The 56,068-nt window shown below is 65.5% G+C and carries 53 protein-coding genes, 1 pseudogene and 3 riboswitches (2 of these 57 only partly in view); of the genes and pseudogenes, 37 read left to right on the plus strand and 17 right to left on the minus strand.

Going from position 1 to position 56,068, the window contains the following annotated elements; all coding sequences use genetic code 11:
* Both Q2941_RS00790 and Q2941_RS00795 read right to left on the minus strand, forming a co-directional pair.
* Window positions 1-1,203: the 5' portion of a glycoside hydrolase family 3 protein gene (locus Q2941_RS00790; protein ID WP_458191268.1), read on the minus strand. 456 nt of this gene lie to the left of the window's left edge; the window shows 1,203 of its 1,659 coding nt (coding positions 1-1,203); it begins with the start codon at window positions 1,201-1,203; the stop codon falls past the left edge of the window.
* A 40-nt stretch (window positions 1,204-1,243) separates the two neighbouring features.
* Entirely contained in the window at window positions 1,244-2,002 is a 759-nt protein-coding gene (locus tag Q2941_RS00795; RefSeq protein WP_458191269.1) for an SDR family NAD(P)-dependent oxidoreductase, read from the minus strand.
* Between the two features lie 180 nt (window positions 2,003-2,182).
* Between Q2941_RS00795 and Q2941_RS00800 the strand changes: the two are divergent.
* The 6 genes and pseudogenes from Q2941_RS00800 (at window position 2,183) to Q2941_RS00825 (ending at window position 8,049) form a co-directional block, all read left to right on the plus strand.
* Window positions 2,183-3,442, plus strand: a pseudogene (locus Q2941_RS00800) (extracellular solute-binding protein).
* Between the two features lie 2 nt (window positions 3,443-3,444).
* A complete protein-coding gene (locus Q2941_RS00805; protein ID WP_458191270.1) occupies window positions 3,445-4,386 on the plus strand; it encodes a carbohydrate ABC transporter permease in 942 nt (313 codons plus the stop codon).
* Window positions 4,379-5,227: a carbohydrate ABC transporter permease gene (locus tag Q2941_RS00810; RefSeq protein ID WP_458191271.1), complete on the plus strand. Its 849-nt coding sequence runs from the start codon at window positions 4,379-4,381 to the stop codon at window positions 5,225-5,227. Before Q2941_RS00805 ends, Q2941_RS00810 begins: the two co-directional genes overlap by 8 nt.
* A gap of 22 nt (window positions 5,228-5,249) precedes the next feature.
* Window positions 5,250-6,347, plus strand: coding sequence for a Gfo/Idh/MocA family protein (locus Q2941_RS00815; protein ID WP_458191272.1), 1,098 nt, complete (start codon window positions 5,250-5,252; stop codon window positions 6,345-6,347).
* 11 nt (window positions 6,348-6,358) lie between these two features.
* Complete coding sequence (locus Q2941_RS00820) at window positions 6,359-7,003, plus strand: ThuA domain-containing protein (RefSeq protein WP_027521114.1); 645 nt, start codon at window positions 6,359-6,361, stop codon at window positions 7,001-7,003.
* A gap of 23 nt (window positions 7,004-7,026) precedes the next feature.
* Window positions 7,027-8,049, plus strand: a complete 1,023-nt coding sequence (locus tag Q2941_RS00825; protein ID WP_458191273.1) for a LacI family DNA-binding transcriptional regulator — start codon at window positions 7,027-7,029, stop codon at window positions 8,047-8,049.
* 9 nt (window positions 8,050-8,058) lie between these two features.
* On the opposite strand, the gene bluB is transcribed toward Q2941_RS00825, so the two are convergent.
* The 3 genes from bluB to cobU are packed head-to-tail and all read right to left on the minus strand — an operon-like array spanning window position 8,059 to window position 9,978.
* On the minus strand, window positions 8,059-8,691 hold the full coding sequence (gene bluB, locus Q2941_RS00830) for a 5,6-dimethylbenzimidazole synthase (protein ID WP_458191274.1): 633 nt from the start codon (window positions 8,689-8,691) through the stop codon (window positions 8,059-8,061).
* A complete protein-coding gene (cobS, locus tag Q2941_RS00835; protein WP_458191275.1) occupies window positions 8,691-9,470 on the minus strand; it encodes an adenosylcobinamide-GDP ribazoletransferase in 780 nt (259 codons plus the stop codon). Before cobS ends, bluB begins: the two co-directional genes overlap by 1 nt.
* 4 nt (window positions 9,471-9,474) lie before the next feature.
* A complete protein-coding gene (gene cobU / locus Q2941_RS00840; protein ID WP_458191276.1) occupies window positions 9,475-9,978 on the minus strand; it encodes a bifunctional adenosylcobinamide kinase/adenosylcobinamide-phosphate guanylyltransferase in 504 nt (167 codons plus the stop codon).
* 124 nt (window positions 9,979-10,102) lie between these two features.
* Here cobU and cbiB point away from each other — a divergent pair, with 124 nt between their 5' ends.
* Window positions 10,103-11,044, plus strand: coding sequence for an adenosylcobinamide-phosphate synthase CbiB (gene cbiB / locus Q2941_RS00845; protein ID WP_458191277.1), 942 nt, complete (start codon window positions 10,103-10,105; stop codon window positions 11,042-11,044).
* 10 nt (window positions 11,045-11,054) lie between these two features.
* Entirely contained in the window at window positions 11,055-12,020 is a 966-nt protein-coding gene (cobD, locus tag Q2941_RS00850; protein WP_458191278.1) for a threonine-phosphate decarboxylase CobD, read from the plus strand.
* 3 nt (window positions 12,021-12,023) lie between these two features.
* Here the strand turns inward: cobD and Q2941_RS00855 are convergent, their stop codons facing one another.
* Entirely contained in the window at window positions 12,024-13,472 is a 1,449-nt protein-coding gene (locus Q2941_RS00855; protein ID WP_458191279.1) for a cobyric acid synthase, read from the minus strand.
* A gap of 7 nt (window positions 13,473-13,479) precedes the next feature.
* On the minus strand, window positions 13,480-14,115 hold the full coding sequence (gene cobO / locus Q2941_RS00860; RefSeq protein ID WP_458191280.1) for a cob(I)yrinic acid a,c-diamide adenosyltransferase: 636 nt from the start codon (window positions 14,113-14,115) through the stop codon (window positions 13,480-13,482).
* Window positions 14,116-14,155: 40 nt separating this feature from the next.
* A riboswitch (cobalamin riboswitch) is annotated at window positions 14,156-14,374 on the plus strand.
* A 94-nt stretch (window positions 14,375-14,468) separates the two neighbouring features.
* On the opposite strand from cobO, the gene Q2941_RS00865 reads away from it, so the two are divergent.
* From Q2941_RS00865 to cobJ, 7 genes are read left to right on the plus strand one after another with little or no spacing between them, the layout of a single operon-like run.
* Window positions 14,469-14,843: a DUF1636 family protein gene (locus Q2941_RS00865; protein ID WP_027521105.1), complete on the plus strand. Its 375-nt coding sequence runs from the start codon at window positions 14,469-14,471 to the stop codon at window positions 14,841-14,843.
* Complete coding sequence (gene cobW, locus Q2941_RS00870; RefSeq protein ID WP_458191281.1) at window positions 14,840-15,904, plus strand: cobalamin biosynthesis protein CobW; 1,065 nt, start codon at window positions 14,840-14,842, stop codon at window positions 15,902-15,904. The genes Q2941_RS00865 and cobW overlap by 4 nt, the downstream gene beginning before the upstream one ends.
* Complete coding sequence (gene cobN, locus Q2941_RS00875) at window positions 15,904-19,152, plus strand: cobaltochelatase subunit CobN (protein WP_458191282.1); 3,249 nt, start codon at window positions 15,904-15,906, stop codon at window positions 19,150-19,152. The genes cobW and cobN overlap by 1 nt, the downstream gene beginning before the upstream one ends.
* On the plus strand, window positions 19,149-20,312 hold the full coding sequence (gene cobG, locus Q2941_RS00880; RefSeq protein ID WP_027521102.1) for a precorrin-3B synthase: 1,164 nt from the start codon (window positions 19,149-19,151) through the stop codon (window positions 20,310-20,312). Before cobN ends, cobG begins: the two co-directional genes overlap by 4 nt.
* A complete protein-coding gene (locus Q2941_RS00885) occupies window positions 20,312-20,941 on the plus strand; it encodes a precorrin-8X methylmutase (RefSeq protein ID WP_458191283.1) in 630 nt (209 codons plus the stop codon). Before cobG ends, Q2941_RS00885 begins: the two co-directional genes overlap by 1 nt.
* A gap of 2 nt (window positions 20,942-20,943) precedes the next feature.
* A complete protein-coding gene (locus Q2941_RS00890; RefSeq protein ID WP_458191284.1) occupies window positions 20,944-21,675 on the plus strand; it encodes a precorrin-2 C(20)-methyltransferase in 732 nt (243 codons plus the stop codon).
* Window positions 21,672-22,406 (plus strand): precorrin-3B C(17)-methyltransferase, encoded by a 735-nt coding sequence (gene cobJ / locus Q2941_RS00895; protein WP_254113183.1) that lies wholly within the window; start codon window positions 21,672-21,674, stop codon window positions 22,404-22,406. The genes Q2941_RS00890 and cobJ overlap by 4 nt, the downstream gene beginning before the upstream one ends.
* Here cobJ and Q2941_RS00900 read toward each other — a convergent pair.
* Complete coding sequence (locus Q2941_RS00900) at window positions 22,382-23,128, minus strand: cobalt-precorrin-6A reductase (protein WP_458191285.1); 747 nt, start codon at window positions 23,126-23,128, stop codon at window positions 22,382-22,384. The genes cobJ and Q2941_RS00900 overlap by 25 nt on opposite strands.
* Here Q2941_RS00900 and cbiE point away from each other — a divergent pair.
* The 8 genes from cbiE (at window position 23,127) to cobT (ending at window position 30,356) form a co-directional block, all read left to right on the plus strand.
* Window positions 23,127-24,305 carry a precorrin-6y C5,15-methyltransferase (decarboxylating) subunit CbiE gene (gene cbiE / locus Q2941_RS00905; RefSeq protein WP_458191286.1) on the plus strand — a complete coding sequence of 393 codons (1,179 nt, stop codon included), beginning with the start codon at window positions 23,127-23,129 and terminating at the stop codon, window positions 24,303-24,305. The two genes, Q2941_RS00900 and cbiE, sit on opposite strands and share 2 nt — an antisense overlap.
* The gene (locus Q2941_RS00910; RefSeq protein ID WP_254113180.1) at window positions 24,302-24,670 is read left to right on the plus strand and encodes a cobalamin biosynthesis protein; all 369 of its coding nucleotides are present in this window, start codon (window positions 24,302-24,304) and stop codon (window positions 24,668-24,670) included. Before cbiE ends, Q2941_RS00910 begins: the two co-directional genes overlap by 4 nt.
* Window positions 24,667-25,449, plus strand: coding sequence for a precorrin-4 C(11)-methyltransferase (gene cobM / locus Q2941_RS00915; RefSeq protein WP_027521095.1), 783 nt, complete (start codon window positions 24,667-24,669; stop codon window positions 25,447-25,449). Before Q2941_RS00910 ends, cobM begins: the two co-directional genes overlap by 4 nt.
* Window positions 25,449-26,759 carry a cobyrinic acid a,c-diamide synthase CobB gene (locus Q2941_RS00920; RefSeq protein WP_458191287.1) on the plus strand — a complete coding sequence of 437 codons (1,311 nt, stop codon included), beginning with the start codon at window positions 25,449-25,451 and terminating at the stop codon, window positions 26,757-26,759. Before cobM ends, Q2941_RS00920 begins: the two co-directional genes overlap by 1 nt.
* Complete coding sequence (cobA, locus tag Q2941_RS00925) at window positions 26,756-27,484, plus strand: uroporphyrinogen-III C-methyltransferase (RefSeq protein ID WP_254113178.1); 729 nt, start codon at window positions 26,756-26,758, stop codon at window positions 27,482-27,484. Before Q2941_RS00920 ends, cobA begins: the two co-directional genes overlap by 4 nt.
* Before the next feature lie 48 nt (window positions 27,485-27,532).
* Window positions 27,533-27,752, plus strand: a riboswitch (cobalamin riboswitch).
* Between the two features lie 37 nt (window positions 27,753-27,789).
* Window positions 27,790-28,467: an energy-coupling factor ABC transporter permease gene (locus Q2941_RS00930; protein WP_458191288.1), complete on the plus strand. Its 678-nt coding sequence runs from the start codon at window positions 27,790-27,792 to the stop codon at window positions 28,465-28,467.
* A gap of 45 nt (window positions 28,468-28,512) precedes the next feature.
* A complete protein-coding gene (gene cobF / locus Q2941_RS00935; protein ID WP_027521091.1) occupies window positions 28,513-29,262 on the plus strand; it encodes a precorrin-6A synthase (deacetylating) in 750 nt (249 codons plus the stop codon).
* A 35-nt stretch (window positions 29,263-29,297) separates the two neighbouring features.
* The gene (gene cobT / locus Q2941_RS00940; RefSeq protein WP_458191289.1) at window positions 29,298-30,356 is read left to right on the plus strand and encodes a nicotinate-nucleotide--dimethylbenzimidazole phosphoribosyltransferase; all 1,059 of its coding nucleotides are present in this window, start codon (window positions 29,298-29,300) and stop codon (window positions 30,354-30,356) included.
* Window positions 30,357-30,362: 6 nt separating this feature from the next.
* On the opposite strand, the gene Q2941_RS00945 is transcribed toward cobT, so the two are convergent.
* Entirely contained in the window at window positions 30,363-30,935 is a 573-nt protein-coding gene (locus Q2941_RS00945; RefSeq protein ID WP_254113175.1) for a histidine phosphatase family protein, read from the minus strand.
* Window positions 30,936-31,010: 75 nt separating this feature from the next.
* A riboswitch (cobalamin riboswitch) is annotated at window positions 31,011-31,210 on the plus strand.
* 117 nt (window positions 31,211-31,327) lie between these two features.
* On the opposite strand from Q2941_RS00945, the gene Q2941_RS00950 reads away from it, so the two are divergent.
* Complete coding sequence (locus Q2941_RS00950; protein WP_458191290.1) at window positions 31,328-33,676, plus strand: TonB-dependent receptor; 2,349 nt, start codon at window positions 31,328-31,330, stop codon at window positions 33,674-33,676.
* A 12-nt stretch (window positions 33,677-33,688) separates the two neighbouring features.
* Window positions 33,689-35,137 carry a PepSY domain-containing protein gene (locus tag Q2941_RS00955; protein WP_458191291.1) on the plus strand — a complete coding sequence of 483 codons (1,449 nt, stop codon included), beginning with the start codon at window positions 33,689-33,691 and terminating at the stop codon, window positions 35,135-35,137.
* A 6-nt stretch (window positions 35,138-35,143) separates the two neighbouring features.
* On the opposite strand, the gene Q2941_RS00960 is transcribed toward Q2941_RS00955, so the two are convergent.
* Both Q2941_RS00960 and Q2941_RS00965 read right to left on the minus strand, forming a co-directional pair.
* Window positions 35,144-35,797: an alpha/beta hydrolase gene (locus Q2941_RS00960; protein WP_458191292.1), complete on the minus strand. Its 654-nt coding sequence runs from the start codon at window positions 35,795-35,797 to the stop codon at window positions 35,144-35,146.
* Window positions 35,797-36,735, minus strand: coding sequence for a ring-cleaving dioxygenase (locus Q2941_RS00965; RefSeq protein ID WP_254113172.1), 939 nt, complete (start codon window positions 36,733-36,735; stop codon window positions 35,797-35,799). Before Q2941_RS00965 ends, Q2941_RS00960 begins: the two co-directional genes overlap by 1 nt.
* A gap of 132 nt (window positions 36,736-36,867) precedes the next feature.
* Here Q2941_RS00965 and Q2941_RS00970 point away from each other — a divergent pair, with 132 nt between their 5' ends.
* On the plus strand, window positions 36,868-37,752 hold the full coding sequence (locus Q2941_RS00970) for a LysR family transcriptional regulator (RefSeq protein ID WP_254113171.1): 885 nt from the start codon (window positions 36,868-36,870) through the stop codon (window positions 37,750-37,752).
* A 409-nt stretch (window positions 37,753-38,161) separates the two neighbouring features.
* Window positions 38,162-38,824: a response regulator transcription factor gene (locus tag Q2941_RS00975; protein WP_035661099.1), complete on the plus strand. Its 663-nt coding sequence runs from the start codon at window positions 38,162-38,164 to the stop codon at window positions 38,822-38,824.
* Window positions 38,825-38,827: 3 nt separating this feature from the next.
* Here the strand turns inward: Q2941_RS00975 and Q2941_RS00980 are convergent, their stop codons facing one another.
* The 6 genes from Q2941_RS00980 to Q2941_RS01005 all read right to left on the minus strand — a co-directional run bounded on the left by Q2941_RS00980 (window position 38,828) and on the right by Q2941_RS01005 (window position 45,873).
* Window positions 38,828-39,214 (minus strand): response regulator transcription factor, encoded by a 387-nt coding sequence (locus tag Q2941_RS00980; RefSeq protein ID WP_035661096.1) that lies wholly within the window; start codon window positions 39,212-39,214, stop codon window positions 38,828-38,830.
* Between the two features lie 296 nt (window positions 39,215-39,510).
* Window positions 39,511-41,463 carry an alpha/beta hydrolase domain-containing protein gene (locus tag Q2941_RS00985; protein WP_458191293.1) on the minus strand — a complete coding sequence of 651 codons (1,953 nt, stop codon included), beginning with the start codon at window positions 41,461-41,463 and terminating at the stop codon, window positions 39,511-39,513.
* An 81-nt stretch (window positions 41,464-41,544) separates the two neighbouring features.
* Window positions 41,545-42,228 (minus strand): SDR family NAD(P)-dependent oxidoreductase, encoded by a 684-nt coding sequence (locus Q2941_RS00990; RefSeq protein WP_458191294.1) that lies wholly within the window; start codon window positions 42,226-42,228, stop codon window positions 41,545-41,547.
* A gap of 1 nt (window position 42,229) precedes the next feature.
* Window positions 42,230-43,420, minus strand: a complete 1,191-nt coding sequence (locus Q2941_RS00995) for a sialidase family protein (RefSeq protein ID WP_027521080.1) — start codon at window positions 43,418-43,420, stop codon at window positions 42,230-42,232.
* Window positions 43,417-44,853, minus strand: coding sequence for a sodium:solute symporter family protein (locus Q2941_RS01000; RefSeq protein WP_458191295.1), 1,437 nt, complete (start codon window positions 44,851-44,853; stop codon window positions 43,417-43,419). The genes Q2941_RS00995 and Q2941_RS01000 overlap by 4 nt, the downstream gene beginning before the upstream one ends.
* Before the next feature lie 222 nt (window positions 44,854-45,075).
* Complete coding sequence (locus tag Q2941_RS01005) at window positions 45,076-45,873, minus strand: IclR family transcriptional regulator (protein ID WP_035661089.1); 798 nt, start codon at window positions 45,871-45,873, stop codon at window positions 45,076-45,078.
* A gap of 228 nt (window positions 45,874-46,101) precedes the next feature.
* On the opposite strand from Q2941_RS01005, the gene Q2941_RS01010 reads away from it, so the two are divergent.
* The 10 genes from Q2941_RS01010 to Q2941_RS01055 all read left to right on the plus strand — a co-directional run.
* Window positions 46,102-47,004, plus strand: a complete 903-nt coding sequence (locus Q2941_RS01010) for a dihydrodipicolinate synthase family protein (RefSeq protein ID WP_458191296.1) — start codon at window positions 46,102-46,104, stop codon at window positions 47,002-47,004.
* Window positions 47,001-48,131 carry a four-carbon acid sugar kinase family protein gene (locus Q2941_RS01015; RefSeq protein WP_458191297.1) on the plus strand — a complete coding sequence of 377 codons (1,131 nt, stop codon included), beginning with the start codon at window positions 47,001-47,003 and terminating at the stop codon, window positions 48,129-48,131. The genes Q2941_RS01010 and Q2941_RS01015 overlap by 4 nt, the downstream gene beginning before the upstream one ends.
* A complete protein-coding gene (gene pdxA, locus Q2941_RS01020) occupies window positions 48,128-49,159 on the plus strand; it encodes a 4-hydroxythreonine-4-phosphate dehydrogenase PdxA (protein ID WP_458191298.1) in 1,032 nt (343 codons plus the stop codon). The genes Q2941_RS01015 and pdxA overlap by 4 nt, the downstream gene beginning before the upstream one ends.
* 16 nt (window positions 49,160-49,175) lie before the next feature.
* On the plus strand, window positions 49,176-50,306 hold the full coding sequence (locus tag Q2941_RS01025) for an iron-containing alcohol dehydrogenase (RefSeq protein WP_458191299.1): 1,131 nt from the start codon (window positions 49,176-49,178) through the stop codon (window positions 50,304-50,306).
* Between the two features lie 147 nt (window positions 50,307-50,453).
* On the plus strand, window positions 50,454-51,626 hold the full coding sequence (locus Q2941_RS01030) for an ROK family transcriptional regulator (RefSeq protein ID WP_458191324.1): 1,173 nt from the start codon (window positions 50,454-50,456) through the stop codon (window positions 51,624-51,626).
* Between the two features lie 59 nt (window positions 51,627-51,685).
* Window positions 51,686-52,975 (plus strand): ABC transporter substrate-binding protein, encoded by a 1,290-nt coding sequence (locus tag Q2941_RS01035; protein WP_458191300.1) that lies wholly within the window; start codon window positions 51,686-51,688, stop codon window positions 52,973-52,975.
* A 77-nt stretch (window positions 52,976-53,052) separates the two neighbouring features.
* Window positions 53,053-53,901 carry a carbohydrate ABC transporter permease gene (locus Q2941_RS01040; protein WP_458191325.1) on the plus strand — a complete coding sequence of 283 codons (849 nt, stop codon included), beginning with the start codon at window positions 53,053-53,055 and terminating at the stop codon, window positions 53,899-53,901.
* Window positions 53,894-54,751 carry a carbohydrate ABC transporter permease gene (locus tag Q2941_RS01045; RefSeq protein ID WP_027521071.1) on the plus strand — a complete coding sequence of 286 codons (858 nt, stop codon included), beginning with the start codon at window positions 53,894-53,896 and terminating at the stop codon, window positions 54,749-54,751. Before Q2941_RS01040 ends, Q2941_RS01045 begins: the two co-directional genes overlap by 8 nt.
* Before the next feature lie 10 nt (window positions 54,752-54,761).
* Window positions 54,762-55,877, plus strand: coding sequence for an ABC transporter ATP-binding protein (locus Q2941_RS01050; protein WP_027521070.1), 1,116 nt, complete (start codon window positions 54,762-54,764; stop codon window positions 55,875-55,877).
* A protein-coding gene (locus Q2941_RS01055) for an SDR family NAD(P)-dependent oxidoreductase (RefSeq protein ID WP_458191301.1) crosses the window boundary here: on the plus strand, window positions 55,874-56,068 show its beginning. Its footprint extends 573 nt past the window's final position; the window shows 195 of its 768 coding nt (coding positions 1-195); its start codon is at window positions 55,874-55,876; its stop codon lies off the right edge, out of view. Before Q2941_RS01050 ends, Q2941_RS01055 begins: the two co-directional genes overlap by 4 nt.

Below are 56,068 nucleotides of genomic sequence, written 5' to 3' on the forward strand. Positions count from 1 at the left end.
ATGCCGCCGCGGACTGATGGGCAGGAGGCCCAGAGTGTCCTTGACCAGGGTCGGCGCCCGCCGCAAGGCCGCGTCGGCGATGACCTTGTCGGAAGCCCGCGCAATCGCTCCGGTCGGCCCAACGGTTGCCATCTCGTGGAGACCGAGCGCCGCCTTCAGAGCGAGGACACGCAGCACCGCGTCCTCGAACCGTTCGGCCGGCAGGCGGCCATCCTCGACAGCCGCGCGCACCTCCGCCATGTCTTCCTCCGGCGCGCGCGAGAACAGGATCATGTCGCACCCACCGGCGATGATCTGCGACTTGGCCGCGCGGATGCGGCACCAGGAGGTGAGGCCGGCCATCTCGCTGGCATCCGAGACGATCAGGCCGTTGAAGCCGAGCTTGTGACGAAGCAGCTCGATATTGAGAAGCCTGCTGACGGAGGCCGGCCTGAAAGCCTCGACGCCCGGATCGGACAGCTGGCTCCTGACGTACGCAGGCAGCGCAATATGCGCGGACATGATGGAGAGCACGCCGGCGTCGATCGCCGCGCGAAAGAGCCTGCCGAACGTCGCCTCCCACTGCTCCATGGAGAGCGGATTGATCGTGGTGAGCAGATGCTGGTCGCGGTCGTCGTAGCCTTCGCCGGGCCAATGCTTGGCGGTCGCGGCGATGCCATGCCTTTGCAGGACCTCGATGTGGGGCAGCGCATGACGGCGGATCGTTTCGAGATCGGAGCCAAAGCTTCGCGTGCCGACGATCGAACTGCGAAACGCGTGATTTATGTCGATCACCGGAGCGAACGACCAGTTCACGCCGAGGGAGACGGCCTCCTCGGCAATGATACGCGAGATATCCGCGGTCACCGCGGGGTCATCGATCGCCGCGAGTGCGAGCGGGTTCGGCAGCTGTGTGCCAAAGGGAAGGCTCATGCGCGAGCCCTCGAGATCGGCGCTGACCAGGAGCGGGATCGGTGCGGCCTTCTGAGCGGCCACTAGTCGCGCGCGCTCGGCCCCGCCATCGCGACCGAAGTACCGCGTGATTCCGCCCGGTCGCAATCGCGCGAGCCTGCCGAGCTCACCGGGATCGGTGCCGCGCGACAGAAGGTTGAAGAGCTGAGCCACTTTGTCTTGCAGGCTCAGCGCGCGATAGGTGGTCTCGACCCACGCGACGGCGCGCGCATCGAGACCAAAGGGCGCACGAGAGAGAAAGGACGTATCCATGTGCGGGCTCATCCCATCCTCGGCAAGGTGGATCGCTCGATCAGACCCAGCCGCCATCCACGACGTAATGCTGCGAGGTGCAGGCCGAGGCTTCGTCGGAGGCCAAAAACACCGTCACCTTCGCGATCTCGTCCGGCATCAGCTTGCGCTTCAGGCACTGGCGCTGCATCAGCTCTTCCACGCCTTCCGGCGTCAGCCATTTCGTGACCTGGCGCTCGGTCATGATCCAGCCGGGCGCGATTGCATTGACGCGGATGTTGTAGGGGCCGTAGTCGCGCGCGAGCGAGCGGGTGAGGCCGATCACGCCGGACTTGCTGGCGGTGTAGGCGGCCATGCCGCCTTGTCCTGCCATCCAGGAGACCGAGCCGAAATTGATGATGGCGCCGGCATTAGCCGCCTTCATGTCCGGCAGGACCGCCTGCGCCGCGAAGAACTGATGCTTCAGGTTCACGGCGATGCGGTCGTCCCAATATTCCGGCGTCACCTCCTCGGTCGGATGTCGCTCGTCATGCGCGGCATTGTTGACGAGGATGTTGATCGGGCCGTGCGCCTTGCGGGCTTCCGTGACGCCGGCGCGCAAGGCCGCGATATCGGTGAGGTCGACATGCCAAAAATGTGCCGCGAGGTCCTGGTCAGCAAGCTCGCGCGCCAGCCGCGTGCCGTCATCGGCCTTGATATCGAAGAACACGACGACGGTTTTTTGCTGCGCAAAGCGCCGCACGATCGCTTCGCCGATGCCAGACGCGCCGCCCGTGACGAGAACGACCTTGCCTGCAAGGTCCGGATAAATGGCGGCCATGATTGTCCTCCCGGCACTGTTATCCGGGCAGCGCTCGCCCGGCAAAAACGACTCGCCGGGAACCTTAGCCACACCGTCGGTGAGGTGCATAGATCAGAATTTTAGTTGCGTACCTCAAAAAATGAGGGCAGCATTGCCGCAACGACATAAGCAAGACCAAAACAGTCGGGAGGAATGCTGATGAGGCTGCTCAGGAAGCTGGGACTCGCTGCTACCGCATGGCTGCTCGCGCAAGGCGCGGCGATGGCCGACACCACGGTGAAATGGCTCCACATCGAGGTCAATCCCGCGCAGGTCAAGATCTGGGAAGAGGTGGCGCGGGCCTAGGAGGCCTCTCATCCCGGCGTCAAGATCGAGATGCAGTTCCTCGAGAACGAGGCGTACAAGGCGAAGCTTCCGACCATTCTCCAGTCCAAGGACCGGCCCAACATCATCTACAGCTGGTCGGGCGGCGTGTTGAAGGCACAGATCGAAGCTGATGTCCTCGACGACATCACCGACCAGGTGAAGGGTTATTCCGACACGCTGACGCCGGCGGCGCTTGCCGCCTTCAGCAGGGATGGCCGCGTCTACGGCTTGCCGACGGCGCTGTCGCAGGTCGGCTTCCTCTACAACAAGGAACTGATGGCGAAGGCTAATGTCGATCCGGCCTCCATCAAGACCTGGGACGATCTGCTCGCGGCGGTGAAGACGCTGAAAGCCGCGGGCGTGACGCCGATCGTCGTCGGCGGCGCCGACAAATGGCCGCTACATTTCTACTGGACGCACCTTGCGGTGCGGATCGGCGGCAAGCCGGCCTTCGATGCCGCGCTGCGCGGCGAAAACGGCGGCTTTGCCGGCGAGACGTTCCAAAAATCCGGTGAGCTGTTCAAGCAGCTCGTGGACCTCCAGCCGTTCCAGAACGGCTTCCTCGGCTTCAAGAATCCGCAAGCCGTGGGCTATTTTGGCGACGGCAAGGCGGCGATGACGCTTGCCATCAGCTCCGTCTATCATCTCCAGCGCGCACTTGCCGCCGACAAGGTGGGCCTCGGCGAGGACAAGATCGGCTGGTTCGATTTCCCGGTGGTGCCCGGCGGCAAGGGCGCGCCATCAGATACGCTCGGCGGCATCACCGGCTGGCTCGTCACCAAGGGCTCGCCGAAGGAGGCGGTCGACTTCCTCAAATACTTCGTCTCAAAAGACGTGCAGACGCGCCTTGCCGCAGGCAACTATATCGTTCCCGTGGTGAAGGGCGCCGAGGTCGGGCTCAACAACGCGTTCATGAAGCGCATCGCGGACAATCTCGCGAAATCGAACTACCACCAGAACTTCTATGACCAGAGCCTCGGTCCCTCCGTCGGTCGCGTCGTCAACGACGTCACGGCGGAGATTGCCGGCGGCAGCATGAGCCCGCAGGACGCGGCCAAGGCGATCGAGGCAGCCTGGAAGCAGGGCAACTGACCGTGGCGCGGCGGATGGCGACATCGCCCGCCATGGACGCGGTCGAGCCCGCGATTGCGCCAATCGCGGCGCGCGGACCGAGCTGGGACGGCCGGCTCACCGTGCTCGTGCTGTTCCTTCCGCCGGCGCTGCTGCTGTTCACCCTGTTCGTCGTGGTGCCGATCGGGGAGGCGGCTTGGTATTCCGGCTTCAACTGGAACGGTTTTGGCCGGCCGACCAACTGGATCGGGCTCGACAACTACCGTTTCGTGTTTCAGACGCGCGCCTTCTGGCTCGCGCTGCGCAATAACGGCCTGATCATCGCGGTCTCGCTGCTCGTCCAGTTGCCGCTGGCGCTGACGCTCGCGCTCATGCTCGCCGAGCGCTTCCGCGGCGCGGTCGCGCTGCGCATGCTGTTTTTCATGCCTTACATCCTCGCCGAGATCGCGACCGGGCTGATCTTCTCGTTCGTTTATGACGGCGATTACGGCCTCGTCGCCTCGGTCTGGCGCGCCTTCGGCAGCGAAGCCCCGCATCTGCTCGCCTCGACCGATACCGCGATGTTGGCGGTGCTGATCGTCATCGTCTGGAAGTACTTTGGCTTCCACATGATGCTATTCATCGCCGCGCTTCAGAGCCTCGACAAGAGCCTGATCGAGGCGGCGCGCATCGACGGCGCAACGCGCTCGCAGACGCTGCGCCACGTCGTGATTCCCTTGCTCTATCCGACCATCCGCCTCTCGGTGTTCTTCGCCATCATCGGTTCCCTGCAACTGTTCGACCTGGTGATGCCATTGACGCGCGGGGGACCTGCGGATTCCTCGAATACGATGGTGAGCTTCCTCTACAACAACGGCATCTCGCGCATGCGGGTCGGCTTTGGCAGCGCCATCGGCGTCATCCTGTTCATGACCTGTGTCACCTTCGCCTTCACCTACAAGCGATGGTTCATGCGCGATGAGTAATGTCGAGATCACCCGCGCGCCGTTCGATCCCGCCGTGCTGTACAAGGCGCTGTTCCTCGGCCTTGTCGCGATCTTCGTCGCGGTGCCGCTGCTTGCGACCGTGCTCGGCGGCTTCAAGACGCTCGGCGAGTTGCGCGTCAATCCGTTCGGTCTGCCGCGGCACTGGGAATGGCAGAACTACGCCGACATCCTGTTCTCGCAGCGCTACTGGCAGCTCCTGCGTAACTCTCTCATCATATCGACGCTGACGGTGACCCTGACCCTGATCGTCGCGTCGATGGCGGCATTCACCTTCGCCCATGTCCGGTTCTACGGCAGCTCGATGCTGCTGAGCTATTTGACGCTGGGACTGTTGTTTCCGGCCGCAACCGCCGTGCTGCCGCTGTTCATCAAGGTACGCGATCTCGGGCTGCTCGATACCTATCTCGGCGTCGTGCTGCCGCAGGTCGCCTTCAGCCTCGCCATGAGCATCCTGCTGCTCAGACGCTTCTTCAAGGATATCCCCTACGAGCTGCTCGAGGCGGCGCTGGTCGATGGTTGCAGCTACATCAAATTCTTCCGCTACGTGACGCTGCCGCTGTCGCGGCCGATCCTGGCCACCGTCGGCACCATCACCTTCGTCAATAGCTGGAACGCCTATCTGTTGCCGCTGGTGATGCTCAACACCGATGCGCTGTATCCATGGCCGCTCGGCATCATGGTCTACCAGGGCGAATACTCGTCGGAGTGGCACCTGATCCTCGCCTTCATCACCCTGACCATCCTGCCGACGATCATCCTCTTCCTCTTGGCGCAGAAGCACATCGTCGCCGGTCTCACCGCAGGCGCAGTCAAGGGATGAACGACACCTCACGGAGACAAGAATGAGAAAAGTCGGCATCGGCATCATCGGTTGCGGCAATATCAGCACCGCGTACCTCAAGGCTTCGCAGCGCTTCCCGGTCCTCGATGTCAAGGCGCTCGCAGACATGCGCAGCGAAGTGGCGGAAAAGCGCGGCGCCGAGTTCGGGCTGCCGGGGATGCGCGTCGACCAGCTGCTCAAGCGCGACGATATCGAGATCGTGATCAATCTCACGGTTCCGCTCGCGCACACCGACGTCAGCCTCGCGGTGCTGAACGCAGGAAAGCACGTTCATTCCGAGAAGCCGCTGGGCGTCAACGTGGCCGAGGCGCGGAAGGTGATGGATCTCGCCGCGCAAAAGAACCTGCGCGTCGGCTGCGCGCCCGACACCTTCCTCGGCGGCGGCCATCAGACCGCGCGCAAGCTGATCGACGACGGCGCCATCGGCACGCCCGTCGCGGGCAGCGCGTTCTTCATGTGCCCCGGCCACGAACGCTGGCATCCGGCCCCGGGCTTCTATTACTTGCGCGGCGGCGGGCCGATGCTGGACATGGGGCCATACTATATCACCGACCTCGTGCAGTTGCTCGGCCCCGTCGCGAGCGTGATGGGCTCGACCGCGCGGCCGAAATCCGAGCGTCTCGTGACCAGCCAGCCGATGAACGGCCAGATGATCCCGGTCGAGGTCGCAACCCACGTGGCCGGCACGCTGGAATTCGAAAGCGGCGCCGTGGTCTCGGTCGCCATGAGCTTCGACGTGCCGAAGCACCGGCATACGCCGATCGAGATCTATGGCGACAAGGGCAGCATGCTGGTCCCCGATCCCAACCGCTTCGGCGGCGAGGTGCAGGTGGCGAAGACCGGCGGCGAGTGGGAGACAGTGCCGCTGACCCACGGTCATGTCGAAGGTGAATTCCGCTCGATCGGCGTCGCCGATATGGCGAGCGCCATCGTCACCAACCGGCCGCACCGCGCCAGCGGCGCGCTCGCCTTCCACGTCCTGGAGGTGATGGAAGCGTTCCAGACTTCCGCCGATGAGGGGCGCCCCGTCAAAATCGAGAGCCGCGCCGAGCGGCCGGCGATGTTGCCGGCCGGACGTGAGACCGGACAGATCGACTGAGGATGATGACAATGCGCAAGGCAATGATCGTTTGGGGTGGCTGGCCGGGACACGATCCTGATCTCTGCGCCTCGATGATACGAGGTTGGTTGAAGCAGGAAGGCTTCGAGGTCCGCATCGAGACCACGACGGCGGCGTTCGCCGATCCCGCGATCCACGATCTCTCGCTGATCATTCCGATCTACACCATGTCAAAGATCGAGAAGCCGGAGGCGCTCAACCTCTGCGCGGCCGTGCGCGGCGGCGTCGGGCTCGCGGGCCATCATGGCGGCATGTGCGACGCCTTCCGGGAATCGGTCGACTATCAATTCCTCTGCGGCGGCCAGTGGGTTGCCCATCCCGGCAACATCATCGACTACAGGGTCGACTTGACGAAGCCGGACGACCCCATCATGAAGGGCCTGAAGAGCTTCGAGCATCGATCCGAGCAGTATTACATGCATGTCGACCCTGCGAACGAGGTGCTGGCCACGACGACGTTTTCCGGCGAGCACGCGCCCTGGATCGAGGGCGTGGTGATGCCGGTGGTCTGGAAGAAGCGCTACGGCGAGGGCAGGGTGTTCTATTCCTCGCTCGGCCACCGTGCCTATGAACTCGACGTGCCCGAGATCAGGACCATGATGATCCGCGGCATGTTGTGGGCGGCGCGCGGATGACGGGCGGCGAGATACATCCGGCCATGCGCGCGACGCTGGAAGACGTCGCGCGCATGGCCGGAGTGTCGCTCGCAACGGTCGATCGCGTCGTCAACCGTCGCGAAGGCGTGCGGGCCAAAACGGTGGCGCGCGTGGAGGCGGCGGTCGCAAAGCTCGGCTACCGCGCCGATATCGCCGCCGCACGGCTCGCCCGTGGCCAGACATTTCGCTTCGCCTTCGTGCTCCCGACCGGCAGCAACAGCTTCATGACCAACTTGACCGAGCAGGTGCAGCGCACCGCGGAGTGGCTCGCCAGCCAGCGCGGATTCATCGATATCCTGCACGTCGACGTGCTCGATCCGGAGGTGCTGGCCCACACGCTGGAGGAGCTGTCGCCGGCCTATCACGGCGTCGCCGTCATCGCGCTCGATCATCCTCGGGTGCGCGCGGCGATCGATGATCTCGCGGCCCGCGGCGTTGCCGTGGTGACACTGGTCTCGGACGCGCCGAGCGCGCGGCGCCTGCACTATGTCGGCATCGACAATCCGGCCGCCGGTCGCACGGCCGCAACCCTGATGGGACGTTTCCTGTCGGGACGCAAAGGCAGCGTCGCCGTCATTGCCGGCTCGCTGTCGCTACGCGATCACACCGAGAGACAGTTTGGCTTTCACCAGATTCTGACGAGCGAATATCCGGATCTGGTTGTGCTGCCGGTGCTGGAGGGGCGCGACGACAGCGAGCGCACGCGCGTCCTCACAGCAGAGCTCTTGTCGCGACGGTCTGATCTGCTTGGCATCTACTCCTGCGGAGCCGGTAATCGCGGCATCGCGGAGGCGCTGGAAGCCTCGGGTCGTGCCCGCGATGTGGTCTGGATCGCCCACGAACTCACCCAGTTCACGGGGCGCTTTCTGGTGCGCGGCACCATCGATGCGATCATCAACCAGGATCCCGGCCACGAAGCGCGCTCCGCTGCGCGCGTCTTGCTCGCGCATTGCTCGGGCGAGCCGATCAGTGCCGACCAGGAGCGTATCCGCATCGACATCTTCTTGCGGGACAATCTGCCGTAACCGGGCACCTCAGCGCCGGATCGTGACGTCCGTCGAAGGCCGCCGGCGTTCCCAGTCCGCGCGTTCGAGCTCCGGACGATCGAGCTCAGCCTCGGGATAGCCGACGCAGAGATAACCGATCAATTTCCAGCTGGCGGGCACCTCGAGAATCTCACGGACGTGGAACGGGTTGAGGATCGACACCCAGCCGATACCGATGCCGTCGGCGCGCGCGGCGAGCCAGGCCGAGACGATGGCCGCGACGACCGAATAGTCGAGCGTCTCCGGCATCGTCGCGCGGCCAAGGCCATGTCCGGTCTCGCAGGCGTTTTCTGAAAACACCGCCAGATGCCCGGGCGCCTCTTCGAGGCCGGCGAGCTTGAGCGCGGCATAGCGCGCGGCGCGCTCGCCGGAATAGGCTTTGAGCGCATCGGCATTGCAGAGCTTGAAGTCGTCGACAATAGCGCGGCGCCGCGCCTCATCCTCGACGATCACGAAGCGCCAGGGCTGGCTGAGCCCGACCGATGGCGACAGGCAGGCGATGTCGATCAGCCGTTCCAGCGTGCCCTCGGGCAGCGGATCTCTGCGGAAGCGCCGCACGTCGCGCCGCCAGACGAAGAGCTCGCGCAATTGCCGGCGGAAATCGTCGTCGAAGGAGACCATCAGGAGGCCGCGTGAAACAGCGAGGCGGCCATCAGCAGGATGGCGGTCTCGGCGACTTGCTCGTAAGCACCGAGTATATCACCGGTCTGCCCGCCGACCTGCCTGATCGCGAGCCAGGCGATCAGCAGTCCGAGAAAGGCGAGAAGGATCACGGCAAGGATCGCCTTGCCCGGGCCAAAGCCGATCGCGAGAACGATGGCACCAAGGCCGAGCGCAATGGCGGCGTTCGGCCCTGCCGGCCGGCCGGCGCCGGCGGACAATCCATCCGTCCGCGCCGGTGGCACCAGCGCCATGAACAGCGGCAGGCCCGCGCGCGCGGCCACATGCGCAAGCAGAAGCGCGATCAGGACCGCGCGCGGCGCGGCAATGGCCGCGAGCGCGCTCCAGCGCAGGCCCAGCGACACGATGAGTGCGCAGACGCCAAAACTACCGATCCGGCTGTCGCGCATGATCTCGAGTCTTCGCGCGCGCGTACCGCCGCCGAGGCCGTCGGCGGTATCGGCAAGGCCATCCTCGTGCAGCGCGCCGGTGATGATGATCGTGCTCGCAAGCGCCAGCATCGCGGCCGGCGCCGGTGTTACGCCGACTGCAGAAGCGATCGCATAGACGGCGGCACTGAGGAGACCGACCAACAGTCCCGCGACCGGCAGTGTCCTGCCCGCCCGTGCGATGTCGCCGTCGCCGACCGGCGTCGACGGGCCGAGCGGCAGGATCGTGGCGAGTGACAGGCCGATGCGCAAATCCTTGACGATGGTGGCGAGTTGCTTGCGGTCGGTCATGGCTTCACTTGACCTTCATCGGTAGCCCCGAGACCACGAACTCGACCTCATCGGCGACTTCGGCGATGGCCTGGTTGAGCAGGCCGGCCGCATCGCGAAAACTGCGCGCCAGCGCATTGTCCGGCACAATACCGAGGCCGACCTCGTTGGTCACGAGGATCACCGGGCTCTGTTGCCTGCGAAGTGCCGCAGCGAGCAGCGCCGCTTCGTTCGACCACTCGCGTCCGGCATGAAGAAGGTTCGAGAGCCATAGCGTCAGGCAGTCGACCAGCCGCGCGCCGCCGCCATCGGTCGCATCGAGCACCGCCACGAGATCGAGCGGGGTCTCGCGCTCGATCCAGTCACCGCCGCGGCGGGCGCGGTGGTGCGCGATCCGCTCCGCCATCTCCGCATCGAGCGCCTCCGCGGTCGCGATGTAGACGGGCCGGCCGGGAAAGCCGCGGACGCGCGCCTCGGCGCGCCGGCTTTTCCCGGACCTCGCCCCTCCCGTGATCAGGACAACCGCCATGAAACCTCCATTCTGACCGCACTAACCACCAATCGGGCGCAAAGACAAAGCCGAAATCGGCGGGCAGGGGCTTGCGCTGCGACGCAATTCTTGCGCATCAGGGCAGGCGAGAAGGAGATGTGACGTGGGCTTTGCCGGCGCGATGGCGGTAGCGATGACGGTGGACGCCATCTGGGGATGGCCCGCCGCATTGTTCGCGGGCATCGGCCATCCCGTGACCTGGATCGGCAGGCTGATCGCTCTGCTCGATCGCAATTGGAACAGACCGGCGGATGCACCCGAAACGCGGCGCATGGCCGGCATTGCCGCCGCGCTGCTGGTGATTGCGCTGTGCGCTGCCATCGGCTGGTTGGTGCAAAGCTGGCTCATTCCCGGATGGAGCCGCGCCGTCCTGCTCGGCATTCTGGCCTGGCCGCTGGTCGCGCTGCGCTCGCTCCATGATCACGTCGCTGCCGTCGCGCAGCCGTTGCAGTCGGGCGACTTAGAGGCGGCGCGGCTTGCGGTCGCGCAGATCGTCGGCCGCGATCCCGCGTCCCTCGATGAGGCCGGGATTTCGCGCGCGGCGCTCGAGAGCCTCGCGGAGAACGCGTCCGACGGCATCGTGGCGCCGGTATTTTGGGGCGCGCTGCTGGGCCTGCCCGGCATCTTTGGCTACAAGGCAATCAACACACTGGATTCCATGATCGGTCATCGCTCCGAGCGTTATCGCTGGTTCGGCTGGGCGGCCGCGCGCATCGACGACGTCGCCAATTTCATCCCGGCGCGGCTGACGGGCCTGTTGTTCGCGTTGGTGACAGCGCACCCCACAGTGGTCTTGTCCTGCATGTCGCGCGATGCAAATCGCCATCGCTCGCCCAATGCCGGCTGGCCGGAGGCGGCAATGGCCGGCGCGCTCGGCGTGCGCCTGAGCGGGCCGCGCAGCTATCATGGCGCCGTGACCGACGAACCCTGGCTGAACGAAGGCGCGCGCGATCCGCTCGGCGCCGATATCGGCCGGGGATTGCGGCTCTATGTTCGCGCGATGCTGCTGCTCGGCGGCTTGCTCGCGGCACTGGCTTTGATCTAGCGAGACGGCGATGCGCGAACATGGTGGCAATCTCGATGCAGCGGTGCAGCGGTTCGGCGGGCGCATTGAGGGCTGGATCGATCTGTCGACCGGCATCAACCGGCAGCCTTATCCGGTGGGTGGGATCGAACCGCATGCCTGGCGCGCGCTGCCGTCGCGGTGCGAGATTGAAGCGCTGCACGATGCTGCGCGGCAGGCCTATGCAACAGAGGCGCCGCTGCTCGCCATGGCCGGCGCGCAGGCGACGATCCAGTGTCTGCCGAATCTTTCGCGCAAGGGCCGCGCGCGCATTCTCGCGCCGACCTACAACGAATACGGCGGGGTGTTGTCCGCCGCGGGCTGGGACGTTGCCGAGGTCTCAGGTCTCGACGCGCTCGCGGGCGCCGATCTTGCCGTCGTCGTCAATCCCAACAATCCCGACGGCCGGCGTCACGGCAAGGCCGATCTGCTTGCCCTCTTGCCGCGCGTCGGCCGCCTTGTAATCGATGAGAGTTTTGCCGATGCGCTGCCTGAGCTGTCGCTCGCGCGAGAGGCGGGGCAGGGCGGTCTTCTGATCCTGCGCTCATTCGGCAAGTTCTACGGGCTGGCCGGCTTGCGCCTTGGCTTTGTGCTCGGCGCGGACGCGGACATTGCAGCGCTCTCGGCGATAGCAGGGCCGTGGCCGGTTTCAGGCGCTGCGATCGCCGTCGGTCGGCGCGCACTGCGCGATCGCGAATGGGCCAGCGCAACGACGGCGCGGCTCGGCCGCGACTGCGCGCGGCTCGACGTCGAGGCTACGGCGCAAGGATGGCGGCTGGTCGGCGGCACGCCGCTGTTCCGGCTCTACGATGTCGGTGATGCGCTTGCTGCCCAGGACAAGCTCGCGCGCGGCCGGATCTGGTCGCGCGTCTTCAGCCAGCAGCCGGGATGGTTGCGTCTGGGGCTGCCGGGTGATGAGGCGGAATGGTCGCGCCTCGTCGCCGCGCTCGCGGGCTGACGCTCAGCGCGCCAGCGCGAGCAGGCCTTCGATATCAAGATGCGTCTCGATGTGATCGGCGAGCGCGTCGAGCGCGCTCTCGACCCGTGCCTGATAGGGTTGATCGGCTGAGGGAATGTCGAGCTGCGCAAGGAACGCTTTGCGAAAATGATCCGACGTGAACAGGCCATGCAGATAGCTGCCGTGCACACGCCCATCGCCGGAAATCGCTCCTTCCGGTGCGCCATCAAGCATGGCGAAGGGGCGCGCGCGATCCGGCCCATCGGTGCGGCCGATGTGGATTTCATACGCGTCGATCGGCGCGCTCGTCGCCGCATGTCGTGCAACGACGCGGGTGAGCGTCTTCTGCGGCGACATCACGGTGGTCACATCCAGAAGGCCGAGGCCGGCCGTCTCTCCGGCCGCGCCCTCGATGCCATCAGGATCATCCACGCTGCGCCCGAGCATCTGGTAGCCGCCGCACACACCGAGCACGTGACCGCCGCGGCGGTGATGTGCGAGGAGATCGATGTCCCAGCCTTGCGCACGCAAGAACGCGAGGTCGCCCCGCGTCGATTTCGAGCCGGGCACGATGACGAGCTGTGCGTCGCCGGGGATCGCTTCGCCCGGGCGGACCATCACGAGGTCGACATTGGGCTCGAGCTTGAGCGGGTCGAGATCGTCGAAATTGGCGATCCGCGACAGCGCCAGGAACGCGATCTTGCACTGACCGGGCTTTCGCGCGTCGCCCAATCCCAGTGCATCCTCGGCCGGCAATTCGCCGGCGCGCGCGAACCAGGGCAGCACACCAAAACCGCGCCAGGATGTCTTGGTTTCGATCAGCCGATAGCCATCGTCGAACAGCGTGGGATCGCCGCGGAACTTGTTGATGACAAACCCGCAGATCATCGCGGCATCGTGAGGATCGATCACGGTCTTGATGCCGACGAGCTGCGCGATGACGCCGCCGCGATCGATGTCGCCAATCAGCACGACCGGGACATCGGCCTTGCGGGCGAAGCCCATATTGGCGATGTCGGCCTTGCGCAAATTGACCTCGGCCGGGCTGCCGGCGCCTTCGACCAGAACGAGATCGGCCCGCGCCTTCAGCCGTTCGAAACTCTCGAGCACGGCACCCATCAGCGAAGGTTTCATCGCCGCGTAGTCGCGGGCGCGTGCCGTCGCGATGCGCTTGCCCTGCACGATGATTTGCGCGCCGACATCGGTCTCGGGCTTGAGCAGCACGGGATTCATGTCGGTGTGCGGCTCGACGCCGGCGGCGAGTGCCTGGAACGCCTGCGCGCGGCCGATTTCGCCGCCGTCGACGGTGACGGCCGCATTGTTCGACATGTTCTGCGGCTTGAAGGGGAGCACGCGCAGGCCCCGGCGCTTTGCGGCACGCGCAAGGCCCGCAACGACGAGCGACTTGCCGACGTCCGAGCCCGCTCCCTGGATCATCAATGCGCGCGCCATCGACGTCTCAGAACTCGACGCCGGCTTGCGCCTTGATGCCGGAGCGGAACGGATGTTTCACCAGCGTCATCTCGGTGACGAGGTCGGCGATCTCGATCAGCTCGTCCTTGGCGTTGCGCCCGGTGAGGACGACATGCGTCAGCGGCGGCTTCTGCGTTTTCAGGAAGTCGACGACCTCGCCGATGTCGAGATAGTCGTAGCGCAGCGCGATGTTGATCTCGTCGAGCACCACCATGCGCAGGCGTTCATCGGAGATCAGCTCCTTGGCCTTCTCCCAGCCGGCGCGCGCGGCTGCGATGTCGCGGGCGCGATCCTGCGTCTCCCAGGTAAAGCCTTCGCCCATCGCATGGAACTGGCAGAGATCGCCGAAATGCCCGGTGAGCAGGCGCCGCTCGCCGGTATCCCAGGCGCCCTTGATGAACTGGACCACCGCGCAAGGCATGCCGTGCGCGACACAGCGAACGATCATGCCGAAGGCGGAGGACGATTTGCCCTTGCCCGCGCCGGTATGGACGATGATCAGCCCCTTTTCGCCGCTCTTGGTCGCCATGATCTTGTCGCGGGCGACCTTCTTCTTCGCCATTTTCGCGGCGTGCCGGGCATCGGTTTGCTCCACCGCTGGGGTATCCGGTTCAGGCGTCATCTGAAATGGTCCTTCGGCTTGACAAGTGGCGGCCATGGGCAAATGGTGGGCCGGCGTTGGTTCCTGTCCTACGACAGGCGAAGAGGGAATGCGATAGGGCTCGAATCGGCAAGATTCGTGTTCGAAAAGCAGCCGCCCCCGCGACCGTGACCGGAGAGATGCCCGAAGCCACTGATCCCATGGGATCGGGAAGGCGGGGATCGAAGGGATAAAACCCTGCTCCGCAAGCCGGGAGACCTGCCAGCGCGAATGTTTTGGACCGGCGGACGGGGTGTTCCGCGACGGGGAAGCGGACCCTCTCATCGAGCGGTTCGTGCGCCTCATCGCCTCCCGCAGATATCCTGGAAGGGGCGATGGCCGTCACACTTCACGTTTGCATCACCTGCCGCGCCGGCCAGACGCTGGGCGAAGGCGAAACCACGCCCGGCGCGCGGCTTCATGCCGCGATCCTGGACGCCGGCGTACCCGCGGGCGTCAACCTGGTTCCCGTCGAATGCCTGTCGGCCTGTAGCCAGGGCTGTTCGGTGGCGCTCAGCGCGCCCGGTCGATGGTCCTATGTCTATGGCCGCCTGTCGGATGCCAATGCGAGCGACGTGATCGCAGGCGCTTCGGCTTACGCCGCTGCGCCCGACGGCATCGTGCCATGGCGCAGCCGTCCCGAAATCTTTCGCAAGCAATCGCTTGCCCGCATTCCCCCCATCGCCGTCGTGCCGGAGGCCGCCGAATGAACACGCTCGCAAAAGTTCCGGTCACGGTCGTCACGGGCTTTCTGGGATCAGGCAAGACGACGCTGATCCAGCATCTGATCACCAATGCCAACGGCAAAAAGCTCGCGGTGCTCGTCAACGAGTTCGGCAGTGAAGGCGTCGACGGCGAGATCCTGAAATCCTGCGCGGATGCCAATTGTCCGGAGGAGAACATCGTCGAGCTCGCCAATGGCTGCATCTGCTGCACCGTGGCCGACGATTTCATTCCGGCGATGGAGCAACTGCTCGCGCGCCGGGTGAGGCCGGACCACATCCTGATCGAAACGTCGGGGCTGGCCCTGCCGAAGCCGCTGCTGAAAGCGTTCGACTGGCCGGAGATCCGCTCGCGGATCACGGTCGATGGCGTGATCGCGCTGGCGGATGCCGAGGCGGTCGCGGCCGGCCGCTTCGCGCCGGACCCGGATGCTGTTGAGGCACAGCGTGCGGCCGACGCGAATCTCGATCACGAGACGCCGCTGTCGGAGGTGTTCGAGGACCAGATCGCCTGCGCCGACATCGTGCTGCTCACCAAGGCTGACCTTGCGGGCGCGGAAGGGCTCGAAGCGGCGAAGGCGGTGATATCCGCCGAGATGCCGCGTCCGGTGCCGATGCTCCCCGTGGTCGACGGCGCGGTCGATCTGCGCGTGATCCTCGGCCTGGAAGCCGCGGCCGAAGATGACCTCGCCGCGCGCCCATCCCATCACGATGGCGAGGACGAGCACGAACACAACGATTTCAACTCCGTCGTGATCGATCTGCCTGAGGTCGTCGACGTCGAGGCGCTGATCGCCTCGGTGCAGCGGCTGGCGCGTGAGCAGAACGTGCTGCGCGCAAAAGGCTATATCGCGGTCAAGGGCAAGCCGATGCGGCTGTTGCTGCAATCGGTCGGCGAGCGGGTGCGGCACCAGTTCGATCAGCCCTGGGGCGTGCGTCCCCGGCAATCCAAGCTGGTCGTGATCGGCGAGCATGGCGATATCGACGAGGCCGCGATCAAGGCAGGACTTGGCATTTCAGGGCTTGGCATTTCAGGGCTTGGCATCTGATGCACGTCGTCTTCCGCGAGAGCCACGGTCTCGAGGAGACCGCGACGCCAAGGGACATCGGCCAGGATCCGGCCGATCTCGTGGTGCTCTCGTTCTCGGACTCGGATCTCGCCGCGTTCGCGGCTGGCTGGCGGCGTGGCCGCGAAAACCTGCCGTCGCTGCGGCTCGCCAATCTGGCCGAGCTGCGTCATCCGCTGTCGGTCGACACCTATATCGAGCGGACCCTGTCGCAAGCGCGCGGCATTCTGGTGCGCCTGATCGGCGGCGAGTCCTATTGGGCCTACGGGCTCGCGGCGCTCCAGCAACTGGCGAAGGAGCGCGGCATCGCGCTTGCCGTGTTGCCGGCGGATGGCCGCGATGATGAACGGCTGGATGCGTTCTCGACCTTGCCGGTCTCGACGCTCAGGCGGCTGAAAGTGCTCTGCGACAAGGGCGGACCGGTCGCTGCACAAGCCGCGATCGCCCAGCTTGCGCTGGCCTCGGGTCTCTATGCCGGGCCAGTGGTTGGAGAGATCGAGGTTCCCGAGATTGGTTTCTACGAGCCGAGGCGTGGTGTTGTCGCGTCGCTGCCTGATCCCGATGAAGAACCTCGTGCGCTCGTTACCTTTTACCGCTCTTATCTCACGGCCGCCGATACTGCCCCGGTCGATGCGCTAATCGCGACGCTCCGCGAGAGGGGCTTTGATGCCTGGGGGTTGTTCGTGACCTCACTAAAGGCACCGGGCGTGGCCGATTGGCTGCGCGCGCACTTTGCGCAGCATCCGCCCGCCGCTATCGTCAATGCGACCGCGTTCTCCGCCGTTGGCGACGACGGCACGACGCCGTTCGATGCCGCATCGTGTCCTGTGTTCCAGGTCGCGCTCTCCACGGCAAGGCGCGAGGACTGGGCTGACTCTCTGCGCGGGCTCTCGCCGGGCGATCTGGCGATGCATGTCGTGCTCCCGGAGGTCGACGGCCGCGTGTTCGCGGGCGTGGTGAGCTTCAAGTCGGCTGGCGAGCGCGATCCTGACTTGCAGTTTGCGCACCTGGCGCATCGGCCGGATGACGAGCGTGTCGCCGCCGTCGTTGCGCGCGTGGTGGCCTGGCAGAAGCTCGCGCAGGAGCCGGCGGGCGAGAAGCGGCTGGCGATCGTGCTTTCCAACTATCCCGGTCGACCGCACCAGATTGCCCACGCGGTCGGGCTCGATGCGCTCGCCTCCGTTGAAGTGCTGCTCGCCGATCTCGGCAAGGCCGGCTTTGACGTCGAACCGCTGAGTGCGCTCGGCGATGTCTTGCTGAAGCAAGACTTGACGTGGAGTGTCGCCGACTATCGAGCCACGCTCTCCCGCCTTCCGGGGGCATTGCAGGATGACCTCGAGCGCGCCTGGGGAGCGCCAGAGGACGATCCGAACTGTCGTGGCGGCAAATTTCATTTCGCGGCGATCAAAAGCGGCAAGACGATCATCGCGGTGCAGCCGGAGCGCGGTGAGGTCAGTCACCGTGATGCCGACTATCACGATCTTTCGCGCACGCCGCGCCATGCCTATGTCGCATTTTATCTCTGGCTGCGGCAGCAGGGCTTCGCCGCCGTCGTGCACATGGGCGCGCATGGCACGCTGGAATGGCTGCCGGGGAAATCCGTGGCGCTGTCGTCATCCTGCTGGCCCCAGGCGCTGATCGGCGATCTGCCTGTCATCTATCCCTTCATCGTCAACGATCCCGGCGAGGCGGCGCAGGCCAAGCGGCGCACCGGCGCGGTCACGATCGGCCATCTGCCGCCGCCACTGGCGAAGTCCGCGGTGCCGGAGGCCTTGCGCCGGCTCGAGCAACTGCTGGACGAATATTCGACCGCTGACGGTCTTGATCCCGCCCGCCGGCAACGCCTGATCGCCGAGATCCGCGACGAGGCACGCGCCGCCGGCCTCGACGCCGATCTCGGTCTTGCCGCGTCGGCTGCGCCGGCCGAAGCAATTCCGCGCATCGATCGCTTCGTCTGCGATCTCAAGGAAAGCCAGTTCGGCGACGGCCTGCATGTGTTCGGTCGTGGAACTTGTGGCGAAGCAGAGAGGGACGCGCTCATCGCGGCCTTGTCCGGCCGGCGCGTCGCGCCGGGGCCTGCGGGCTCGCCCTATCGCGGGCGCCACGACGTGCTGCCGACCGGGCGCAATCTGTTCGCCGTCGATCCCCGCGCCGTGCCGACCCCGTCGGCTCATGCGCAAGGCATCAAGCTCGCGGAAGAACTGTTGCGCCGTCACTTGCAGGATCATGGCGACTGGCCGAAGGGACTCGTGGTCGACCTGTGGGGCTCCGCGACCATGCGCACCGCCGGTGAGGAGTTCGCGATGGCGCTGCATCTCGCCGGCCTCGCGCCGCGCTGGGATCACGCATCAGGGCGCGTGACAGGCTACGACATCATCGCGCCGGCGGAACTCGGCCGTCCCCGCATCGACGTCACGCTGCGCGTGTCCGGCCTGTTCCGCGACGTCTTCGCGGGCCTCGCGCAATTGTTCGAGGCGGCCAGCGAGGCGCTCTCGACGCGCGACGACGAGGGTGACGAAAATCCCTATCGCACACGCGCCGCACGCGTGTTCGGACCGCGTCCCGGACAGTATGGCGTCGGCCTGTCCTCGATACCGGATGTCTTCACCGAGGACTCACGTGCGGCGGCTGGCGAGGCCTGGCTATCGGCGTCATCCTGGTCGTTGTCATCAGAGGGCGAGATGCGGCAGAATCGCGCCGGCATCGAGACGAGGCTCGCCGCTGCCGACGCCTTCGTCCATGTGCAGGATCTGCCCGAGACAGACCTGCTGCTCGCCGCCGACTATGCCGCGCATGAGGCAGGCGTTGCGGCTGCGGCGGCCAAGTTAGGTGCTGCCGCGCCATCGCTCTATCACCTCGATGCGACGCGGCCCGACCAGCCGCAGGCGCGCGCGCTGACGGAAGAGATCTCGCGGGTCGTCCGCGCCCGCGCCGCCAATCCCGACTGGATCGCCGGCATGATGCGCCACGGTTTTCGTGGCGCGGCGGAGATCACAGCGACGCTCGAGCACATGGCTGCATTCGCCCATCTTGCCGGTGCCGTGCCGCCGCATCTGTTCGATCTCTACTATGATGCGACACTCGGCAATGACGAGGTTCGTGCGTTCATGGCACGGGAAAATCCGGCCGCATTGGCTGCGATCGAAACCTGCTTCACTCGACTGCACGAAGCCGCCCTCTGGAAGACGCGCCGCAACTCGATTGCGGCGGCGCTGAAGGAGGCCTCATGAGCGCGGTCGCGATCAAGGGCTGGTGTCCGGGCGCGCTACGGCCGATGTTGTCGGGCGATGGCCTCGTGGTTCGTGTGCGCCCGCATGGCGGACGGCTTGCGGCGACGCAGGCGGCCGGCATTGCCGAGCTTGCCGCGCGCCATGGCAATGGCCTGATCGACGTCACCAGCCGGGCCAATCTTCAAGTGAGGGGCGTGACCGAGACGGCGCATCTGCCTCTGCTCGACGGGCTCGCGCAGTTGGGCCTGCTCGATGCCGATCCGGGGACCGAATCGCGGCGCAATATTCTGGTGACGCCATTCTGGAACGTCGGCGACGACACCTGCTTGCTCGCCGGTGAACTCGAACAGGCCCTTGCCGACAGCGCGCTCGATCTTCCGACCAAGTTCGGTTTTGCTATTGATGATGGGCGCGAGCGCTTGCTGGCCGGCGCATCCGCGGACGTCCGGATCGAGCGCGATCGCGCTGGTGAACTTGTCGTGCGCGCTGATGGTGCGGAGCTCGGTCGCACCGCTGCGCGCGGAGAAGCTGTGGCCGCGGCGCTAGCACTGGCAGAGTGGTTCATGGCATCCGGCGGAGCCAAGGGTGGGCGAGGGCGGATGGCGGCGCATATCGCTGCCGGCGCGACGCTGCCTGAAGGCTTGCGCGGCGACGCCGAGCCCGCGGCAGCGGCAGTTGGGCCACGTCCTGGTCTTTATCCGCACGGCGCGATCTTGGGTGTCGCGTTCGGCCAGTTGCCGCATGCGGCGCTCACTCATCTTGCGTCCTGCGCGCCGGCGCTGCGGATGACGCCGTGGCGGATGATTTTGGCGGAGGGCTTGCGCGAGATGCCGGGCGGTGAAGGCCTCATCACCGAGGCCGACGATCCCGCGTTGCGTGTGATCGCCTGTAGCGGCGCGCCGCGCTGCCGCGAGGCACATGCCGACACCCGCGCGCTCGCGGCCACGCTCGCGCCGCACATCGCGCCCGATGCACGGCTTCATGTCTCCGGATGTGCTAAGGGTTGCGCGCATTCCGGTCCGGCAGCAGTGACACTTGTTGCAACTCGCGACGGATTTGACCTCGTGCGGTGCGGCTCGACCCGCGATATGCCGGTGCTGCGTGGTCTGAGCAGCGCTGAGATCGTCAAAAATCCCTCCGTGCTGATGGGAGGGCGATGATGGCGCACGTGTACGAGACCGACGGCGCAGCGATCTATCGGCAGTCCTTTGCCACCATCCGTGCGGAAGCGGACCTCGCGCGCTTCACCGCGGACGAGGAGCAGGTCGCCGTTCGCATGATTCATGCCGCCGGGATGGTGGGGCTCGAGGCCCATATCCGCTTCACGCCGGGCATGGCGCGCGTCGCGCGCGCGGCGCTCGAGGGCGGCGCGCCGATCCTGTGCGACGCGCGCATGGTGTCGGAAGGAATCACGCGCGCGCGGTTACCAGCCGGCAACGCCGTCATTTGCACCCTCGGCGATCCTGCCGTCCCGACGCTTGCACAGGCCATGCGCAATACGCGCTCGGCGGCGGCCCTCGAACTCTGGCGGCCGCATCTGGAAGGCGCGATCGTCGCGATCGGCAACGCGCCGACCGCGCTGTTTCACCTGCTCAACATGCTGGAGGACCAAGACTGCCCGCGGCCGGCGGCGATCATCGGCTGTCCGGTCGGCTTCGTCGGCGCGGCCGAATCCAAGGCTGCCCTGATGGCGAATCCGCCGGCGCCGGCATTGGCGGTCGAGGGGCGGCTTGGCGGCTCGGCGATCACCGTTGCCGCCGTGAATGCGCTGGCGAGCCGGAGCGAGTAGAGATGGGACGTATCATCTGCTGCGGCCTTGGGCCTGGTGATCCCGACCTGATGAGCGTGCGTGCCGACCGTGAGGTGCGGGCAGCAAGGCACGTCGCCTATTTCCGCAAGAAAGGCCGCCCGGGCCAGGCGCGGCGCATCGTCGAGGGCATGCTCGCAGGTGACGTCACCGAATATCCGATGGAATATCCGGTTACGACCGAGATCGCGTTCGATAGTCCTGAATATGTGCGCCTGCTCGCCGGATTCTACGACGAATGGGCTGAGCGGCTGGCGCGGCTGGCACGCGCGGTTGACGTCGTCGTGCTCTGCGAGGGAGATCCTTACTTCTACGGCTCCTTCATGCACCTGCACGCACGCCTGCAGGGGCGCGTGGAGATCGAGGTGATCGCCGGCATTCCAGGCATGGCCGGCTGCTGGAGCGCGGTCGGCCAGCCGATCGCGCTCGGCGACGACGTGACGACGGTCCTGATGGGGACGCTGGCCGAGGACGAGCTTGAGCAGCGGATGTGCAATTCCGATGCGCTCGTCATCATGAAAACTGGACGCAATTTGCAGAAGGTGCGGCGTGCCCTTGCGTCGGCCGGCAGGCTCGACGATGCCTGGCTGGTCGAGCGCGGCACCATGCCGGGCGAGCGCGTTGCGCGGCTCGCCGAGATCGACGAATCCGACTGTCCTTATTTCGCGATCGTGCTGGTGCACGGGCGGGGGCGGCGCATGGACGCCGGCGAATGACGGGAACGCTGACCATTGCGGGACTTGGGCCCGGCGACGAGGCGCTGGTGACGCCGGAAGTCTCCGCAGCGCTCGCGGCTGCGACTGATGTGGTGGGCTACGCGCCTTATGTCGCGCGCGTCGCAGCCCGCGATGGTCTCACGCTGCATCCGTCGGACAACCGCGTGGAGCTTCAGCGTGCGAGCGAGGCGCTGCGTCTCGCAGCCGAGGGACGAAGCGTCGTCGTGGTGTCCTCGGGAGATCCCGGCGTGTTCGCGATGGCGTCGGCCGTGTTCGAGGCGCTTGAACAGGCGCCACAATGGCGAGAGCTTCCGATCCGCGTGCTGCCCGGTGTGACCGCGATGCTGGCCGCGGCTGCGCGCGCTGGCGCGCCGCTCGGCCATGATTTCTGCGCGATCAATCTCTCCGACAATCTCAAGCCCTGGGCGGCGATCGAGAAGCGCCTGCGCCTTGCGGCGGAGGCCGATTTCGCGATCGCGCTCTACAATCCGCGCTCGGCGAGCCGGCCGGAAGGTTTTGGCCGCGCGCTCGCGGTGCTGAAGGAGGCGGGCTGCGGCGAAAGGCTGGTGATCTTCGCCCGCGCGATCAGTGCGCCGGACGAGCGAATCGAGACAGTCGCGCTGAACGAGGCGACGCCCGAGATGGCCGACATGCGCACGCTCGTGATCGTCGGCAATTCGCAGACACGCCGTGTCGGCCGGTGGGTCTATGCGCCGAGGCAGGCCCGATGACCGAGCCAGGCCATGACCTCGACCACGCTTTCCACCCGCGGCCGCTCGGGCAGTTGCGGTCGCGAGATCATGATGACGGGCAAGTCGAGCGCGCGGCCTGCGTCGATCTTGGCGCGCGCGCCATCGCCGCCGGAATTGCGGGCGACGATCCATGCGATGCGGCGCGATTGCAGCATCTCCAGCTCGCTTTTAAGCGTGAACGGCCCGCGCGATACGATGACATCGGCTTCGAACGGCAGCGCGCCCTCAGGCGGGTCGACGAACCTGAGCGTATAGGCGTGCTGCGGCCTCTCGCTAAACGGCGCGATATGCTGCCGGCCGATCGCGAGGAAGATGCACGCCGGCGTCTCGGGCAGGGCTGCGACTGCGGCGGCGATATCCGCGACCTCGATCCAGTGATCTCCGGCCGCTTTAACCCAGGGTGCGCGTTCGAGCGCGACCAGCGGCGTCTCCGTTTCTGTGCAGGCCGCGACCGCATTGCGGCTCATCTCGGCCGCAAAGGGATGGGTGGCGTCGACGACATGCGTGATGCCCTCCTGCCGGATGTAGTCCGCAAGTCCGCTCACGCCGCCGAAGCCGCCGGTGCGGGTCGGCAGCGGCTGACCGGCAGGCGCGCGGGTGCGACCGCCGTAGGAATAGATCGCATCGACGCCGGCGCGCGCGATCTCCGCGGCGAGCGCATTCGCATCACCCGTTCCGCCCAGAATGAGCGCGCGCGTCATGGCTGATCCCTGGCTGACCATCATCGGTATCGGCGAAGATGGCCTTGCCGGCCTCTCCGAGGCAAGCCGAAAGGCGCTTGCCAGGGCCGAAACCGTGTTCGGCGGCGAGCGCCATCTTGCGCTGGCAGGCATAGCCGATCGCGGCCGCCCGTGGCCAGTGCCGTTCGACGCAGATGTCGTGCTGGATTGCCGCGGCCGGCCCACCGCGGTGCTTGCGTCCGGCGATCCGTTCTGGCACGGCGCCGGAGCGAGCCTCGCCGAGAGGCTGGAAGCGGGCGAGTGGATCGCGCATTCCGCGCCTTCGACGTTCTCGCTGGCTGCGGCGAGATTGGGCTGGCGAGTCGAATCTTGCATATGCGTTGCGCTCCATGCCGCGCCGTTCGAGCGTCTGGTGCCACATCTGGCAGATGGTGCGCGGATCATCTGCCTTGTGCGCGACGGCAAGGCGGCCAGCGATCTCGCGAGCTGGTTGACGGAGCGAGGCTGGGGCGCGTCGACGTTCCGGACCCTCTCAGCGCTCGGCGGGCAGCGCGAGCGTATCAGGTCGCACCAAGCGGACGCCTGTGCAGCCGAGCCTGGCGACCTGGTCGCGGTCGCGCTGGAGGCGAGGGGACCGAATGGGATTCCCCGCAGCTCCGGCCTTGCGGACGATCTCTTCCTGCATGACGGTCAGATCACCAAGCGGCCGATACGTGCGCTGGCTTTGTCCGCGCTGGCGCCGCGTCCGGGCGAACGCCTCTGGGACATCGGGGCGGGCTCGGGTTCGATCTCGGTGGAATGGGCCTTGTGCGGCGGCGCGGCGATTGCGATCGAGGCGCGCGAGGATCGTGCCGCGAACATCCGCAGCAATGCCGCGGCTTTCGGACTGGCGCATCGGATCGCCGTGATCGTAGGAGCTGCGCCCGGCGCAACGGCGGGCCTGGAGACGCCCGACGCCGTGTTCATCGGCGGCGGCCTCGATGCCGCGATGTTCGATGCTATCTGGTCGCAGATTGCGCAGGGCACGCGGCTGGTTGCTCATGCCGTGACGCTGGAGACGGAAACGTTGCTGGTGGAGCTGAACCAGCGCTATGGCGGCGAATTGATGCGGGTCGAGATTGCGCATGCGGGCCCGTTGGGACGCTATCGATCCTGGGACGCGGCGCGGCCGGTCGTGCAATGGAGCGTGGTGCGATGAAGGTCGCTGGGCTCGGCTTCAAGCACGACGTTACCCTTGCTGCACTGCGCGAGGCACTTCTCGCCGCGGGCGGCGTGGAAGGTCTCGCGGCTGTTGCAACAGTCAGCGACAAGGCGGACAGCCCGGCGCTGAAGTTGCTGGCGGGCGAATTCGACGTGCCGATCAAGGCCATTTCCGCCGACATGCTCGCCGGCATCGCGACGCCGACGCAGTCAAAACTCATCCAGGAAAAGTTCGGCACTGGATCGGTGGCGGAAGCCGTCGCGCTTGCGGCCGCCGGCCGTGGCGCGCGACTGATTGCGACGCGCGTGGTTTCGCAGGACCGGACCGCGACCGCGGCGATTGCTGAGGGAGACGGCGAATGACCGTGCATTTCATTGGGGCGGGGCCGGGCGCCGCCGATCTCCTCACCTTGCGTGGGCGTGATCTGATCGCGGCCTCGCCGGTGTGCCTCTATGCGGGCTCGCTCGTGCCAGAAGGCGTTCTGGCGCACTGCCCGAAGGGCGCGCGGATCGTCAACACGGCGCCGCTGTCGCTCGACGAGATCATCGCCGAGATCGCCAACGCGCATGGAGAAGGCAAGGATGTCGCGCGGCTACATTCGGGCGACCTCTCGGTCTGGTCGGCGATGGGCGAGCAATTGCGCCGCCTGCGCGCGCTCGGCATTCCCTTCACCGTCACACCGGGTGTGCCGTCCTTCGCGGCGGCCGCCGCTGCGCTGGAGGCCGAGCTGACGCTGCCGGGGCTTGCGCAATCGGTGGTGCTGACGCGGACACCGGGACGCGCGAGCGCGATGCCAGATGGCGAGAAGCTTGCTGCGTTCGCCGCGACCGGCGCGGTGCTCGCGATCCATCTCTCGATTCATCTGCTCGACAAGGTGATCGCCGAGTTGACGCCGCACTATGGCGCGGACTGTCCGGTGGCGATCGTCTGGCGCGCGAGCTGGCCGGACCAGCGCATCGTCCGCGCTACGCTCGCCACGCTCGATGCGGCCGTCGGCGCCGAGCTCGAACGTACCGCGCTCATCCTGGTCGGCAAAACACTCGGCTCGGAGGAGTTCTCCGAGAGCCGTCTTTACGCCGCCGACTACGATCGCCGCTACCGGCCGGTCGGACCGGCGCCGCGCTTTCCGGAGGCATCGTGATGGCGGCAGGTCTCGTCATTTCCGCGCCGGCTTCCGGCGTCGGCAAGACGACGCTGACGCTGGCGCTCGCACGCGCCTATCGCGATCGCGGCCTCAAGGTGCAGTGCTTCAAGAGCGGCCCTGACTACATCGATCCCGCCTTTCACGCGGCGGCCACGGGACGCGCCTCCGTCAACATCGACAGCTGGGCGATGGATCGTGCGAGCATCGAACATCTCGTCAGCCGCGGCGCGAACGCCGATCTCATACTGGCCGAGGGCTCAATGGGCCTGTTCGACGGCGTTGCCGCGCGGGGCGTCTCGGGTACGGGCGCCACCGCCGACATCGCGGAGATGATGGGCTGGCCGGTGCTGCTGGTGATCGATCCGTCCGGCCAGGCGCAGACGGCCGCCGCGATTGCCGCGGGCCTGCGCGATTTTCGCAGCGGTGTGCGCCTTGCCGGCGTCGTGCTCAACCGCGTCGCGAGCCCGCGGCATGAGGATCTCGTGCGGCGTGCGATGAACGATGCCGGCATTGCGGTGTTCGGCGCGTTGCCGCGCCATGCCGAGATCAGCCTGCCGAAGCGGCATCTCGGCCTGGTGCAGGCCGAAGAGCAGGCGGAGATCGGAACCCTGATCGATGAAGCGGCGCGCTTTGTCAGTGAGCACGTCGATCTCGATGCCGTGCTGGGCGCGGCGTCCACATGGTTGGCGCAATCAGCCACGAATGGGCTCAACGTCACGCCGCCGGGCCAGCGCATTGCGCTGGCGCGCGACGCCGCGTTTTCCTTCGTCTATCCACATATGCTCGAGGCCTGGCGCGACGCCGGTGCGGAGATCCAGCCGTTCTCGCCGCTCGCCGACGAGGGACCCGATGCAAGCGCCGATGTGTGCTGGCTGCCCGGCGGTTATCCCGAGTTGCATCCCGGCCGGCTCGCAGTGAATACGCGCTTTCGCGAGCGCATGCGCGACTTCGCCGAGACGCGGCCGGTCCATGGCGAATGCGGCGGCTACATGGTGATGGGCGCGACCTTGACCGATGCCGACGGCGCGCGGCACGAGATGCTTGGCCTCCTGGGCCTGGAGACGAGCTTTGCCAAGCGTCGCATGCATCTCGGCTATCGTCTTGCCGAGCTCGCGGCACCAATGCCGGGACGTCGGCCGGGCGCGCGCCTGCGCGGTCATGAATTCCATTATTCGACGATTCTCGCGCAGCCTGATGTACCGCTTGCGATCGTGCGTGACGCGACAGGCGCTGTTGTCGCGGAGACAGGATCGCGGCGCGGGCATGCGACGGGCACTTTCTTTCACCTGATTGCGGAGGACCGGTGAGCGGCTTCGTCTCCTTCATCTCCGCCGGTCCCGGCGATCCCGAGCTTTTGACGCTCAAGGGCGCCGCGCGGTTGCGCGGGGCCGACGTCATCCTCTATGACGATCTCGCGTCCGGCGCGATCCTCGAGCTTGCCCGGCCCGGGGCCAATCTGGTGGCGGTCGGAAAACGCGCTGGCCGGCCCTCGACCAAGCAGCAGCACGTCAACCGCCTGCTGGTCGATTATGCGGCGACCGGTGCGCGCGTGGTGCGGCTGAAATCCGGCGATGCCGGCATCTTCGGCCGGCTCGAGGAGGAGATCGAGACGCTTCGGGCGTCGGGGATCGGCTACGAGATCGTGCCCGGCGTCACCTCGGCCTGCGTCGCGGCGGCTCAAGCCGGCATCCCCCTGACCCGGCGAAACACCGCGCGCCGGGTGCAGTTCGTGACCGGGGCCGACGTGACCGGACAGTTGCCGCAAAATCTGAACTGGGCGGCGCTGGCCGACCCGGACGCGACGACGGTGGTCTATATGGGCCGGCGCACGTTTCCGGATCTGGCCGCAAAGCTGATCGCGCATGGTCTTTCGCCGGAAACGCCAGCGCTGTTTGCGGAATCCCTGGGCCGCGTCGATGAGCGGCTCGTCCGGACCACGATCGCAAGGCTCGCCGAAGAGCTCACGCAGGCCGCGCCCGCGACCACGGCCGCCGTCATCCTGTTTGGCGCATTGGCGGGAGAATCTTCGTGATGATGCCCGTGGCCGCCGTTCGACCCTTGACGCCCGGCTTGCGAAAGGGGCACACAAGAGGGGCATGGTGCTCGATGCGGCGCAAAGCGTCGGAGCATAATCGGGAATGGGGGTGGGCGGACCCAGTTGCGGCGCCCCAAACCCCAGCCGCCCCCGCGACTGTAAGCGGTGAGGGGCTCCGATCCGCCACTGGGCCGCAAGGCCCGGGAAGGCCGGAGATCCCCTTCGATCCGCGAGCCAGGAGACCGGCCCTGCACGTTTGGACGCCAAGGCCGTCGGGTGTGACGGCAGGAAGGACTTGAACCATGCATATCGAACCCGGAATCGTGACGGGCGCCAAGCTCGTGTTGAGTTACGCAACCGGCATCGCCGCGGGCGGCGTTGCGCTGAAGCTCGCGGCCGAGACCGTGCGCGAGCAGGGCATCAGCTCGTTCGCGGTGCGGACGGCTGCGACGACCGCGCTGGTCTTCACCTTCTTCGAGATCCTGCCGCACTTCCCGGTCGGGGTCTCCGAGGTGCACTTCATCCTCGGCTCGACCCTGTTCCTGCTGTTCGGTGCGGCACCGGCAGCCCTTGGTCTCGCGCTTGGCCTCCTGCTGCAAGGCCTGTTCTTCGTGCCTACTGACCTGCCGCAATATGGCATGAACGTCACCACGCTCTTGGTGCCTCTGTTCGCCATCCAGGCGCTCGCGACCCGCATCATTCCCCGCAACACGGCCTATGTCGACCTGCAGTATCGTCAGGCGCTGGCGCTCTCGACGGCGTATCAGTCGGGCATCATCGCCTGGGTTGCGTTCTGGGCCATCTACGGTTCGGGCTTCGGCGCGACCAACCTCGCCAACATCGCGATCTTTGCCGCGTCCTATGCGCTGGTCATCGTGATCGAGCCGCTCGCCGATCTCGCGGTGCTGGCGCTGGCAAAGTCGCTGCGCGGCGTCACCGCGCCCGGTCTCGTCACCCCGCGCCTGCACAACGCGGCGTAGAGATGATTTGAAGGGCGGCCGCCATAGCCGCCCTTCACACTCGTGATGCTCACACTTTCCCTGATAGGTATCGGTTGCGGCGATCCCGAGCAGCTCACGCTCGCCGCGATCCGTGCCATCAACGCGGCCAATCTCGTTCTGATCCCGCGCAAGGGAGCGCAGAAGTCCGATCTCGCCGACCTGCGGCGGACGATTTGCGCCGATGTACTCACCAACAAAGAGACGCGGATCGCGGAGTTCGACTTGCCGGTGCGTAACGCGGGCGAGGCTGATTACTGCAGGGGCGTCGACGACTGGCACGATGCGGTCGCGGCAGCCTGGTCGCGGGAGATTGCGCAGCATCTCGGACGCGAGGGCCGAGTCGCGCTGCTGATCTGGGGCGATCCCTCGCTCTATGACTCCTCTTTGCGGATCGCGCGACGGCTTGATCCTTTGCCCGCGATCGAAGTCATCCCCGGCATCACCTCGATCCAGGCGCTGTGCGCGGCGCATGCGCTGCCGCTGAACGATATCGGCGAGCCTTTTCTGGTCACGACAGGGCGGCGACTGCGCGAAGGCGGCTGGCCTGACGGCACCGGCACCGTGGTGGTGATGCTAGACGGCGCCACGGCATTTCAGTCGCTCGATCCGCAAGGCCTGCAGATCTGGTGGGGCGCCTATCTCGGCATGCCCGATCAGATCGTCATGTCGGGTGCATTGGCCGAGATCGGTCCCCGCATCGTCGCGGCACGGCAGGAGGCGCGCGAACGGCACGGCTGGATCATGGACAGCTACATTCTCAAACGCAGAGCGTGACGCGACCGCGGTCGCGTGAACGGAGGCAGGACGACATGCTCCCCAATTGGGTCTACGAGAAATGCCCTGATATCTCGACCGCGCATCGCGAGGCGGCGATGGCGCGGCAGGCGCAACTGACCAAGCCGACCGGCGCGCTCGGACGGCTCGAGCAGGTCGCGATCGACCTCGCGGGCCTGCAGGAAACGGAGCAGCCGAGGGCCGCTCGCGTGCCGATCATCGTGTTTGCCGGCGATCACGGCATCGTCGACCAGGGTGTCTCCGCCTATCCGCAGGAAGTCACGATCGCGATGATGTCGAACTTCGCCGCGGGCGGCGCTGCGATCTCGGTGCTGGCGCGCGAACTGGGCTCAAGTCTCGAGGTCGTCGATGCCGGCTCGCTGGCGCAGTCGGAAGTCGCGGGGATCGTCGCGGACAAGCCGCGCTGCGGCACCCGCGATTTCAGCGTGGAAGCTGCGCTGGAGCCGGCGGAGCTCGCGTTTGCGTTTGAATGCGGACAGCGCGCGGTGGCGCGTGCGGCGGCGAAGCAGCCAGACCTTCTGATCCTCGGCGAGATGGGTATCGGCAACACCACGACATCGGCGGCGATCGCAGCGAGCCTGCTTGGCGTGAGCGCCGACGAAATCGCGGGCAGCGGCACCGGTGTCGATGCGGCAGGGCGTGCACGCAAGGCGCGCGTGATCGACGCTGCGCTTGCGCGGCATGGCCTGACGAAGGCGAGTGCATCGCCGGAGCAAGTGCTCCGCACGGTCGGCGGCCTCGAAATTGCGGCGATCTGCGGCGCCATCATCGCGGCCGCGCAGCGGCGCGTTCCAACCTTGATCGACGGCTTCATCGTCTCAGTCGCTGCGCTGGCGGCCGCGCGGCTTAATCCGTCATGTCAGCCGTTCCTGCTGCCGTCGCATCAGTCGGCAGAGCAGGGGCATCGCCTCGTGCTTCGTGCGCTGAACGTTCAGCCGCTGGTTAGCCTTGATCTCAGGCTCGGGGAGGGATCGGGCGCGGCGATCGCGCTGCCGCTGGTGCGGCTCGCCTGCGCCCTGCACAATGGCATGGCAACGTTCGCGCTGGCCAATGTTCCGGATCGTCCGGCCTAATAGGGCTCAAGCGATCGACTGGTTGACCGAGACGACGCGCCAGCCGTTCGCCAGCCGGTCGATGCGGGTGAGCGAGAGCGGATCAATCGCAAAGCGCAAGGCCGCTTGTGGGGCGAGGTCGAGCGCGATGCACAGCGCGGCGCGGATCGTGCCGGAATGGACGATGAGGATTGCTGATCCTCTTTCGATGCGGTGGAGGCCTTCGCGGGTTCTGGCGATTTGATCTTCAAAGCTTTCGCCGCCAGGGGGCTTTGAGCCCGCCGGGTCGGCCCAGAATCTTGCATAGGCGTCGCCGCCCGCAGCGGCGAGTTCATCGTGACGTCGTCCGGTCCATTCGCCAAAATCCTGCTCGCTGAAGGCGGGCACGAGGATCGGATCAAGCCCGAGTGCGCGTGCCGTGTCGACGGTTCGTCGTGCCGGGCTCGCATAGCTCGCGGCCCTCTCCGGCAAACACCGCCGCAGCGCGTCGAGGCGCGTCCGGTCGCTGAAATCGGCCGGCGCATCCATGGCGTGGATCGTCCCCGCAACGCCATCGACGACCGCATGCCGTACCAGCCAGAGGAAGGTGTCTCCTTCCATTCAACGTCTCCAAGATGTTTCCACTGCTGCGACAAGAACGCCATACCTCTTCACATTGACTCCGTCCCGGACTTAATCCTAGATGCTCGTGACGGTTTCCCCATCGGGGATGAAAAGGGAACGCGGTGCGGGGATTTTTCCCCTATGCCGCGGCTGCCCCCGCAACTGTAAGCGGAGAATCCTTCGTCACTAGCCACTGGGCTCTCGGTCCCGGGAAGGCGGCGAAGAGGTCACGACCCGCGAGCCAGGAGACCTGCCGTCAGCCGTGGTCACACGCGAAGATGTCGGTCGGGGAGTACAGACATTTGGCTTAGCCGGAGGCGAGAAACGCGCCGAAGGTTGAGACTTGGTTCGCTGTGACGTGCCACTGACGTCATACCGAGGCCCGAACCATGTCTTCCGCCCGTGCCGGCAAGCTGCGCGAATTTTTGCTCGCGTCCAGCATTCTTACGTCATTTGTCTTCGTTGATATCCCCACAGCCTTGGCGCAAGCGACCCGCGAACAATTGCCGCCGATCGAGGTTGCCCCGCATGGCGACCAGAACCGCAAACCGGTAACCAGCCGTGACGGGCAGGGCACCCGCCGTGCGGCACCGAAGAGAGCAGCAACCGCCGCGCCTGCACCGAAGCCTGTCGCACAAAACACAAGCCAGACGCCGCTCAACAGCAATGCAGTAGCCGTAAGCGCCTCGCGCCTGGGGCTGACCGTGCGCGAGGTGCCCGCGACCGTCGAGGTGATCTCGGCCGAGACGATCCGCGAGCAGGGCTACCGGACCGTCTCCGACGTCGCCCAGGGCGCGGTCGGCGTGACCGCCGGCGACAATCCGGCGGAGCCCTCGGCCTTCTCGATGCGCGGCTTCACCAACAGCCAGATCAATATCCTCTACAACGGCATCAAGATCGGCCCACAGAACATGACCTCGCGCGTCATGGATACGGCCAATCTCGAGGCCGTGGAATTCGTGAAAGGCCCAGCATCGGTCATGTCGGGCGAGGGTGCTGCCGGCGGCGCGGTCAATCTCGTGACCAAGCAGCCGCATACCGGCCCTGTCCGGAACGAAGCTGATTTCTCCTATGACTCCCTCAACTCGTTCCGCACCCATTACGGCTCCGGCGGCAGCACCAGCGTGCAGAGCCTCGACTACCGGTTCGACGTCAGCCGCTCCTCGCTCAACGGCTTTGCCGACGATACCGGCACCAAGACGCTCGACGTGTCGAGCCAGCTCAACCACCGCATCTCCGACAGCCTCAAGATCTGGGGCGCGGTCGAGTACAGGGAGGATCGCTCCAAGGCCTATTGGGGTGCGCCGCTGGTGCCCGTTGCCTTCGCTGGAGCCAACGCCACGACGGGTATCGTCTCCGGGACTTACAAGAATCTCGGGGCCGTAACCATCGACGACCGCACCTTCAATACCAACTACAACGTTCTCGACAACCGCAACGTGGCGCAAGAGGTTTGGCTGCGCGGCGGTTTTGAGCTGAAGCTGGCGCCTGACCTCACGCTGAAAAGCCAAGCCTATGGCTACGGCGCAGAGCGCACGTGGTTCAACAACGAGATTGAGGCGTTCGATTCCACGAACAACCAAGTCTATCGCGAGCGCTTCTACGTCGCGCACAGCCAGCGCCTCGTCGGCAATATCACCGACCTGATCTGGGATGCGAACATCGCAGGTTTCGACAATCGCCTAGTCACCACGTCGTCGTCGAGCTACCTCGACTTCGTCAGGCCCGGTGCCGCGAATTTCCCGAACGATTATGTCTCACTGGTCGATCCAAACCGCGGCTATTACGGTGATCTCACGACCAAGCAGCAGATCGCGCGTATCGATAACGAGGCGCTGTCGTTCGAAGACCGGCTGAAGCTGACGCGGACTTTCGCATTGATCGGCGGCCTGCGTGTCGAGCATATCGGGCTCGACCGCAACTCGACCGACAAGTTCGGCTTAGAGAACGCGGGCTTCCCGTTCACGAAGGACTGGGCGCCGGTGACGGGCCGCATCGGCTACACCTGGGAAGCCGTACCCGGCCTGACCTTCTATAGCCAGTACGCGACCGGCGCCGATGTCTCGGCCAACAACATCTTCCTGCTCGCGCCCACCCAGCCGCTCGACCTGACGACCTCGCGCACCTACGAGACCGGCGTCAAGCATCTGTTCTGGGACAACAGGGCGGAGTGGTCGTTCTCGGCCTACGACATCCTGCGCAAGAACGTCTACGCAGCCGCCGGTGGCATGCAGCTCAATATCGCCGGGCGGCAGGAGTCCAAGGGTGTTGAGCTCGCCGGTGCCGTACGCGTGACGGACGCCATGCGGCTGTGGGGCAATATCGCCTATGTCGACGCGCGCTATGCCGACTACAACTTCGCCGGCGGCTCGTTCTCGGGAAACACGCCGCCGAACGTGCCGCGCATCGTCGCCAATGCCGGCGCATCCTATCGCTTCTTCACACCTTTCTTCACACCTTGGCCGGTGGAGCTCGGAATCGTCGGACGCCACGTCGGCGATCGCTACAACACCGACGCGAACACCGTGACACTGAACGCCTACACGATCGCAGACGTCTACGCCTTCGTCGACGTCCCGAAGGCGGTTTTCTCCGCCGTCGAGCAGACGCGCCTGACGTTCCGCGTGCGCAACATCACCGACAGGCGCTATGCGATCTGGGGCGATCCGTTCTACCCCGACCAGGTCCTGTTGGGCGCACCGCGCACCTACGAGATCTCCGCCGCGTTCAAATGGTGAGGCGCTGATAGCATGCTGGGCGCGATGATTCTGCTGCACCGCTGGCTCGGGATCGCATTCTGCCTTCTGTTTGCGATGTGGTTCGCAAGCGGGATCGTGATGCACTTCGTTCCGTTTCCCTCGCTGAGTGAAGCGGAACGCTTCGAGGGTCTCGCACCGTTGCAAAACGTGGCTACGTCGATCGGGCCGTCGGACGCCGTCGCGGCGAGCGGACTGTCCGACGCCGCGCACGTGCGGCTGATCGGGCGGGGCGACGGTCCTGTCTACGTCGTCGTGGGACCTTCGCGGTCGCGGGCCGTCCGCACAACGGACGGCACCGACGCCACCGTGATGTCGCCGGACGTTGCACTTGCCATCGCGTCGGATCATGCGCGACGGCGCGGGCTTGATGTTGCCCGCGCGTCAGTCGTCGCGCTTGCCGAGCACGATCAATGGAGCGTGCCAAACGGCTTCGATCGGCATCGGCCGCTGTTCCGCGTGGCGCTCGGCGATGCTGATGGGAGCGAGCTCTACGTGTCGTCGGTCACGGGCGAGATCGTCCTGGATACGACGCGGCGCGAGCGCGGGTGGAATCTCGTCGGCAGCGTCGTGCACTGGATCTATCCGACCGTGCTGAGACGCAACTGGTCGCTCTGGGACGGGGCGGTCTGGAGCCTCTCGCTGATCGCATTGATCGCGACCGTGCTTGGCGCTGTGCTGGGCATCGCGCGGATCTGGGTTTGGAAGGGGCGAATGCGCTCACCCTTTCGCGGCTGGCATGCGTTGCATCACGTCATCGGATTGTTGGTGACGGTCTTCGTGCTGACCTGGATCTTCAGCGGCTGGCTGTCCATGGACCATGGGCGCCTGTTCTCGCGCGGGCAGTTGACGCAGGCTGAGGCGGACGTCGCCGCTGCCGTGCCCGACTGGCGCACGTTGGCAGTGGCGAACTGGCCGTTGATCTCGCCGTCCGCGGGCGAGGTCGAATGGTTCGCCTTCAACGGGAGGTTTTATCGGCGCGATCGCGTCGGTCTCGACAGGCAGATCCTGTTCAGTGCAGGTGGCGCAGCATCGGATGACTCGCCGGCATTTCTGACCCCACGCGAGATCACCGGACTGACGGAGCGTCTTGCAACCGGGTGCGGCCTTCCATTGCTCGTCCATGGGAACGATGACTACCCGGCATCATCTGCGGTGCCGGGTGGTCCCGTCTATCGCACGCGATGCGGCGACGTCTGGTTCGACATCGACGGTTCGAACGGGATGATGCTGCAGCGACTGGATTGGTCGCGACGGGCCTATCGCTGGCTGTACAGCGCGCTCCATACGCTGGATGTTCCGATCCTGACGGAGCATCCCTACATGCGCAGCGCCTTGATCGTCGGCCTGTGTGCGCTGGGTTTGTTGTTCTCGCTCACCGGCATTGTCATCGGCTGGCGCCGATTGCGTTACACAATCGGCACCGGGATGTTGCGGCCGTGACAGACATCACGCGTTCGCGGCTTCGTTGCGGCGTGAGCCGTCGGACAATCCTTCCTCCGCCAGCCACTCGCGTGCCAGGTTGACGTCGAGCTGGGAGAGTTGATGGCCGACTGGCAAGACGCGGCCCTCCACTCGCGCGCCCGATGCGGCGAGAGTCTCGGCAAGGCCCTCGACGTTGCCTGGCGGAACGATCGGATCCTGCCGGCCGGAGAGCAGCAGGATCGATTTTCCCGCAAGATCGACCTGCGGCGGCTTTGCCAGGGGCGCCATCGCGCGCAGCAGCACGGCGCCACCCAAGGCTTGCGGCCGAAGCAGCAGCATGGCGGCCGCGATATTGGCGCCGTTGGAATAGCCGAGAGCCACCGGCGCCGCGATGCCGTATTCATTGCGCGCGGCGTCGGCGAAGTCGGCGAGCTCATGCGCACGGCGCACCACGTCGGCCTCGTCGAACACGCCCTCGGCGAGGCGCCTGAAGAAGCGCGGTGCGCCGCCTTCCAGCACCTGGCCACGCACCGACAGCAGCGCGCGGTCGGGGGCGACCATGCGGCCCAGCGGGATCAAATCATTCTCGTCGCCGCCGGTGCCGTGCAGGAGCAGCAGCGGCGCGAGATCACGCCGCGTGCCCTTCTCGAAGCGGTGGATGAAAGAGGGCTTGCTCATCACGCCACCTGCGTCTCGTCGAGCGAAGGCAGCACGCCTTCGATGTCCTTGCGATGCGCCTCCAGGAAGGGCGGCAGCTTCAGGGCCTCGCCCAGTGTTGCGAGCGGCTCGTCCACGGCAAAGCCGGGAATGTCGGTCGCGATCTCGAACAGGATGCCGCCGGGCTCGCGGAAGTAGATCGAGCGGAAGTAGTTGCGATCCTTCTGCTCGGTCGGGTGCATGCCGTGCTCCGTCACGAGCTTGCGCGCCATCTCCGATTGCGCCGCATCGTCGGCGGCGCGGAACGCGATGTGGTGCACGGAGCCGCGACCCATGCGGCCGGGCAGAAAGCCCTTGGCCTCGTAGATGTCGACGACGCCGCCGACTGCGTTCGGCGAACGATAGCGGCTGATCGAACCTTCGCGGCCGGCGGCCTCGAAGCCGAGCACATTGGTCAGGATGGCGCCGGTCTTGGCGGCATCATCGAGCAGCAGCGTCACGCCGTGAAAGCCACGGATCGCGTGCTCGGCCGGAATGTCGCTATTGCTCCACGCGCGCTCGTTCTCGGCGCCGGGCACGCCGACCAAAGCGAGGCTCATGCCGTCAGGGTCGGTGAAGGACAGCACGCTCTCGCCAAAGCGCTTCTCCAGTGCCTCGTGCGCGACACCCTTCTCGATGAAGCGATGGGTCCAGTAGCCGATCGAGCGCGCCGGCACGCGGAAGGCGGTCTGCTGGGCTTGGCCGACGCCGCCCCGGCCCGGTGCCGCATGCTCCCATGGGAAGAAGGTGAGGATGGTGCCGGGCGTGCCGCTCTCGTCGCCATAATAGAAGTGATAGGTGCCGGGATCGTCGAAATTCACGGTCTTCTTGACCAGCCGCAGGCCCAGAAGATCTCGATAGAACTTCAGGTTCCGCAGCGGGTTACCGGAAATCGCGGTGACGTGGTGAAGGCCGGCCATAGCTTGTCTCCATTGCGTGTGAGCCCTGTTGGCTCGTCATGCCGGAAATATTGTTCTGCCCTGTTTCAAAGACAATCTGGCCTTTCATGGCATCACTGTCTATGAATCGGAGACAATTGGACGGTGGCCTGAATGGACAAGCTGGCGAGCCTGCGGGCATTCGCGAAGGTGGTCGAACTCGGCAGCTTTTCCGAAGCGGGCCGGGCGCTGCGCCTGTCGCGGTCCGCGGTGAGCAAATATGTCGGCGAGCTCGAGGACGAGCTCGGCGTGCAGCTGTTGAACCGCACCACGCGCCGCGTCAGTCCAACCGAAAACGGCCAGGCCTATTTCGAGCGCGTACTCGGTATCATCGGCGAGCTCGAGGCAGCGGACCAGGCCGTCACCCAGTCGCAGGCGGCACCGCGTGGACTATTGCGGGTCAATGCGCCGATGTCGTTCGGTACGCTTCGGCTCGGGCCGGCCATCGCCGAGTTCATGCAGCGCTATCCGGAGCTTCGCATCCAGCTCGTGCTGAGCGATGAGAATGTCGATCCGCTCCAGGACGGCCTCGATGTCACCCTGCGCATTGCCGACCTGGAGTCGTCGAGCCTGATCGCGCGCAAGATCGTGCCGATCGCCCGTGTGATCTGTGCCTCACCCGATTACTTCCAGAGGCACGGCGTGCCAGCGCATCCCAACGATTTGCGTGATCACAACTGCCTCACTTACGGATTCCTCTCCACCGGCAACCAGTGGAAGCTGTCAGGCAAGGATGGCGATCACTGGATCCAGCCGTCCTGGACGCTATGCGTCAACAATGCCGAAGTGTTGCGCGATGCGGCCGTGGCCGGGCGGGGGATCGCCTTGCTTCCGGTCTTCATCGGCGAGGACGCATTGCAGACGGGGCGTCTGCGGACCTGTCTCGATGACTATCATGCGCCGCCACTGGCGCTCTACGCGCTCTATCCGCCGACACGCCATCTCGCACTCAAGGTGCGTCTGTTCATCGATTTTCTGGTGGAACGGTTTGAGGGCTGATACGCCGGACGGGTTTCGGTGCAACGCACCAGGTGAAGGCTCGTGCAGAGCCGCGGCCGTGCGCTAACGTTTGCTCAGTGAGTGCTGACGTTGCCCGCGCTTGGCGTCCGTCAGAACGCGCGCCCGTTGAGGCGGGCTAAACGCCGGCGAGCAGGACGATCGCGACTATCAGCATCGTAACGCCGAGCGCCGGGAAAACGAGTGATATGGTTTCGTTCCTCATGCCACTAACTTACTGAATTCGTTTCACTTCGCTAGCTATACGATGGCATAGCCGAGCGTGCTGAATGGTTTCAGTCTGTTCACCGGAAGGTCGGGGCATGGATAGCCACGCGGGCTGATCGAGCGCTTCCCTCGTCTTGGGGTGCCCGCTACACTCCTCGGTCGAAGCACGTGTCAAGGTTCGCTTGTGGCGGAGCCCAAGGACAAGGACCAACCCGCGACAGTGGTCGTGATCGACGACGATCCGAGCATAAGGCAATCGCTTGGGAATTTGCTGCGGTCGGCAGGATTTCGGGTCAGCCTGATGGGCTCGGTCAGCGAGTTTCTGGATGCGGGGCGGCCGGAAGGGCCGACCTGCCTGGTGCTCGATGTCCGTCTCCCGGGGCAGAGCGGACTCGAGTTGCAGCGCGAACTCGGCACCGGCAAGCGGCAGTTGCCGATCATCTTCATCACCGGCCATGCCGATATCCCGATGTCCGTTCAGGCGATGAAGGGCGGCGCAATCGAATTCCTGACAAAGCCATTTCGCGAACAGGACCTGCTCGACGCGATCCAGCTTGGCCACGCCCGCGACCGGACATGGCTCGAGCAGGAGAAGATCGCCGCCGAGCTGAAGGCGCGCTTCGAAACCTTGACGCCGCGGGAGCGCGAAGTCATGGCGCTGGTCGTGAGCGGCCGGCTGAACAAGCAGATCGCGGCGGAGCTTGGCCTCAGCGAGATCACCGTCAAGGTTCATCGCGGCCAGGTGATGCGAAAGATGCATGCGAAGTCGCTGCCCGAATTATCGCGCATGGCCGACCGGGTTCTTCTTGCGCTGGGAAAATCGAACGACAGCGGCAAGGTGGCTTGACGGTCACCGGCCTGCTCGAGCCAGGGCGTTGCCAATGGCGCTGAGCAGATCGTCCTCGTTGAACGGCTTGGTGAGCAGGCAATGCACGCCATTCTGCTGGGCGCGCGCCCGGACATGGTCGCTCGGATAGGCGGTTATGATGATCGTGGGGATCGAATTTCCCCGGCCGATCAGTGTCTGGTGCAGATCAAGTCCGCTCATGTTCGGCATATTGGCGTCGACGACCAAGCAACCAACCTGATCCATCTTCGCGAAGCGCAGGAACTCCTCCGCAGATGCAAACACCTCCGCAGAAACGCCAATGGAGCGCAGCAGCCCGCCAACTGCGGTACGAACCGAGTTGTCGTCGTCTACGATCGCAACGAGCCGTCCTGCATGGGGTACTTGCACGATCCGTCATCCCGAAAACGGGCATCGGCGGGACGACAACGATGATCCCGACCGTTGACGAGAGCTTAGGTCCAACCGTCAGTCGCGGCGACTATACAGATGTATACCTGGTTGCCGTCGCCGTGCCGGCACTTCGCTCGGAATCGCTAGAGCATGATCCCGACCCGAAGGGCCACGTTAGCCCAAAGCGCGAAGCGGTTTTCCCTCGCGACAAACGCGGAACGCGTTTGCGCGGGAGATCATGCTCAAACAATAACCTAAAGCGCGATGTTGATTCATCCCATTCTCATCGTGCTTTAAGGCGCGAGCCGGGCCAGCGTGCCGGCTTGCGCCGCCGCGATGGCATCGGCCGCATCCTCTGGGAGGAGCAGGCGGTCATCGACCATTCGCATGCTTGCCGCCTTGACTGCGGCTACATAGGCATCCGGCGTGGGATAGAGCTCCTCGATCGAGGGGCGGGGATCGCCGGCGGCAAGACGCTCTGCGCGCGTGCCGGCGAACGCCAGCGTACCGCCCATCTGGGAACACAGAGTCTGCGCGCCGTCTGCCCCGGCGATCGCATTCCATCCCGTGTAGGTCGCGCGAGCCGCAGCAAGCAACGGCAACCGGATGCCCGCCAGCGCGTTGCCATCAGCGCCGGCGCGCGGCAGATAGAGCGGGTATTCCCCGCGCACCTTCGGCAACGGAGTTGCCTGTTCGATCGCCTCCGCGCGCGCATATTGGGCGCGATAGCCGAGGCCGGGGATCGGCACCGGATAAACATCGCCGGCCGCTACAAGCGTATTCTGCGCGAGTGTCGGGTAGCGGCTTGCGGGCGGCGGCAAGTCCTCGATGATCCAAGCGCGCAAGTCGGTCAGCAGCGCGCGGAAGGCGGGACCGCCATAGACGGGATTTAGCGGCAGGGTGCAGGTCGGTCTATGGGTCACGACGGCGCTCGCGACATTGCCGTGCGGGCTGCCTGCGACCATGTAGAGCCGCACCTCCGGCGGCGGCTCCAGATTGCGCCCGCGCGTGTCGGTGACGAGCAAGCTCGCTTCGGATCCCCAGAACTCGAACTCGGAGTCGACCTGCATGATGCGCGGACAGGTGTTGGTCAGGCCGCAGCGGAGCAACAGCCCGTCACGCCGGCCAGTGAATGCATCCTCCGTGACGGCATAGGTGAAGGGGAAACGCAGCACGGGATAGAGCCGGTCGAACTCGGGTCCGGGATTGCGGCCTGGCTCGGCAAAACGGTCATTGGTGAAGCTGCGCCGCGCGCCGGGGATGATCGGCATCATCGCATCGAATACCAGTCGTCCGGCTTCGTCCTCGTTCATCCCAAAATAAAGCACGTCGCGAAGCACGCGGCCGGACTGCGAGATGCCGAGCCCGATCGCCCGCGAGATGCCGCTCTGGCCGTCGGCCGCGAGCGGATTGGTCGGACCGCGCTCGCGCCGCAGGAAGGCGGTGACGTCGCGGATCGCGGCGAGGCCCATGCCAGTCACCTTCGAGTCGCGCGCCGTATAAGTCAGCTCGTACAGCGCATCCGGGATCAAGCCGGGCGGGCGCGTGATCTCGATCGTCGTGTCGTCGACGAAGCTGAACTTGAGCTCCGGTGGAGTTTGTCGCGGATCGTCGGCGCGGGCATGCACCGACAATTGCGCGCTGGCTCGGTCCGCGACCGGATAGCTCAGCGTTGCGCGATGCGGGTTCGTCGTGTCGCCGAAACTCCACTCTTCGCGAACGGGTCCGGTGATACCGGTAACGACCGGCACCTGGATCCCCAGCAAGCCAGCGCCTGTGGGCGAATCCGCCTGCCAGCCGGCCCAGACCAGCGTGTAGCCCTGCGACAGCAGGAAGCCGCGGCCCATGTCATCCGCTTGCTCGAGACGGATGCTCCCCTGGATCGAGCTGTTGTCGAACCACGCCGATATCAGCCTGCGCCCACGGTTTGGTATTTCGAACAGCAGGATGCCGTTCGGATGCGCGGGACGCAGGATGACGACGTCGCTGATGGCTTCGACCTTGCCGTCGGCATTGCGCGGCGCGCGGTCGAGGTCGGTGATGACGGAGTTGTGGGGATTGGCCGGATCGAGTGCGATGGTGGCACGCGCGGCGATCTTCTCGACCTGACCGGCGGCGCCGAAGCTGCGGCCTTGCAGGACGGAGGCGGCGCGTTCGAGGATGTTGAAGCGCGTGACCTCAGCATTGGCGGAGGTGGTGAGGGCAAGGGCAATCAGCCCGCTCAACAGAGCAGGATAACGTACCATGTCGTGTCTCCTCCCAGAGTCAGGACATGATGAGTAGAGCGCCGCGGGCGTGATCTGGCAAGCTGCGCACGAGCGTCGCGTTCAGAGCGAGCTGCCGCCGCAGATGACGAGTTGCTGCCCGGTGATTGCCCCGGCTTCCGCCGAGAGCAGGAACGCCACGCTGGCCGCGACTTCCTCGGGACGGATGAAGCGGCCGATCGGCGGCAACTTGGGCGTCACATTGACGCGCGTCGGATCTTGGAGCATCGGCGTTTCGGTTGCGGCGGGCGCGACGACGTTCACCGTGATGCCGCGTGGCGCGAGCTCCGCCGCCCATGAACGTGCGAGCGCCACCAGCGCCGCTTTCGTCGCAGCATATTGTCCCCGGCCGGATGCGCCCGATGCGGTCCGGCTGCCGATGAAGACGATACGCCCGCCCTCGGGCAGGCGCGGCGCCAGCGCATTGGCGAGACGCTCTGCGACATCGACATGCAGCCGCCACATCGCGGCGCCGTCGTCATGGTTGAGCGCGCCGAGCTGGCCGACCCTGAGAGCGCCCGCGGCATGAACGAGCGCCGTCGGTGCGATGCCTGCGACGGCAGGCGCAATGGCATCGACGTCGCCGAGATCAAGCGACAGGTGATCGAACGCCGGATGGTCGAAGGGGGCGGGGCGGCGGCTGATCCCGGTGACGCGCCAGCCGTCGCGCAGCAGGCGTTCGACGATCGCAGCTCCAATGCCAGAGCTGGCGCCCGTCACGAGTGCGTGAGGCCTCCCGCCCATCATCCTAGTCCCTGGCCGCGCGCGTGACCCATGGCTCGCTCACGCGAACATGCTTGATCGCCCGCCGATGAAAGGTGAAGGCCATGTGAAGCGCGCCGTCGGCGGTCTGCTTGACCGAGGGATATGACAGTTCGCGGTTGGTCTGGTCGCGCGAATTGTTGGTCATGCAATAGCCATCACCGGTCTCGACGTCGCGCTTGGTCCAGCTCCGTCCGCCGTCGCTCGACACGGCGAGCGTCATCGGGGCTCTCGGCGCTCCCCAGAACGCGGAACGTCCGTCCGTTTTGCCGTCGCCGGCGATCACGGGCGGCAGCTCGTCCTCGATCTCGTCGTAGAGCGACAGACGGCGGTCGGTCGAAGCATTCGCGCTGCTGTCATTGAAAACGAGCGCGAGATGTCCGTCGGCAAGGTGCGTGAACTGGATCGAGGAGTTGTTGTTCGGAAGAACGGTTGCGACCGGCGTCGACCATGTGCGGCCGTGATCGGTGGACCGGCTCTGATAGATGTTGTCGGCCCAGCGGCTGCGGAACAGCGCGAGCAGCGAGCCGTCGTCAAGGCGTTCGATGCACATATGCACGCAGCCACGGCTTTCCGGGACGTCCACGTCACGCCAGGTCTTTCCTGCGTCGGAGGAGATCTTCACCGCGCTGGTGTCCTCGTCGCCGTTCCATTTCCGTCCCGGCGTGCTGTGACAATAGAAGACGGGAAGCAGCCAGTCGCCATTGTCGAGCACCACGATCGGCTGGCGGATGAAAGTGCCGCGGCCGCGCTGCTCCGGAAACAGCGTCTCGATCGGGCCCCAGCTGCGACCGTTGTCGCGTGACAGGCGCCTGCGGACGAAGGCCGTGTCCTGGTTTCCCGCAAGCTGCGCTGTCCACATCAGCCACAGCGTGCCGTCCGGGGCAGGGAACAGCACCGGGTTCTGCTCGGAACGCTTGGAATCGTCAGACAGCTTTTCGGCCGGCGACCATTGCGTCGCGCTGCGGGAAAGGCGGGAGAAGTAGACTGAGATGTCCGACATGCCTTCCTGCGTGCCGCCGAACCAGACGCAGCCGAGGTCGCCGCCCGCAAGGGGCATCAGATTGGCCGCGTGGTTCTGCACGCAGGGCGACGGAATGAAGGCATCGAACCGGTCGGGATCGCCGGCCGCCCGGCGCACGACACCGTCGGCCGCGATCTCGGTGTCCGCGATCATGCTGAAGTCCTTTCCACGAGAGTATTGGCTTGCGCGGCTGTCGGGGCGTCGCGTTCAATGGGCGTGCGGCCGAGCACGAGACGCTCGATCGCCATCACGACCAGCGGCGTCGCCGCTGCGATATACATGTTGTCGATGCCGAAGGGATTACCGAGCAGATACCAGACCGTCGTCGAGACCGCGGCGCCGATCAGGCCGGCGGTCGCGCCGCGGTTGCTGGCAAACAGCGGCAGATAGAAGCCCATCATGGCGACGATGGTGATCGACAGCCGCAGCGCACGCGTGAAGAACGACAGCTTGAGGATCTCGGGAACGAAGAACACGAACACCAGCGGCACGATACCGATCACGACCGAGAATACGCGGGTCATCTTCAGTTCGCGCTCCGGCGTCGGCTTCCAGTAGGGGACGTAGAAGTCACGTACCACGAGCGAGGCGATCGCGAGCGCGACGGTGCAGACGCTGACGAAGATCGAGGCGACCAGCGAGGTCGTCACGAAAGCGGAGGCCAGCGGTGGCATCTTCTCCAGGAATACCGGCAGCGCGTAAAGGCTGTTCATGTCCGGATAGAGGAATTTCGCCGCAACGCCGATCAGGGCGAGCAGGAAGCCGAGCGGGAGACAGAACGCCGCCGCGTAGAAGGTCGCCTTGCGGGCGTCGTCGGCGCTCGGCGTCGAGGAGATCGCCTGCACGATGAACTGCGTCGAGAAGATCGCGCCAACCGTGCCGAAGGTCCAGGCGAAGATGGTCGTGAAGCCGATCTTGCCGTCCCAGCTGAAGTAATAGGCCGGCAGTTTCGCCTGGATCGGCGCGATCCCGCCGGTCAACGACATGGCGACCGCGAAGATGATGAGGATGCCGACAACCTTGATGGCGCTGTGCAGGATCGTGACCCAGGCCACGCCCTTCAGGCCGCCGAACACGTAATAGAAAGTAGAGACCACGGCGATGATGCACATCGCAACGGGTAGGCTGATATGCAGCGAGGTGGCGATGGCCGCCGCGCCACTGACATAGTTGCCGACGTTCACGAGCAGCAGCGCGTAGATCATGATCACCGACACGGTGAGCATGGTCGACTTGCCGTATTTCTGCGCGATCGCGGCCGAGATCGTGTATTCGCCGGAATTGTAGAGCTTCTTCACCATCAAGAACCCGAACAGAAGGAAGCCGATCGACGCGCCAAGCACGGCCCATCCAGCGGCCATGCCGGACTGAAACGCTTCCTGGGCCGTGCCGACGGTCGACTTGGCGCCGACGAACTCGGACATCATGAGCACGCCGACGACGACGGCGGGCATGGCGCGCGCACCGGTCATGAACTGATCGCTCGTCCTGCTGCGCAGCTTGATCGTGAGCCACGACGTGAAGGCGATGTAGGCGGCGATCATCGTGACGATGAGCGTGCTCTCTCCATTGAGGATGGCTTGCATCGATGGTGTTTCCTCTGGTGACACGGACGCGGTGTTGTGAAGCCCGCTACGTCCGGTTTTGTCCGATTGCTCGTTGATCGGAATGCGAACAAATGTTGTTAAGTCCTATTAGACCTGCCCGGGCGCCTTCCGTCAAGCGCACGTGTTGACGCGGCGGTGGGACGCGCCCGCCGCGCGTTCATTGCCGTAGCGAGTTCAGTGGGTTCCCGGTTGAAAGAGGGATCAGCCGCTCATCTGGACGGCGTTGGTCAAGAGCTTGGCGACCCGCAGCACTTCCGGCAGCGCCGATTTCTCGAACGTCTTGATATCGATGCGGTTGGCGTCGACGGTGAGGCTGATACCCGCCACGATGGATTTGTCGGGGCCGAACACCGGTGCGGCGAGCGTGCGCAAGCCATAGGCGTTTTCGCCGTCCGAGACGGCATAACCCTGCTTGCGCACCAGATCGAGCCGCGTGAGCAGCGCCTTCAGATCCGTCAGCGTGCGCTCCGACAATTTGATCCGCTCGGTGGCCTCGAGCCGCGCGATCTGCTCGTTCTTCGGCAGGCCCGCAAGCATGACGTGCCCGAGCGCTGCGGCGTAGGCCTTGATCCGGCTACCGGGCCTGCGGTCGATCTTGTGGCGGTCGAGGCCGGCGCTGACGCGCGCGAGATAGACGACGTCGCTGCCGTCGAGAACGCCGAGCGAGGCGGCGTCACCCAGCGACGGGACGAGCTCGCGCAGCAGCGGTTCGGCTTGGCCGCGCAGATTGCCGGCGGAGAGCGCCGTGTAGCCGAGATCGAGGCACTTCAGGCTGAGACGATAGTGGCGCGTCGCCTCGTTGGCGTGGAGGTAGCCGAGCTTGACCAGTGTCTGCACCAGGCGGAACGCCGTGCCGCGGTCCATCTCGGCGCGCTCGGCAATCTCCGTGATCGTCAATTCGAACTCTTCGGCCGAAAAACTCTTCAGCACTGCGAAGGCCTTGGCCACCGAGTTCACGAAATTCTTGGGATTGTCGGCAGGCGATGCGGCTTTGGCCAATGTTCGTTTCCTCTCGTCTGACGTCTTGCGGAAAGAGTTGGAACTCCTCGCAAATCCGCGCTCTACTTGGGCCGGTCCGGCAGGAGGACAGCCGTCCCGGATGGAAAGGCATGGGCTGCTCGCTTGACGACCGCGACTGCGAAGTCTAATCACCTCCTCAAGGTTTTACAACAATTGTTCGGACTCCGATCAATCGATCGGCCGGATGCCAACGGAGGAGCTCTCGTCGTGGACGTTCAGCCCAAAGGCGTATTTTGCGCGGCGTTGACGCCGCTGGATGCCGATCTTGCGCCGGATCATCGCGTATTCATCAAGCATTGTCGCCATCTCCTGAGCGAAGGCTGTGACGGCATCGCATTGCTGGGCACGACCGGAGAAGCCAACTCGTTTTCGGCGAGCGAACGCAAGGCGCTGATCGAGAGCGTCGTCGGCGCAGGGATCGCGCCGTCAAAGCTCCTGCCGGGGACCGGTGTGCCGGCGCTGACCGAAACCGTCGAGCTGACACGGCACGCGCTCTCGCTCGGCGTGACCACCGTCGTGATGCTGCCGCCGTTCTACTACAAGGACATCACCGACGAGGGACTGTTCGCATCCTACAGTGAGGTCATTCAGCGTGTCGCTGATGCCAGACTCAAGGTCGTGCTCTATCACATCCCCCAGATGTCGCATCAGCCGATCCCGCACGCGGTGATCGCGCGGCTGCGCGCAGCCTATCCGGACGTCATCGTCGGCATCAAGGATTCTTCGGGCGACTTTGCCAACATGACGGCGATGATCGAGAAATTCCCGGGCTTTGCGGTGCTCGCAGGCGCCGATCCGCTGCTGCTGCCGCTTCTGAAGAAGGGCGGCGCGGGCTGCATCACCGCAACCTCGAACTTGGTCGCGCGTGAACTCGCTTACGTATTCCGTCACTATAATGACGATGACGCCGCGCTGGAGGCGGCGCAGAGCCGCATCATCAAGGCGCGCGAGCGCGTCTCCGTGTTCCCGCAGATCGCTTCGCTGAAGACGCTGCTGGCGCAGGAGACCGGCCACGCCGACTGGCGCCGGATGCGGCCGCCGCTGCTGCCGTTGTCGCAGGAGAATGCCGACACACTCCTGGCCGCAAGTCGCGTCAAGGAGCAGGTGTGAGGCCGTCGCTCCGCCTTCTCGCCGATGATCTGACCGGTGCGCTGGACACGGCCGCCGAGTTCGTCGGCGTGTGCGGACCGCTTCAAGTGACATGGGCGCAAGTGACCTGGGCGGAGGCACAGCCTTCGCAACTTCCTGCGTGTCTCGCGGTCGATACCGGCACGCGGGAGCGCGACAAGGCCGACAGTGTCGCGATCGTCGAGCGCCTCGCGCCGCTGCTACGCGACGGAGCGATCGCCTACAAGAAGGTCGACAGCATGTTGCGCGGCGCCTGGGCAGCCGAGCTCGGGGCGTGCCTGCGATCGGGGCCGTGGAGGTCCTGCATCGTGGCTCCGGCTTTCGCCTATCAGGGTCGTCGCACCTTCGGCGGCCAGCAATACGCGCGTGCCCATGACGGAAGCTGGTCGCGGGTCGGCGACAATCTGCTGGCGCAACTCGCGGCGGAAGGCCTCGATGCGCAGACTGGGCGGTGTGATACCGATCTGCCTGCCGGCATCAGCGTCTTCGACGCGGAGAGCGAGGATGATCTCGATCGTATCGTCGCGATCGGACGCCGCGCGTCGCAGCCGGTCCTGTGGTGCGGCAGCGGTGGGCTTGCCGGCGCGCTCGCACGCGACAGCGATGCGTCCGCGCCGTCGGTCTTGCGCAAGCCGGTCCTCGGGCTGTTCGGATCAGACCAGTCTGCGACGGCCGCACAGCTTACGGCTTGCGGTGAGGCCGTCGTTGCGCTCACGGAAACTGGCGAAGACAACGCCGGATTGGTTCGCCGCAAGCTCGGTACGGAAGACGTTGCGCTGGTGAAGTTCGACCTCCCGTCCGGTCTGTCCCGTGGTGAGGCGGCGCACCGCATCGCGCGCGGACTCACGTCGCTGACCGCTGCACTGGAGCCGCCGGGCACGCTCATTGTCGCGGGCGGGGAGACCTTGCGGGCGTTGTGCCTTGCGCTGGGCGCAAACGCGCTCGAAGTGACCGGGCGCATCATGCCGGGCCTGCCACGCTCGATCATTCGCGGCGGCCGCTGGGACGGGGTCGAGGTAATCTCGAAATCAGGCGCCTTCGGCGCGCCGAACTTGTGGCGCTCGCTGTTGCAGGACAGTCAGTTGATCAACGAAAGACACGACACATGACCCATCCGCATCTCGCCATCACCATGGGCGATCCCGCCGGGATCGGTCCGGAGATCATCATCAAGGCCTGTGAGAAGCTGCGGTCGCGGATCGACACCGGTGATCTCCGGCTGCTGATCATCGGCAGCGGCGCAGCATTGAAGAATGCGGCCGTGCAACTGGCTGCGAAACTCGACATTCCCGAGGTGCACGCGTCGGACAAGGATTGGCCGAACCTGTGCTTTCTCCAGGCCGATGACGAAGGCGAGCCGATGAAGCCCGGCGTGCTGACGGCCGACGGCGGCCGTTTTGCCTTCAAGGCGGTGGAGCAGGGTGTGCGCCTGACCCAGGCCGGCCGGATCGGCGGCATCGTGACCGCGCCGCTGAACAAGGAAGCGCTCAACAAGGCCGGCTACCACTATCCCGGCCATACCGAGATGCTGGCCGAACTCACCGGCGTCAAAGGCTCGGTGATGATGCTCGCCCATGGCAACATGCGCGTCAGCCATGTCTCCACCCACGTCGCGCTCCAGGACGTGCCGAAGCGGCTGACGCCGGAGCGCCTGCGCTATGTTATCGATCTCACCGACAAGGCGCTGCGCGGCCTCGGCCTCTCGAGGCCGAAGATCGCCGTGGCCGCGCTCAATCCGCACGCCGGTGAGGGCGGACTGTTCGGCCGCCAGGACATTGACGTGTCCGAGCCGACGATCGCGAAGGCGGTCGCCGACGGTTTCAATATCGTCGGCCCGGTGCCGGGCGATACCGTGTTCGTGAAACTGCGTGCCGGCCAGTACGACGCGGTGATCGCGATGTATCACGACCAGGGACACATCCCGGTCAAGCTGCTTGGCTTCGAGGTCGATCCTGCCACCGGCCGCTGGCAGGAGCTGTCCGGCGTCAACATCACGCTGGGACTGCCGATCATCCGCACCTCGGTCGACCACGGTACCGCCTTCGACATCGCGGGCAAGGGTATCGCCAATGAGCGCAGCCTGATCGAGGCGATCGAATATGCCGAACGCCTTGCCGCCAGCGCGACGCGTGCGTGAGCCCGGAAAGAGAACCATGACCAGTTTGTCTGCACCGATCGAAATCATCCGCCCCGAAGTCATCGAGTTCGGATCCGGCACCATTGCCGCAGTGGCGCGGTTTGCACGCGGGAAAGGCGTGCGGCGTCCGCTCGTCGTCGCCGATGCTTTCAACGCCGCGCGCGTCGACCTGCTCGCGCTGCCCGGCGAGGTGACCGTGTTCGGCGAGGTCAAGCCGGAGCCTGACGTGCCCAATCTGGAGAAGGCGCTCGGCGTGGCGCGCGCTGCGCGGCCGGATCTCGTGGTCGGCTTCGGGGGCGGCAGCGCGATGGATCTCGCCAAGCTCGTCGCCGTGCTCTGCACCGGCGAGCAGAAGCTTGCAGATGTCGTCGGTCCCGACAAGGTGGCGGGCCGCAGCGTCGCGCTGGTCCAGGTGCCGACCACCTCGGGCACCGGCAGCGAGGGCGGCATCCGCGCACTGGTCACGGATCCCGCGACCCGCAACAAGCTCGCCGTGCAGAGCCGCTTCATGCTGGCCGATCTCGCGGTCGTCGATCCCGATCTCACGATGAGCGTTCCGCCGCAGGTGACGGCTGCGACCGGCGTCGATGCGCTCGCGCATTGCGCGGAGGCCTTCACCAGCCGCAAGGCGCATCCGACCATCGATCTCTACGCGCTCGAAGGCATCCGCCTCGTCGGCCGCTATCTCGGTCGTGCGGTCAAGGACGGCGCGGACCGCGAGGCGCGCGCCGCGCTGTCACTGGCATCGCTCTATGGCGGCTTTTGCCTCGGACCGGTGAACACCACCGCCGGTCACGCGGTGGCCTATCCACTCGGCACCCGCCATCATATCGCCCATGGCCTCGCCTGCGCTGTGATCTTCCCGCATACGCTGGCGTTCAATATGCCGGCGGTGGAAGCGAAGACGGAGGCCGTGCTGGAGGCGCTCGGCGCGCCCGCGACCAGGAATCCCGCGGCTGCATTCGATGCGGCCTACAAGTTTTGCGCTGATCTCGGCATCGAGATGAAATTATCGGCGCTCGGCGTGCCCGCAGATGATCTTGGCGCGATGGCCGACGAGGCCCACGCGATCCGCCGCCTTCTCGACAACAATCCGCGCGATCTCGGCCGCGATGCGATCCTGAAGATGTACCAGACGGCGCTCTGACTGTTCCGTCGAAAGACGAGTCCGTTGCATGAAACTTTGCTGCCTCGCACAACATTAAGTCCAACGTCTAGTCAGCAGGCGCCTTGACAGTCGAAACGCTCCGCGCGCACATTCTTACACTAAGTAAGAATGACGACAGGGACGGAAATGTCGGAGCAGCCGAGAAGTCGGCGGCAGACGCGTGCGGCCATTCTTGGGCATCTGCTCAAGTCGGGCGGCATGTTTCGGCCTCCTCTGGCTAAGGCGGTGCGCCTGTCCGAGGCGAGCCTGTCGCGCATCCTGATCGATCTGAAGGCGGAGGGCCTGATCGAGGAAGTGAGGCGACCTGCCCCTTACTTCGGTGGTCCGACCGGCCTGGTGTCGCTCGACAGGTCCGTGGCGCTGGCGGCTTTCGAGCTGACCACTCAGCGGCTGAGCGTCGGCGTCGGCACGCTTTCGGGCGAGCTTGGCTACGTCGAGCGGCTGCCATTGCCGAAGACGCTGACGGTCGACGCCGTCGGCGGGGTCTTTCGCGACGCACTGCACCTGCTTCAGGACTGGACGCGGCGGCGAGGGGGCGATGTTGCGCAGATCGGAGTTTCGGTTCCCGGACTCGGCCGGTTGAGTGAGCTGCACAATCCGATCATTCCCTGTGACGTCGCCATGGTTCGCGACATGTTCAGCGAGATGTTTGCGGACGCGCCGGTCGAGTTCACGAACTCGGTCGTGGCGCATGCGATGTTTCATCGCTGCCGCACCGAACATTATCCGTTTATGGGTGCCCATCTGTTCGTGTTCGTCGGTCAGGGTGTCGCAGGCGCATGGGTGGACGACGCGATCGAGGCCAATGCCTCACGGCCGGTTGAGCTGGGCCACATGGTGTTCGGCGAGGGCGGTCCGCGATGCCGCTGCGGCCATCATGGCTGCGTCGAAGCCTATACGTCGCTTCCTGCGCTCGCCGAGCTTCTTGGTGTTGGCGAAACGGATTTGCTCCAGCTCGGCGACGATTGGGTAAATGCAATCTCGGTTCCGTCCCGTCTGCGCCAGGAGTTGCGGCGCCGGTTGTTCCGGCTCGGCCTTGCGATCGGCAATACGCTGAACGTGAAGCCCTGTCCTGGTGTTGTCATCAGCGGCTGGCCGTCCCTTCTCGCGGAGGATGACCGAAAGGCCGTAGTTGAAGGTATCGATGCCAGCCTGCTTGGCGGACGCAGGCTCGCCGAGGTGTCGCTCGATTTCGTGCCGCCTTCGAACGGTAACGATCCGAATGCCGCGCTCGCCTTTGCGGCCTGTTGTCTGGCGTGTCGCGGTGGCATGCCGGCCGCGACGACGGAGGCTGCCTGAAATGCCCTAAGGCCTGTGGCTCGCCGTGCCAAAAAGCTCACACCCGGGAGGAACTTGCTATGCCGATCACAACAATAACAAGGCGTCGTCTGCTCGCTGGATCCGCTGCCGCGCTGGCACTGCCGGCGTTCGCTCGCGCGCAAAGCGCGATCAAGCCGCGACTGACCGTCATCTCGCAATGGTCCGCAGGCAGCGATGGCGCGGCTATCACGGCGCTCGGCAAGAAATTCGAGGAGAAGGGTGGGATTTGGCAGCACTCGCCCGTCCCGGGATTCACCACCGAGATGATGAACAAGCTGCGTGCTCAGATCATAGCCGGCGATCCGCCAGCCTGTTCGCAACTCAAGGGCCCCGAGATTGCGGCCTGGTCGAAGATTGCCCCGACCGTCAATCTCGACGCCCTTGTCGCTGCCGCCGGCTACGAAAAGGTTGTCGCTCCAGACCTTGCGCGATTGCATAAGCCGGGTGGCAAGTGGATTTCGCTGCCGTTGCAGATCTACAGCACCAACATGCTGTTTCTCTCCAAACGCGCAATGGACAAAGCCAAGGCCGACAAGATCCCCGTCACCTGGGCTGACTTCAACGATCTCGCAGAGAAGATGAAGGCGAGCGGAATCACGTATCCCATCGCCAACGGCGGCACCCGCCCGGACGATGGGCAGAAATTCGAGGCCTCTCTGGCCGGCATCAGCCCGACAGTGTACCGCGCAGCCATCATGAATCTCGACAAGAAGGCCCTGGAGGGCCCCGAGATCAAGGCGGCGTTCGCACAGGTCCGCAAGATCGCCGACTGGTCGGACCCCAACGTCGGCGCCCAACCCTATGCCACCAACTTGAAGCGTTTCGTCGATGGCGAGATGGGCATGTTGATCATGGGCGGGTGGGCCCAGGGCGTGTTGCGCAATGCCGGCTTCAAGTTCGATGACTACGTCATCGCGCCGGGCCCCAGCGATAATACCAAGCCGGTTTTCCTGTTGAATGCCGATGCCTTCATATTCTGGCAACGCAAAGAGGCCGATCTGCAGGCCGGTCAGACATTGATGGCCCAGCTCGTCATGGATCCGGCAATCCAGACCATGTATTCGCAGATCACGGGATCGATCCCCGTGCGCACCGATGTCGATCTGTCCGGTGAGGGCTGGTCGGACGGTCAACGGCGGACCGCCGCAGCTCTGAAAGACGCTGTCGCCAACAATCAGGCCGTCCTGAGCCTCGCGCACAACATGGCGCAGGAAAACGGCCTGACCGCCGCGATGATCGACGTGATCACAGAGTACGTGAAGAACAAGACGATTACGCCGGAGCAGGCGGTCACCCGCCTCGCCGATGCCGTCGAGGGGGCGCGTTGACCGACGTCGTCGCGACAGCAACGCAGCAGGGCCGGCCGGCGATCTCTGGCGTGGTGCGCCGGCTGCCCGAATACCTGATGATTTGGGTGCCGCTGCTCTTGTCTGCAGCGCACCTCATTTCGTTTTCAATCTGGACGATCTGGATTTCGTTCACGCCATCCACTCTGGTTCCGGTCTCGGGCTGGGTAGGCTTGCGCAACTACACGGCGGTCTTGGCGTCACGAAACTGGCAGATCGCCTTCGACAATCTGCTGCTGTTTGGCAGCGCTTTCGTGCTGCTGAGCCTGGTGACCGGCCTCATGCTTGCGATCCTGCTCGATCAGCGCATTCGTGCCGAGAACGTGCTCCGATCCATCTTCCTCTATCCCTTGGCGGTGTCGTTCGTCGTCACTGGCACGGTCTGGAGCTGGCTGCTCAATCCTGGCATCGGGATCGAGAAGCTCGTTCATGACCTCGGCTGGACCTCCTTCCGGTTCGGCTGGCTGGTCGACCGCGACATGGCAATCTGGACGATTGTCATCGCTGCGATCTGGCAATCTTCGGGCTTTGCCATGGCGCTCTTCCTTGCTGGCCTTCGGTCCGTCGATGCCGACATCATCAAGGCCGCCCAGATTGACGGCGCTGGACCGATCCGAACCTACTGGCGCGTCATTTTGCCGACGCTGTGGCCGATCACCATCACCGTCGTCGTCGTCCAGCTGCAGTTCGCGATTTCGGCCTTCGACCTCGTCCGCGCGCTCACGAATGGCGGGCCTGGGATCGCGACCCAGCTGCCCGCTCTTGTCGTCTATGATCTCATGTTCCAGCGCAGCCAGCTCGGCCGGGGTGCGGCGGCGGCGGTGCTCATGTTGCTTATTCTTCTTGCGGTGCTGCTGCCGTATGCAGCGTGGCGTTATCTCCAGCGGCGGCGGGCGATCCATGCGTGACCGAGCCCTCGCGCCAAGCCGGATTTTGATCTATTTCGTGGTTTCGTTGATGGCTGCAGCCTGGCTCGCGCCATTGGTTGTTGTCGTGTTGAACTCGCTGCGGACCAATGAGGAGATCGCCCAGGCCTCGATGATCGGCTGGCCGAAACACTGGGCCTGGAGCAACTACGCCGCTGCCTGGAGCGGCTTCTGCGTCGCCGAGACCTGCGCTGGCATCCGGCCGTATATGCTGAACTCCGCGCTCGTCACGATTCCCGCCACAATCTTCTCGACCTTGCTCGGTGCGATTGCCGGGTACGCCGTGTCGCTCTGGCGCTTTCGCGGCGATAGCTGGATCTACGGTATCGTGACCCTTGGCCTCTTCCTTCCCCAGCAGATGCGCCTGCTTCCCTGGACCATCGTGCTGCGGGACATCGGTCTCATCAACACGCTGACCGGTCTCGTGCTGATTCACACGATCCAGGGGCTCTCCTTTACGACCTTGTTCTGCCGAAACTACTATGTCGCCATTCCCCATGAACTGATCAGGGCCGCGCGGATCGATGGCGCCGGGTTCTTTCGCATCTTCTGGCGCATCATTCTGCCGCTCTCGTCTCCCATCCTGATCGTTACCGTCATCTGGCAGTTCACGCACATCTGGAACGAGTTCCTCTATGGCGTAACATTCACGACCGGCCAACAGCAGCCTGTCACGGCCGCTCTCATCGCGCTATCTGCAGCGATCGCAGATATCCCGAAGCACGGCGTGCAGAGCGCTGCGGTGATCATCGCGGCGCTGCCTACCTTGTTGATCTATCTCTTTGGCGGCAGGTACTTCGTGCGCGGCCTTACCGCAGGGGCCGTGAAATGATGGGATTGTCATGGCAGCACTAAGCATTCGCGCCCTGTCGAAGCGCTACGCCAATCTGGAGGTGCTGAAGGGCATCGACCTCGACATCGAGAGCGGCGAGTTTACCGTGCTGGTCGGGCCGTCGGGTTGCGGCAAGTCCACGCTGCTCAACATCGTCGCCGGGCTCGATCGCGCCAGCGACGGAACGATCGAGATCGGCGGACGCGTCGTCAATGACGTCCCGCCCAAGGACCGCGACATCGCCATGGTGTTCCAGTCCTACGCGCTCTATCCGTCGATGACGGTGCGGCAGAACATCACGTTCGGCATGGAATGCCGTCATGTGCCGAAGGCGGAGCAGGAGAAGGCGCTTTCGAATGTCGCTCGCCTCTTGCAGATCGAGCCGCTGCTCGGCCGCAAGCCGTCGCAGCTGTCCGGCGGCCAGCGGCAGCGCGTGGCGATGGGCCGCGCGCTGGTGCGCGATCCCCTGCTGTTCCTGTTCGACGAGCCGCTGTCCAATCTCGATGCCAAGCTGCGTGTCGAGATGCGGATGGAGATCAAGCGGCTGCATCAGCGCATCGGCGCCACCATCGTCTACGTCACCCATGACCAGATCGAGGCGATGACGATGGCGACGCGGATCGCCGTCATGCACCAGGGCGAGGTGCAGCAGTTCGCTGATCCCGACACCGTGTACCGCTATCCGGCCAACCTGTTCGTCGCGCGCTTCATGGGCTCGCCGCCGATGAACACCATGAAGGCGCGGCTCGAAGCGGACAATGGCGGGCCGGTGGTCGTGATCGGCGCGGGGCGGCCGGACGAGGCCCGCCTGCGCCTGCAAGGGTATGACGCGGCTGCCTCCTTCGTCGGCCGGGACATCGTGGTCGGGATCAGGCCGGAATGCATCGCCGAGGGAAGTCGCGGTTTCTCCAACGGCGCCGGCGCGCCCGTCGTCGTCAACGCGCCGGTCGAGATGGTCGAGCCCACCGGTGCGGAGACCATCGTGCTGTTGCGGCTCGGCGGCGAGTCCGCTTTGGCGCGGATCGCGCCGGACATCCGGCCGGTGCCTGGCGAGGTCGCCGCGTTCGCGCTCGACACGCGCCGCATCTGCCTGTTCGACCCCGAGACGGAGCGACTGATCGCATGACCAGGACGAGCTATCCGGGCCTTGCTGACCAGGTGGTGTTGATCACCGGCGGCGCCAGCGGCATCGGCGCGGCCTTCGTACGCGCGTTCGCGGCCCAAAAGGCCCGCGTCGCCTTTCTCGACATCGACACCGATGCCGGCGAAGCCTTGGTGCGGGAGGTGACGGGCGCCGGCGGCGCAGCGCCGCTGTTC

Source organism: Bradyrhizobium sp. UFLA05-153 (assembly GCF_054185185.1).

What these genes read in the sequence shown, in the direction of transcription:
- Q2941_RS00795 (WP_458191269.1), bottom strand. Translation starts at nt 2,002, where the DNA reads ATGGCCGCCATTTATCCGGACCTTGCAGGCAAGGTCGTTCTCGTCACG.
- Q2941_RS00810 (WP_458191271.1), top strand. Translation starts at nt 4,379, where the DNA reads ATGAGTAATGTCGAGATCACCCGCGCGCCGTTCGATCCCGCCGTGCTG.
- Q2941_RS00815 (WP_458191272.1), top strand. Translation starts at nt 5,250, where the DNA reads ATGAGAAAAGTCGGCATCGGCATCATCGGTTGCGGCAATATCAGCACC.
- Q2941_RS00820 (WP_027521114.1), top strand. Translation starts at nt 6,359, where the DNA reads ATGCGCAAGGCAATGATCGTTTGGGGTGGCTGGCCGGGACACGATCCT.
- Q2941_RS00825 (WP_458191273.1), top strand. Translation starts at nt 7,027, where the DNA reads ATGCGCGCGACGCTGGAAGACGTCGCGCGCATGGCCGGAGTGTCGCTC.
- bluB (WP_458191274.1), bottom strand. Translation starts at nt 8,691, where the DNA reads ATGGTCTCCTTCGACGACGATTTCCGCCGGCAATTGCGCGAGCTCTTC.
- cobS (WP_458191275.1), bottom strand. Translation starts at nt 9,470, where the DNA reads ATGACCGACCGCAAGCAACTCGCCACCATCGTCAAGGATTTGCGCATC.
- cobU (WP_458191276.1), bottom strand. Translation starts at nt 9,978, where the DNA reads ATGGCGGTTGTCCTGATCACGGGAGGGGCGAGGTCCGGGAAAAGCCGG.
- cobD (WP_458191278.1), top strand. Translation starts at nt 11,055, where the DNA reads ATGCGCGAACATGGTGGCAATCTCGATGCAGCGGTGCAGCGGTTCGGC.
- Q2941_RS00855 (WP_458191279.1), bottom strand. Translation starts at nt 13,472, where the DNA reads ATGGCGCGCGCATTGATGATCCAGGGAGCGGGCTCGGACGTCGGCAAG.
- cobO (WP_458191280.1), bottom strand. Translation starts at nt 14,115, where the DNA reads ATGACGCCTGAACCGGATACCCCAGCGGTGGAGCAAACCGATGCCCGG.
- Q2941_RS00865 (WP_027521105.1), top strand. Translation starts at nt 14,469, where the DNA reads ATGGCCGTCACACTTCACGTTTGCATCACCTGCCGCGCCGGCCAGACG.
- cobW (WP_458191281.1), top strand. Translation starts at nt 14,840, where the DNA reads ATGAACACGCTCGCAAAAGTTCCGGTCACGGTCGTCACGGGCTTTCTG.
- cobN (WP_458191282.1), top strand. Translation starts at nt 15,904, where the DNA reads ATGCACGTCGTCTTCCGCGAGAGCCACGGTCTCGAGGAGACCGCGACG.
- cobG (WP_027521102.1), top strand. Translation starts at nt 19,149, where the DNA reads ATGAGCGCGGTCGCGATCAAGGGCTGGTGTCCGGGCGCGCTACGGCCG.
- Q2941_RS00885 (WP_458191283.1), top strand. Translation starts at nt 20,312, where the DNA reads ATGGCGCACGTGTACGAGACCGACGGCGCAGCGATCTATCGGCAGTCC.
- Q2941_RS00890 (WP_458191284.1), top strand. Translation starts at nt 20,944, where the DNA reads ATGGGACGTATCATCTGCTGCGGCCTTGGGCCTGGTGATCCCGACCTG.
- cobJ (WP_254113183.1), top strand. Translation starts at nt 21,672, where the DNA reads ATGACGGGAACGCTGACCATTGCGGGACTTGGGCCCGGCGACGAGGCG.
- cbiE (WP_458191286.1), top strand. Translation starts at nt 23,127, where the DNA reads ATGGCTGATCCCTGGCTGACCATCATCGGTATCGGCGAAGATGGCCTT.
- Q2941_RS00900 (WP_458191285.1), bottom strand. Translation starts at nt 23,128, where the DNA reads ATGACGCGCGCGCTCATTCTGGGCGGAACGGGTGATGCGAATGCGCTC.
- Q2941_RS00910 (WP_254113180.1), top strand. Translation starts at nt 24,302, where the DNA reads ATGAAGGTCGCTGGGCTCGGCTTCAAGCACGACGTTACCCTTGCTGCA.
- cobM (WP_027521095.1), top strand. Translation starts at nt 24,667, where the DNA reads ATGACCGTGCATTTCATTGGGGCGGGGCCGGGCGCCGCCGATCTCCTC.
- Q2941_RS00920 (WP_458191287.1), top strand. Translation starts at nt 25,449, where the DNA reads ATGGCGGCAGGTCTCGTCATTTCCGCGCCGGCTTCCGGCGTCGGCAAG.
- Q2941_RS00930 (WP_458191288.1), top strand. Translation starts at nt 27,790, where the DNA reads ATGCATATCGAACCCGGAATCGTGACGGGCGCCAAGCTCGTGTTGAGT.
- cobF (WP_027521091.1), top strand. Translation starts at nt 28,513, where the DNA reads ATGCTCACACTTTCCCTGATAGGTATCGGTTGCGGCGATCCCGAGCAG.
- cobT (WP_458191289.1), top strand. Translation starts at nt 29,298, where the DNA reads ATGCTCCCCAATTGGGTCTACGAGAAATGCCCTGATATCTCGACCGCG.
- Q2941_RS00945 (WP_254113175.1), bottom strand. Translation starts at nt 30,935, where the DNA reads ATGGAAGGAGACACCTTCCTCTGGCTGGTACGGCATGCGGTCGTCGAT.
- Q2941_RS00950 (WP_458191290.1), top strand. Translation starts at nt 31,328, where the DNA reads ATGTCTTCCGCCCGTGCCGGCAAGCTGCGCGAATTTTTGCTCGCGTCC.
- Q2941_RS00955 (WP_458191291.1), top strand. Translation starts at nt 33,689, where the DNA reads ATGCTGGGCGCGATGATTCTGCTGCACCGCTGGCTCGGGATCGCATTC.
- Q2941_RS00960 (WP_458191292.1), bottom strand. Translation starts at nt 35,797, where the DNA reads ATGAGCAAGCCCTCTTTCATCCACCGCTTCGAGAAGGGCACGCGGCGT.
- Q2941_RS00965 (WP_254113172.1), bottom strand. Translation starts at nt 36,735, where the DNA reads ATGGCCGGCCTTCACCACGTCACCGCGATTTCCGGTAACCCGCTGCGG.
- Q2941_RS00970 (WP_254113171.1), top strand. Translation starts at nt 36,868, where the DNA reads ATGGACAAGCTGGCGAGCCTGCGGGCATTCGCGAAGGTGGTCGAACTC.
- Q2941_RS00985 (WP_458191293.1), bottom strand. Translation starts at nt 41,463, where the DNA reads ATGGTACGTTATCCTGCTCTGTTGAGCGGGCTGATTGCCCTTGCCCTC.
- Q2941_RS00990 (WP_458191294.1), bottom strand. Translation starts at nt 42,228, where the DNA reads ATGATGGGCGGGAGGCCTCACGCACTCGTGACGGGCGCCAGCTCTGGC.
- Q2941_RS00995 (WP_027521080.1), bottom strand. Translation starts at nt 43,420, where the DNA reads ATGATCGCGGACACCGAGATCGCGGCCGACGGTGTCGTGCGCCGGGCG.
- Q2941_RS01000 (WP_458191295.1), bottom strand. Translation starts at nt 44,853, where the DNA reads ATGCAAGCCATCCTCAATGGAGAGAGCACGCTCATCGTCACGATGATC.
- pdxA (WP_458191298.1), top strand. Translation starts at nt 48,128, where the DNA reads ATGACCCATCCGCATCTCGCCATCACCATGGGCGATCCCGCCGGGATC.
- Q2941_RS01025 (WP_458191299.1), top strand. Translation starts at nt 49,176, where the DNA reads ATGACCAGTTTGTCTGCACCGATCGAAATCATCCGCCCCGAAGTCATC.
- Q2941_RS01030 (WP_458191324.1), top strand. Translation starts at nt 50,454, where the DNA reads ATGTCGGAGCAGCCGAGAAGTCGGCGGCAGACGCGTGCGGCCATTCTT.
- Q2941_RS01035 (WP_458191300.1), top strand. Translation starts at nt 51,686, where the DNA reads ATGCCGATCACAACAATAACAAGGCGTCGTCTGCTCGCTGGATCCGCT.
- Q2941_RS01040 (WP_458191325.1), top strand. Translation starts at nt 53,053, where the DNA reads ATGATTTGGGTGCCGCTGCTCTTGTCTGCAGCGCACCTCATTTCGTTT.
- Q2941_RS01045 (WP_027521071.1), top strand. Translation starts at nt 53,894, where the DNA reads ATGCGTGACCGAGCCCTCGCGCCAAGCCGGATTTTGATCTATTTCGTG.
- Q2941_RS01050 (WP_027521070.1), top strand. Translation starts at nt 54,762, where the DNA reads ATGGCAGCACTAAGCATTCGCGCCCTGTCGAAGCGCTACGCCAATCTG.